This window comes from Streptomyces sp. NPDC057694, from assembly GCF_042799415.1.
In the GTDB taxonomy this organism is placed as follows: domain Bacteria; phylum Actinomycetota; class Actinomycetes; order Streptomycetales; family Streptomycetaceae; genus Streptomyces.
The window spans coordinates 1-57,148 of sequence record NZ_JBHVIX010000021.1; the positions used below are offsets into that span (position 1 = coordinate 1).

The following is a 57,148-nucleotide window of genomic DNA, read 5'->3' on the forward strand; positions in this document are numbered from 1 at the left end:
GCGTGCGATCGCAAGGCGCCGGAGCGTCCTCATAGCGGAGCTATTAGGGCGTTTCGGCAACGCCGCGAGCGTGCGTGCCAGACGCCGCGGGGCAGGCAGGACTTTCGACACACGCCCTAGGGCGATAACCCCCAGCCCCGAGCCCCTCTCAGAACAGCGGCTCGGGCAGCACCCCTTCCAGCGCGAGCAGCTTCCGCTTCGTCTCCAGCCCGCCCCCGAACCCCCCGATACCCCCATCGCGCTCCACGACCCGATGGCACGGCACCACGACCGGCAGCGGATTCGCCCCCATCGCCGCCCCCACGGCCTGAGCGGCGGCCGGCTGACCGACCCGCCGGGCCAGATCGCCGTACCCCACGACCGCGCCGTACGACACCCCGGCCGCCAGCTCGCGCAGCACCTCCCGGTTGAACCCGGTGATCAGCGACCAGTCGAGCGGCAGCTCGAAGTCGCGGCGCCGCCCGGCGAAGTACTCCGCCAACTGCCGTATCGCCTCGGCGAGCAGCGGAGAGTCCGGTGCCTCGACCGGCTCGGTCCCGAAGCGGGAGCCGATCCGGCCGAGCGCCTTGTCCCGTACCGCGTCGGTGGCGTGGAAGACCACGCTCACCAGACCGTCCCTCGTCGCCGCCAGTAGCAGCGGCCCGATGTCACTGCCCACGACGGCCCACACGACCTGCTGCCCTGCGGCGGCCGTGCCCTGCTCGTTCTGCCCGGTGGCGTCCATGCCGACCACGGTACGGCGGGCCACTGACAACGCCGGGCGAGGCTCAGTCGTCCAGCGCCTCACGCACCACGTCGGGGTTGTTCGTGATGATCCCGTCGACGCCGTACCCGGCCACCCGCTGTGCGGCCGCCGCGTCGTTGACGGTCCACGTGTAGACCTCGAGGGGCTTGCCGTGCGGCCCCTTGAACGCGTGCGCCGCGGCGACGTAGTCCGCGCCGATCGTCGTGTTCGACGGGTTGATCTGATCGGCGAACGTCGCGTACGCGGGCAGCTCGGCCACGGCGGGCGTGCCCAGGAACCCGGTCGTGATGTCCGGCCGCCGCTCGTGCACCGTCCGGACGCTGGCGGCGTCGAAGCTCTGGATGACCAGCCGGTGCTTGACGTGCCCGCGCGTCAGCCAGCCGTCCCTGCCCAGCTGCCGCAGGATCTGGTCCTCGATGCCCGGGTACAGCTCGGGCGACTTGATCTCCATGAGGAGCTTCTGGTGGTTGTGCTCCACCCGCCTCAGGTACTGGTGCAGCGTCGGGATCCGTGCCCCCGTGAACTCGGCGCCCTTCCAGCTGCCCGCGTCCAGCTTGGCGATCTCGGCGGCGGTGAAGTCCTTCACGTTCCACGGAGCGCGGTCGGGATAGAGCTGCTCGACGTCGGTGGTGCGCGACAGGGTGGTGTCGTGCAGGACGACCAGGGCGCCGTCCTTGGTGCGCTGCACGTCGTTCTCGACCCAGTCGAAGCCGAGCCGGTCCGCCTTGTCGATGGCCTCGAGCGTATTTTCGGGGGCGTAGGCGGAGGCACCCCGATGGGCGACGACCACAGGGCCGTCGTGTCGGGCCGAATCGGAGGCGGCCTGGGCCGCCGTGGGCAGGACCAGAACACCGATGACGGCCGAACCGGTGACGGAGGCCAGTGCGACTGCTGTGCGTGCGGACACGTCTGCTCCTCATGGGTCGTGAGATCACGGACGGCACGAGCGTGACAGTCCGGAGCCAACAGAACACAGGCGAAGGATGGTCAGAGGTTGAACGGAGTTATCCAACTGGGACGACCCCCGTGTCGGACGCCAGGACTCTTTGCCGGAAAATCGTTCGGACGTTCCCGCGTGGGCTTTAATCTCAGGCTCAACCGCGGCCACTCCAGTGGTCGCCCAGGGGGCACCGGCAAGGCACCTCACGGCACAACAGGGCGGAAGGGCTGCGACACATGCAGGGCACGGTCGACGGCTTCAGTTATGGACTCGTCACACCGGTGGTGGCCTATCTCATGGCCTGCCTGGGAGGCGCTCTGGGCTTGCGCTGCACGACCAGATCGCTTCTCGTGGCCAGCACCTGGCGGGCCGGCTGGCTCGCGCTCGGCTCGGCCGCGATCGGCTCGGGCATCTGGACGATGCACTTCATCGCGATGATGGGCTTCTCCGTCAAGGGGGTGCCGATCCACTACGACATGGCCACGACGTTCGCGAGTCTCGGAGTCGCCATCGTCATGGTCGGCGTCGGTGTCTTCATCGTCGGCTACAAGGGAGCGACCGGCCCCGCCCTGTTCACCGGGGGCACCATTACCGGACTGGGCGTCGCCACGATGCACTACCTCGGAATGGCCGGAATGCGCCTTCACGGGGCGATTCAGTACAACATCTTCACTGTGGCGGCCTCCGTAGTGATCGCCATGGTGGCCGCCACCCTCGCCCTGTGGGCCGCCGTGCAGGTCCGCGGCATCCTCTGGAGCCTGGGCGCGAGCCTCGTCATGGGACTCGCCGTGTCCGGCATGCACTACATGGCGATGACGGGCGTCAGCGTCCATGTGCAGGGCTCCGTCACCGGCAACCCAGGAGGCGACACGGCCGCCGGCATCATCGCGCCCATGATGATCGGCCCGCTCTGCTTCCTCCTCCTGGCCGGCGTGGTCGTCATGTTCGATCCGCTGATGGTCATGGGCCGCCCCGACTGGCGCGACGCCCAGGAGGCGGCGGACCACCGCGGCGGCGCCTCGGCCACCCGCACCCCGAGCCGGAGCCGGAGCCGCAGTCAGGGCCGTCGCGCGCGTCGGGCCTTCGGCCGACAGGCGCCGCCGCGCACCCCGCAGGACTGGTGACGCCCCCTTCCGAGGGCTGATCCGGCCCGGTTGTCAGTGGTGGGTCGTACGGTTGATTCCATGCGGCCCGTATCCAAGATCGAACGCACGGTGGCACCTTTCGAGGTCGTCAGCCCGTACCAGCCCAGCGGTGACCAGCCCGCGGCCATCGCCGAGCTGGAGAAGCGCGTCACAGCAGGTGAGAAGGACGTCGTCCTGCTCGGCGCGACCGGCACCGGCAAGTCCGCCACCACTGCGTGGATGATCGAGAAGCTCCAGCGCCCCACCCTGGTGATGGCGCCGAACAAGACGCTGGCCGCCCAGCTGGCGAACGAGTTCCGCGAGCTGCTGCCGAACAACGCGGTCGAGTACTTCGTCTCGTACTACGACTACTACCAGCCCGAGGCGTACGTCCCGCAGTCGGACACGTACATCGAAAAGGACTCCTCGATCAACGAGGAGGTGGAGCGCCTGCGCCACTCGGCGACGAACTCGCTGCTGACCCGCCGCGACGTCATCGTGGTCGCCTCCGTCTCCTGCATCTACGGCCTCGGCACGCCGCAGGAGTACGTGGACCGCATGGTCCAGCTGAAGGTCGGCGACGAGATCGACCGTGACGACCTGCTGCGCCGCTTCGTAGACATCCAGTACACGCGCAACGACCTGGCGTTCACGCGCGGCACCTTCCGGGTGCGCGGCGACACCATCGAGATCTTCCCCGTCTACGAGGAGCTCGCGGTCCGCATCGAGATGTTCGGCGACGAGATCGAGTCGCTGTCCACCCTCCACCCGCTCACCGGAGAGGTGATCAGCGACGACGAGTCGCTGTACATCTTCCCGGCGACGCACTACGTGGCGGGCCCCGAGCGCCTGGAGCGCGCGGCGAACGACATCGAGAAGGAACTGGGCGAGCGCCTCACCGAGCTGGAGAAGCAGGGCAAGATGCTCGAGGCCCAGCGGCTGCGCATGCGGACCACGTACGACCTCGAGATGCTCCGCCAGATCGGCTCCTGCTCCGGCGTGGAGAACTACTCGATGCACTTCGACGGCCGCGAGCCCGGCTCCCCGCCGAACACGCTGCTCGACTACTTCCCGGACGACTTCCTGCTCGTCATCGACGAGTCGCACGTCACCGTGCCGCAGATCGGCGCCATGTACGAGGGCGACGCCTCCCGCAAGCGCACCCTGGTGGACCACGGCTTCCGACTGCCGTCCGCGCTCGACAACCGCCCCCTGAAGTGGGAGGAGTTCCAGGAGCGCATCGGCCAGACCGTCTACCTGTCGGCGACGCCGGGCAACTACGAGCTGGCCCGCTCGGACGGCTACGTCGAGCAGATCATCCGCCCCACGGGCCTCATCGACCCCGAGGTCGTCGTCAAGCCCACCGAGGGGCAGATCGACGACCTGGTGCACGAGATCCGTACGCGCACCGAGAAGGACGAGCGCGTCCTCGTCACCACGCTCACCAAGAAGATGGCCGAGGACCTCACGGACTACTTCCTGGAGCTGGGCATCCAGGTGCGCTACCTGCACAGCGACGTGGACACCCTGCGCCGTGTCGAGCTGCTGCGCGAGCTGCGCGCCGGCGAGTACGACGTCCTGGTCGGCATCAACCTGCTGCGTGAGGGCCTCGACCTGCCCGAGGTGTCCCTGGTGGCGATCCTCGACGCCGACAAGGAAGGCTTCCTGCGCTCCGGGACGTCCTTGATCCAGACCATCGGCCGTGCCGCGCGAAACGTGTCGGGGCAGGTCCACATGTACGCCGACAAGATCACCCCGGCGATGGAGAAGGCCATCGACGAGACCAACCGCCGCCGGGAGAAGCAGATCGCGTACAACGAGGCGAACGGCATCGACCCGCAGCCCCTGCGCAAGAAGATCAACGACATCGTGGCGTCCATCGCGCGCGAGGACGTCGACACGGAGGCGCTGCTCGGCACCGGCTACCGCAAGGGCGGCAAGGACGGAAAGGGTGCCAAGGCCCCCGTCCCCTCGCTCGGCAAGGCGGACACGGGCAAGAAGAAGCGCGGCAAGGCGGAGCCGACCGTGCCCACCGACCGTCCCGCCGCCGAACTCTCGGGGCAGATCGAGGAGCTGACCGAGCGGATGCGGGCCGCGGCGGCCGACCTCCAGTTCGAGATCGCGGCACGCCTGCGCGACGAGGTGTCGGAGATGAAGAAGGAGCTCCGGCAGATGAAGGAGGCGGGCCTCGCCTGACCTGCCGCGACGGGCGGAATGGCGTGGCTGTGTTGCAAGACCGACACAATATTCCGCCCGCGGTGGCGGTGCTGTCAGTGTCGCCCTCTAGGGTTTGACCAACCGCGCATGCGCCGCGGCAACAGGGGACAGCACGAGAGGGGACAGCGCGTGGGCATCAGCTTGGACAAGGGGCAGGCCATCAGCCTCGAGAAGCAGGGCGGAGGCACCCTCACCGCCGTGCGGATGGGACTCGGCTGGCAGGCGGCTCCCCGGCGGGGCCTGTTCGGCACCCGCACCCGCGAGATCGACCTCGACGCCTCCGCGGTCCTCTTCGCCGACAAGCAGCCGGTGGACGTGGTCTTCTTCCGCCACCTCGTCAGCGACGACGGCTCGGTCAAGCACACCGGTGACAACCTGGTCGGCGGCGCGGGACAGGGCGGTGACGACGAGTCGATCCTCGTCGACCTCGCGCGCGTCCCCGTTCACATCGACCAGATCGTCTTCACGGTCAACTCGTTCACGGGCCAGACCTTCCAGGAAGTGCAGAACGCGTTCTGCCGTCTGGTCGACGAGACGAACGGCCAGGAGCTGGCCCGCTTCACGCTCGACGGCGGCGGCCAGTACACGGCGCAGATCATGGCCAAGGTGCACCGGGACGGAGCGGGCTGGAAGATGACGGCCCTGGGCACGCCGGCCAACGGCCGCACGTTCCAGGACCTGATGCCCTCCATCCTGCCCGGCCTCTAGCGGGCCGACGATGGCGGCCGAACTGGTGAGGGGCCAGAACCACCCCCTCACCCAGACCCGTCTGGAGATCCGGGTGTCGGCCGGCCACCCGGTCGTCGCGGGCGCCACGCTCGCCGACGATCGGGGCACCGTGCACGGCGTCGCACGCGTCGCTCACCCCGGCGCGCCCGCCCTGCCGGGTCTCGAAGTACCGCGACAGGCGGCGGCCGACCACCGCCTCGCCGTCGACCTGGACGCGATGCCGCAGGACGTGCACCGCGTCACCGTGCTGCTCGCCCTGCCCGTCGGCACCGGCGGGCCGACCCGCTTCGGCGCGGTGGCCGCCCCCTTCGTCGCGGTCACCGGACTCGACGGCGCCGAGCAGGCCAGTTACACCGTCACCGACCTCGACTCCGAGTCGGCCGTCGTCGCCCTGGAGCTGTACCGCAGGCAAGGCGCCTGGAAGGTGCGTGCCATCGGTCAGGGCTACGCCGACGGCCTCGCCGCGCTCCTCGCCGACCAGGGACTGCCGGACGCGCAGGCCCTGGCGGGCACCATCCACGACGCCGTCGCCCAGAGCCTGGCCCGCGCGGTGGCGCCCCCGCCGCGTGCGACGGACGAGACACAGGTACGCGCCGCGGCCACGGCCGGCCACGCCTCCGGCACGCTGCCGCCCACGCCCGCACCCTCGGCCGCCACCGGCCCGAGCGGCCCCATCGACTACAGCCACCCACGCCGTCAGGCTCCGCCCCCGCCTGCCGCACAGGCCGCCGAGCCCGGCAGGCCGGCCGCGCCGGTCGCGGGCGACGCCACCGGCTGGACCCTGGAGGAGCGGCTCTACAACCAGGTGTGGGGCATGTTCGAGGACCTGGCCCGCACCACCGCCGCGTATCGCAGCGCCGTGGACTTCGCCGACTCCCGCATGGAGCAGGAGCTCGACCGCATCTTCTCCGGCCTGTCCGACCCGCGCAGCCGCATCGGCAGCCAGGGCGACGCCGCCCGCGAGGCCGCGCGGGCCAAGCACGGCGACCTCGTCGACCGCGCCCGAGAGGCCCTCGACCGGGACCTGGCGCAACTCGTCGCCGAGTCCGAGGTCGTCGAACCCGCGCTCCCGGCCCCGTACGCCGGCTGGGACAACCCGTGCTGGCACGCCTACCGCAGCCCCATGGAGTACCCCATGGCCGTGCGCCTGGGCGATCTGAGCCTGCCGGAGAGCGACAGTGCGGGCCTGCACGTCCCGATGCTCGTGCGGCTGCCACTGGAGCGCGGGCTGTGGATCGACGCGGGTGCCTCCTCCGGTGACGCGCTCACCGACGCCGACACGTTGCGGGCCCGCGCCGCGCACATCGCCGTCGTCCATGTCGCCCGGTTGCTCGCGGCGTATCCGGCGGGCGAGTTCAGCGTGCACGTCATCGATCCGGCGGGCACGGCGGCGGGCGCCCTGGCCCCACTGGTCGACGCCGGGGTGCTCGCGGGTCCTCCCGCCAGGGGAGCGGCAGGCGTCTCCGAGACGCTGACCCGGCTCACCGAGCGGGTCGATCTCGTGCAGATGGCGATCCGCGCGGGCGCCGCCGACTCCCTGCCGCCCGACTTCGACACGGCCCAGCAGCTGCTCGTCGTGCACGACTTCCCGCACGGCTTCGACGACCGCGCCATCACCCGGCTTCGCTACCTCGCGGACGAGGGCCCGCAGGTCGGAGTCCATCTGATGCTGGTCGCCGACCGCACGGACGCCGCCGAGTACGGTCCGCTCCTCGACCCGCTGTGGCGAGCCCTGATGCGGCTGACGCCGGTACCCGACGATCACCTCGCCGACCCCTGGGTCGGGCACGCATGGACGTACGAGCCGCCGACGATCCCGCACGGCAGCGCGATCTTGCCTCAAGTCCTCGCGGAGGTGGCGAAAGCTCGGCAGGCAAGGGGCCTCTGACCTGCACACTTGGTGATCTCTTTACTGAAACCTTTACCTCTCATGGGTCTTTCAAGTACTCTTCTTGACGCGGAGGGGAGTACTCCCATACGCGACGTGCCCGTCAATACGGACGACCCGGCCCCATGGCCGTCGATCCCGGGGCGTCGGCCCGAAGCCCCGGTCCGGGGCTCGGGTGGAAGAGACCTCCGGCAGCGACGACGCTGATCAGTAGCCGTACGACGCCGGAGGCGCAGTGGACGTATCGATGACCCTGTGGGTGCTGACCATTCTTGGTCTGAGCGCCCTGATCGCGGTCGACTTCTTCATCGGGCGCAAGCCCCATGACGTGTCGATCAAGGAAGCCGGCATCTGGACCGTGGTCTGGATCGCCCTGGCCGCGCTCTTCGGGATCGGCGTGACGATCTGGGGCAGCGGCCAGGCCGGTGGCGAGTTCTTCGCCGGCTTCATCACCGAGAAGTCGCTCAGCGTCGACAATCTCTTCGTCTTCATCCTGATCATGGCGAAGTTCTCGGTGCCGACCCATCTGCAGCAGCGCGTGCTGCTCTTCGGCGTGCTCATCGCCCTCGTGCTGCGGGCGATCTTCATCGCGGCGGGCGCCGCGATCATCTCCAGCTTCTCGTGGGTCTTCTACCTCTTCGGTGCCTTCCTCATCTACACCGCCTGGAAGCTCATCAAGGAGGCCCTGGCGGACGACGAGGAAGAGGACTTCGAGGAGAACCGCCTCCTGAAGTCGGTCGAAAAGAAGTTCGGCGTCGCGGACCGGTACCACGGCACGAAGCTGTTCATCCAGCAGCACGGCAAGAAGGTCATGACGCCGCTCCTGGTCGTCATGCTCGCCATCGGCATGACCGATGTGCTGTTCGCGATGGACTCGATCCCGGCGATCTTCGGTCTGACTCAGGACCCGTACATCGTCTTCACGGCGAACGCCTTCGCCCTGATGGGTCTGCGCCAGCTGTACTTCCTCATCGGCGGCCTGCTCAAGAAGCTGGTCCACCTCAGCTACGGCCTGTCGGTGATCCTCGGCTTCATCGGAGTGAAACTGATCCTGCACGCCCTGCACGAGTCCGGTGTGCACGTACCGGAGATCTCGATCCCGGTCTCGCTCGCCGTCATCTGCGGCGTCCTGATCATCACGACGATCACCAGCCTCATCGCCTCGAAGAAGCAGGCCGAGCGCGACGCGGCCGAAGAGGCTCAGAAGGACAGCATCGAGGCCTGACACCACCAGGCGTAGGGATTACCAGCACCGGGAGGGGTGCGCGGCCGATTGCCGCACATCCCTCCCGGTGCTTGCTTGTGCCCTGAGCGTGTCCCGGCCCCGGGGCGCGACGGCACGAGGGGGAGGACCCCATGAGCCAGAAGTTCGTCCAGATCATCGACTTCGAGTCGCAGCGGATGGACGAGATGCGGGAACTGCTCGACCGGTTCGAGCGGCAGATGCAGGGCACGCCCGGCGGCCCGACGCACCGCATCATGCTCCAGGACCGGGAGAAGACGGGACGCTACCTCGCGATCATCGAGTTCGAGTCCTACGACGACGCCATGCGCAGCAACAAACGCCCCGAGGTCACCAAGCTCAACGAACAGCTCTCGGCCCTGTGTACCCGCCCGCCGGCCTTCACCAACTGCGATCTGAAGGACTCGCGCGAGCTGAAGTGAGCTGAGCCGGATCCGGTGAACAGGCGCTGAGCCAGGTCGCGCCCCCACCCCGCCCCGGGCACCATCAAAGGCATGATCACCAGACTTCGGGTACTGGCCACGCGGTGGACCGTCCTCGTCCCGGTCCTGGCGATCGTGCTGCTCGGGTGCACGTGGGGGCGCGAATTGCCGGGTTTCCTGGTCGCCGTCGTCTCCGTCGTCCTCGCCGGATCCGTCCTCGCGGCCGTCCACCACGCTGAGGTCGTCGCCCACCGCGTCGGTGAACCCTTCGGCTCGCTCGTGCTCGCCGTCGCCGTCACGATCATTGAGGTGGCGCTCATCGTCACACTGATGGCCGACGGCGGGGCCAAGAGCTCGACCCTCGCCCGGGACACGGTGTTCGCAGCCGTCATGATCACCTGCAACGGCATCGTCGGCGTCAGCCTCCTCGCGGCCTCCCTCCGCCACCGCGTCGCGATCTTCCAGTCGGAGGGCACCGGCAGCGCCCTGGCCACCGTCGCCACCCTGGCCACGCTGTGCCTGGTCCTGCCGACGTTCACGACGAGCAGGCTCGGACCCGAGTTCTCCACGTCACAGCTGGTCTTCTCGGCCGTCTCCGCGCTCGTCCTGTACGGGCTCTTCGTCGCGACGCAGACCGTACGGCACCGCGACTACTTCCTGCCGATCTCCCGGCAGGGCGTGGTCATCGACGCCGACGACCACGCCGAAGCCCCGACGACGCGCACCGCGCTGTTCAGCCTCGGTCTCCTCGGTCTGGCCCTCATCGGAGTCGTCGGGCTCGCCAAGGGCGTCTCCAAGACGATCGAACACGGCGTGGAGGCGGCGGGCATGCCACAGGCCGTCGTCGGCGTGATCATCGCGCTGCTCGTCCTGCTGCCGGAGACGATCGCGGCGCTGCGCGCCGCCCGGCGCGACCGCGTGCAGACGAGCCTCAACCTCGCGCTCGGCTCGGCGATGGCCAGCATCGGGCTGACCGTGCCGGCCGTCGCCATCGCCTCGTTCTGGCTGTCGGGGCCGCTGGTCCTCGGTCTCGGCGCCACGCACATGGTGCTGCTCGCGCTGACCCTTGTGGTCAGCACCCTGACCATCGTCCCCGGACGGGCGACACCGCTCCAGGGCGGCGTGCATCTGGTGATCCTCGCCGCGTACGTGGAACTCGCCGTCACGCCGTGACGGCGTCCCGCGCCACCACGGCGGGCGCCGTCTCCGGAAGCAGCACGAAACATCCCAGGCTCAGCGCCGCGACTCCCGACAGATACAACCCCACACCCCATGGAACCCCCGCTCCCTCACCGGCAAGCGCCGTCGCCACGATCGGCGTCAGCGCCCCGCCCAGCACGCCGCCCAGGTTGTAGCCGACGGCGGCACCCGTACAACGCACCCGCGGCTCGTACAGTTCCGGCAGATATGCGGCGATCACGGCGAACATCGCGATGAACGCGAGCAGAGCCACCAGGAACCCCAGGAACATCAACAGCGGTTCCCCCGTGGACAGCAGAGCCACCATCGGCACCATCCACACCACGGCCACGGCGCAGCCCGCGATGCAGACGGGCCGTCGCCCGAACCTGTCTCCCAGCAGGGCTGCCACCGGTGTCAGCGAACCCTTGACGACGACGGCCGCCATGATGCAGGTCAGCATGACGCTGCGGCTCACGCCCAGCCGCTCCACCCCGTAGGCGAGCGACCACGTCGTCACCGAGTAGAAGATCGCGTACCCGACGGCGAGCGCGCCGGCCGTCAGCAGCACCAGCCTTCCGTGGCCGCGCACCACCTCGGCGAGCGGCAGCCGCGCGGGCTCCTCCATGGCGAGGAAAGCGGGACTCTCGACCAAAGAGGAGCGCAGCCACAGGCCGACCAGGGCCAGGACACCGGCGGCCCAGAAAGGTACCCGCCAGCCCCAGGTCGCGAACTGGGCGTCGGTGAGCGTCGTCGACAGGGCGAGCATGATCCCGTTGGCCAGCAGGAACCCCGCCGAGGGGCCGATCTGCGGAAGGCTCGCCCACAGGCCGCGCCGCCCGGCGGGCGCATGCTCGGCCGTCAGCAGGACCGCCCCGCCCCATTCGCCTCCCAGGCCGAGTCCCTGCAGAAAGCGCAACAGAAGCAGGAGCAGGGGAGCGGCCACCCCGATCGACGCGTACGTGGGCACGAACCCGACCGCGACGGTCGTCGCCCCGGTCAGCACCAGCGAGCCGACCATGACGGGACGCCGGCCGCGACGGTCCCCGATGTGCCCGAACAGGACCGACCCGAGCGGTCTCGCCACAAAGCCCACTCCGAATGTCGCGAAGGCCGCGAGAGTTCCCGCCAGCGGAGAGAACGTCGGGAAGAAGAGCGGACCGAGGACGAGCGCCGCAGCGGTTCCGTAGACGAAGAAGTCGAAGAACTCGATGGCGGTTCCGACCAGGGCGGCCGCGGCGAGGCGTGGCAGTGACGGACGGTGAGAAGTGCGCATGACGCGGCAACTACCCGTGATCGACGCTGGTTACGGGGCGTACGAGAGCGCGGCAAGAGGCGCACGAGTGCGCTCGACGATCCAGCGCGCGGTCCGTGTCGGCCGACGTCCGCCGCGCGAAGAGCCCGTGATAGACCCTCAGGGAGCAACCGCCCGACGTACGGAGGTCCCAGTGCCGCACACCCTCGCCAGCGCCCCGATCATGGTTCTCAACGGCCCCAACCTGAACCTGCTCGGCAAGCGCCAGCCGGAGATCTACGGCCACGACACCCTCGCCGACATCGAGGCCCTGTGCGTGAAGGCGGCCGCGGCCCAGGGCGCCTCCGTGGACTTCCGGCAGTCCAACCACGAGGGCGAGCTGGTCGACTGGATCCACGAGGCCCGCGAGAACCATGTGGGCATCGTCATCAACCCGGCCGCCTACTCGCACACGTCGGTGGCGATCCTGGACGCGCTCAACGCCTGCGACGGCCTGCCGGTGATCGAGGTCCACATCTCCAACGTCCACCAGCGCGAGGAGTTCCGGCACCACTCCTACGTGTCGCACCGCGCCGACGGAGTGATCGCCGGATGCGGCGTGCAGGGGTACGTCTTCGGGGTGGAGCGGGTAGCGGCGCTGGCCGCACCCGGCACAGCGACCGCCTAGGCGGCTAGGGCTCTCTACACACGCACTAGAGGCGCCCCGCCTCGACGATCCGTCGCAGGAACTGCCGTGTGCGTTCCTGCCGCGGATCGCCGAAGACGGCTTCAGGAGTGCCGTGTTCGAGGACGACGCCGCCTTCCAGGAAACACACCTGGTCGGCGACCTCGCGCGCGAAGCTCATCTCGTGCGTGGCCAGGACCATGGTCATGCCCTCGCCCTTCAAGTCGCGTACGACATCGAGGACTTCTCCCACCAGCTCCGGGTCGAGAGCCGCGGTGATCTCGTCGAGGAGCAGCAGGCGCGGCCGGACGGCGAGCGCGCGCACGATCGCCGCACGCTGCTGCTGGCCGCCGCTGAGCCGGTCCGGGTACTCGTCGGCCTTCGCGCCGAGTCCGAGACGTTCCAGCAGCTCTCTGGCGTGCTCCTCGGCCGTCTTCCGCGCGACACCGTGCACCCGGCGCGGTGCCAGCGTGATGTTCTCCAGGACGGTCATGTGCGGGAACAGGTTGTACGCCTGGAACACGATCCCGATCCGGCGCCGTACGGCGTCCGCGTCCGTCCGCGGGTCGGTGATCTCCGCACCGTCCAGCCAGATCGCCCCGTCGTCGATCTCCTCCAGGAGATTGGCGCAGCGCAGCAGCGTCGACTTTCCCGATCCGGAGGCGCCGATCAACGCCGTCACGGTGTGCGGGGCGACATCGAGGTCCACGTCGCGCAGCACCACGCTCTCGCCGAACGTCTTGCGCACCGACCGCATCCGCAGCACGGGCTCGGTCATACGAGGCCTCCTTGAGCCCGGCGCCGGTCCATACGGGCCGTCACCCAGTCCGTGAAGCGGGTCATGGGGATGGTGAGGGCGACGAACACCAGACCCGCGACCACATAGGGCGTGTAGTTGAAGTCCTTGCTGGCGATGATCTGCGCCGCGTACACGGCGTCCACCGCGCCTCCGATGGAGACGAGCCCGGTGTCCTTCTGCAGCGACACCAGGTCGTTCAGCAGGGGCGGTACGACGCGGCGCACTGCCTGGGGGAGCACTACGTAGCGCAGCGTCTGGCGGTTGCTGAGCCCCAGGGAACGCGCCGCGGCCCGCTGGGAGGAGTGCACCGACTCGATGCCGGCGCGGAACACCTCGGCGACGTACGCCGAGTACGTCAGCACCAGCGCGGCCCCTCCCAGGAGTACGGGATCCGTGGTGACGCCCTGGAGACGCAGGGCGGGCACACCGAAGATGACCAGCAACAGGCAGATGATGAGCGGCAGTCCACGAAAGAAGTCCGTGTACGCCGTGGCCAGGGCCCGCAGTGGGAAGAACACCGGGCCCCGCAGGGTCCGCGCCAGGGCCAGCAGCATCCCGAGGACGAGCACGCACGCCCCGCACACCGCCAGAAGGCGTACGTTCAGCCACAGCCCTTCCAGGACGTCGGGCAGCGCCACGCGCGCGTAGTGCGCACTGAAGAAGGTTTCCTTCGTGCGGTCCCAGCCGGGGGACCGGGTGACGACGACGAACAGGACGGCGCCCGTCACCAGGGTGCTCAGCGCGGCGATGGCGGTCGCGCGCTGTGTGCGGGCCCGCTTGTAGCGCTCGCGGGCCATGCGTCGCTCGGAGGGGACGTAGGAGTCCCCTTCGGTGGCGGGCTGTTTGGCGACGGTCACTTGAGCACCGGGGCGTCGACGGCCTCGGACAGCCACTTCTTCTCCAAGGAGGCGAGCGTGCCGTCCTTGCGGAGCGAGTCCACGGCGCCCGTCACGCACGAGGTGAGCTCGCTCTCCTTGTCGAGGACGAGGCCGAACTGCTCGGGAGTGCCGGCGGAGTTCTCGAACTGGCCCACCACCTTGGCGTCGGTGACCTCGGCGCCCGTGATGTAGAAGGCGGTCGGCAGATCGACGACGATCGCGTCCACCTGGCCGTTCTTCAGGGCGGACTTGGCGAAGTCGTTCTTCTGGTAGACGGCGGGCTTCTGGGTCGGCTTCACCAGGTCGTTGATGAAGTCGAGGCTGGTGGTGCCGACCTGGGCGCCCAGTTTCACGTCCTTGAGGTCGGCCACGGTCTTGGCCCCGGCCGCCTTGGAGGACTTCAGGGCGACGACGGCCTGCCGCACGTCGTAGTAGCCCGAGGAGAACGCCACGGCCGTCTTGCGCGCCTTACTGATAGACACCTGGTTGATGTCGAAGTCGAATTTCTTGGCGCCCGGAGCGAAGGAACTGTTGAACGGAACGGTCTGCCAGACCACTTGAGACTTCGGGTATCCGAGCTGCTTCGCCACGGCGTACGCGACGGCCGACTCGAAGCCCTTGCCGTTGGCCGGGTCGTCGTCCTGGAACCAGGGGGCGTAGGCGGGCTTGTCGGTCCCCACGGTGAGCTTCCTGGAGGCCACCGTGGACAGCTTGCCGGGAGCGCAGGAGGAGGCGGTCGCGGGCTTGTCCCCGGTCGCGTTTCCGGAGTTCTCGGATTCGGGGGCGCAGGCCGCCGTTGCGGCGATGACCACGGTGGAGCAGACGGCAAGACGCACGGTGCGGTTGACGAGAGGCATGGCGGGAGACTGGCAGCGCTCAGGCCCGTCTGTCGAGGTCAGACGGTCAACTGTCCGCATGGTGGGAACGGGTGTTGCAAGTTCGTGAACACCCGCCCTGTGCGGCCCCCTTGGGTCACCAGCCCCGCGCGCGCCACTCCTGCAGATGCGGCCGCTCGGCACCCAGAGTCGTGTCGTTGCCGTGCCCCGGGTAGACCCACGTCTCGTCCGGGAGCGGCACGAAGATCTTCGTCTCCACGTCGTCGATGAGGCTGGTGAAGGCCTGCGGGTCCTTCCGGGTGTTGCCCACGCCGCCCGGGAAGAGGCAGTCACCGGTGAAGACGTGCGGGTGGCCGTGCGGGTCGTCGTAGACCAGTGCGATGGAGCCGGGCGTGTGGCCCACCAGGTGGCGGGCCGTGAGGGAGATCTGGCCGAACTCGATCGTGTCCCCGTCGGCCACGGCCACGTCGGTCGCCACCGGGATGCCCTCGACGTCGTCGCGCCCCGCGTACGTGCGCGCGCCGGTCGCCGCGACGACCTCCGAGAGCGCCTGCCAGTGGTCACCGTGCCGGTGGGTGGTGACGACGGCCGCTATGCCGTCGTCACCGATGAGGCGCAGTAGCGTCTCCGGCTCGTTCGCCGCGTCGATCAGGAGTTGCTGGTCGGTCGCGCGGCAGCGCAGCAGATAGGCGTTGTTGTCCATCGGCCCGACCGCGACCTTGGAGATCATCAGGCTCTGCAGCTCGTGCACGTCCGCCGGGCCGCCGACCTTCACCGTTCCGCTGTACGTCATGGGCTCAGCCTATAGCGGGGGCAGCGCGGGCAGGGAGCCTCGGTCCACGGTCAGGGCCTCGCCCTTCCTGCGGCCCGACAGCCAGCCCAGCAGCTCCGCCTGGCGGCCCTGGACGACGAGACCCGACGCCTCCGGGACCGCGCCCGCCTCGATCTCTTCCAGGGGGTACGTCTGCACGGCGCCGGTGGGGATCATCCGTCCGTCGTCCTGCTTGATCAGCAGAGAGGGCAGGTTCTGGTGGTTGCGGAAGCGGGCTGCGAGGAAGTTGATCTCCCGTTGGGTGAACTCCTCCGACAGGTCCTCCAGCTCGTACCCGATCCCGAGGTCCACATGGTGCAGCTCCACCTCGACGAGCCGGCGGAAGGGGACACGGGAGGCACGGTCGGTGACACCGTTGCGGAGCTCGACCGTCCGCTCCCAGTCCCCGTCCTCCGATCCCGCCCGCGCGAACCGCTCCGCGCTCGCGCGGACGTCCTCGATCTGCTCACGCAGCCCGCGCGGGGCGTCCCGCTCGATGTCGGCGTCGCGCGCCTCGGCGCCGACATACATGGGTCGGCCCCCGAGGACGTTGATCAAAGCGTCCGCGTTCCGGGCGAGGTGGGCGAGCACGTGACCGCGGCTCCAGCCCGGAAGCCGTGACGGCTCGGCCACGGCGGCGTTGTCCAGGGTGCTGATCGCGGCGAGCAGCCGGTCGGTCGCTTCGCGTACAGACGCCAGGTCGCGCACATGATCACTCATGGCGCCGACGATAGTCGCGCCACACGTTCGGGTGAAGGTGGCCGACCTCGCGCCTTAATCGAATGCACGTGCTATATGGTCGAGTGCGACTTCGGGCATGGTTGAAGGTCCTGGTTTGTTAGCAAGCAGGGAAACCAACCGGCGTTGTCAGTGGCTCCCTCTACTCTTCGAGGGACAGCCTTCTCGCGACTTCTCCGGGGATCTCTCGGGGCTGTCTTCGAGAGTCAGACCTCGGGAGACGGGGGCTTTCGCCCCTGTCGCTTCTCTCTAGAAAGGTGCGGACCGGCGTGGCCGACCGTCTCATCGTGCGTGGCGCGCGCGAGCACAATCTCCGGAATGTCTCGCTCGACCTCCCGCGCGACTCCCTCATCGTCTTCACCGGTCTGTCCGGCTCCGGCAAGTCCTCGCTCGCGTTCGACACGATCTTCGCCGAGGGCCAGCGCCGGTACGTCGAGTCGCTGTCCTCGTACGCCCGCCAGTTCCTCGGCCAGATGGACAAGCCGGACGTCGACTTCATCGAGGGCCTGTCACCGGCCGTCTCGATCGACCAGAAGTCGACGTCGCGCAACCCGCGCTCCACGGTCGGCACCATCACCGAGGTCTACGACTACCTGCGTCTGCTCTTCGCGCGCATCGGCAAGCCGCACTGCCCCGAGTGCGGTCGCCCCATCGCGCGCCAGTCGCCGCAGGCCATCGTCGACAAGGTCCTGGAGCTGCCCGAGGGCAGCCGCTTCCAGGTCCTGTCGCCGCTGGTGCGCGAGCGCAAGGGCGAGTTCGTCGACCTCTTCAGCGACCTGCAGACCAAGGGCTACTCCCGCGCGCGCGTGGACGGCGAGACGATCCAGCTCTCCGAGCCGCCCACGCTGAAGAAGCAGGAGAAGCACACCATCGAGGTGGTCGTCGACCGCCTCACGGTGAAGGACTCCGCCAAGCGCCGCCTGACCGACTCCGTGGAGACCGCGCTCGGCCTGTCCGGCGGCATGGTCGTGCTCGACTTCGTCGACCTCCCCGAGGACGACCCGGAGCGCGAGCGCATGTACTCGGAGCACCTGTACTGCCCGCACGACGACCTGTCCTTCGAAGAGCTGGAGCCGCGCTCTTTCTCCTTCAACTCGCCCTTCGGCGCCTGCCCCGACTGCTCGGGCATCGGTACGCGCATGGAGGTCGACCCCGACCTGATCGTTCCCGACGAGGACAAGTCGCTCGACGAGGGAGCCATCCACCCGTGGTCGCACGGCCACACCAAGGACTACTTCGGCCGCCTCATCGGAGCGCTCGCCGACGCCCTCGGCTTCCGTACGGACATCCCGTTCGCCGGACTGCCGCAGCGCGCGAAGAAGGCGCTGATCTACGGCCACAAGACGCAGATCGAGGTCCGCTACCGCAATCGGTACGGGCGCGAGCGCGTCTACACGACCCCCTTCGAGGGCGCCGTCCCGTTCGTCAAGCGACGCCACAGCGAGGCCGAGTCGGACGCGAGCCGCGAGCGCTTCGAGGGCTACATGCGCGAGGTGCCCTGCCCCACCTGTGAGGGCACGCGCCTCAAGCCGATCGTGCTGGCCGTCACGGTCATGGACAAGTCGATCGCCGAGGTCTCGGCGATGTCCATCAGCGACTGCGCCGACTTCCTGCGGAAGCTCACGCTGAACGCGCGCGACAAGAAGATCGCCGAGCGTGTGCTGAAGGAGGTCAACGAGCGGCTGCGGTTCCTCGTGGATGTGGGCCTCGACTATCTGTCGCTGAACCGCGCGGCGGGCACCCTCTCCGGTGGCGAGGCCCAGCGCATCCGCCTCGCCACGCAGATCGGCTCCGGTCTCGTCGGTGTCCTGTACGTCCTGGACGAGCCGTCCATCGGCCTCCACCAGCGCGACAACCACCGCCTCATCGAGACGCTGGTCCGCCTGCGTGACATGGGCAACACGCTCATCGTGGTCGAGCACGACGAGGACACCATCAAGGTCGCCGACTGGATCGTCGACATCGGCCCCGGCGCGGGCGAGCACGGCGGCAAGGTCGTGCACAGCGGCCCGTTGAAGGAGCTGCTGAAGAACGCCGAGTCGATGACCGGCCAGTACCTGGCGGGCAAGAGGGCCATCCCGATCCCGGACGTCCGGCGCCCGGTGGACCCGGCCCGCCGTCTCACGGTGCACGGCGCCAAGGAGAACAACCTGCGGGACATCGACGTGTCCTTCCCGCTGGGCGTCCTCACGGCAGTCACCGGCGTCTCCGGCTCCGGCAAGTCGACGCTGGTCAACGACATCCTGTACACGCACCTCGCACGCGAGCTGAACGGGGCACGCACGGTCCCCGGCCGGCACACGCGCGTGGAGGGCGACGACCTCGTCGACAAGGTCGTGCACGTCGACCAGTCGCCGATCGGCCGCACGCCCCGGTCGAACCCGGCGACGTACACCGGAGTCTTCGACCACGTCCGCAAGCTGTTCGCCGAGACGACCGAGGCGAAGGTCCGCGGCTATCTGCCTGGGCGCTTCTCCTTCAACGTCAAGGGCGGCCGCTGCGAGAACTGCTCGGGCGACGGCACGATCAAGATCGAGATGAACTTCCTGCCGGACGTGTACGTCCCCTGCGAGGTCTGCCACGGTGCGCGGTACAACCGGGAGACCCTGGACGTCCACTACAAGGGCAAGTCCATCGCCGAGGTCCTGGACATGCCGATCGAGGAGGCGCTGGGCTTCTTCGAGGCCGTTCCCGGGATCGCCCGCCACCTCAAGACGCTGAACGACGTGGGGCTCGGCTACGTCCGGCTCGGCCAGTCCGCGCCCACCCTGTCCGGCGGCGAGGCGCAGCGCGTGAAGCTCGCCAGCGAGCTGCAGAAGCGGTCCACGGGCCGCACCGTCTACGTGCTCGACGAGCCGACCACGGGTCTGCACTTCGAGGACATCAGCAAGCTGATCACGGTGCTCTCGGGTCTCGTCGACAAGGGCAACTCGGTCATCGTCATCGAGCACAATCTCGACGTCATCAAGACGGCGGACTGGGTCGTCGACATGGGCCCCGAGGGGGGCAACGGCGGCGGCATCGTCGTCGCCGAGGGCACCCCGGAGGAGGTCGCGGCAGAGCCTGCCAGCCACACCGGCAAGTTCCTGCGCGACATCCTCGGCGCCGACCGGGTCAGCGATGCCCCGGTACCCGCGCCGCGCGCCCGCAAGACCGCGGCGAAGAAGACGGTTGCGGCGGGCAAGGCTCCGGCGAAGAAGGCCGCCACGGCCAAGGCCGCCGCGACCAAGCCGGCCGCCAAGCCGTCCACGGCGAAGGCCACTTCGACGGCGAAGAAGGCGGCGTCGGTCAAGTCGACGGCCAAGAAGACCGCAGCGAAGAAGACGACCGGCCGGGCCCGCAAGGCCTGACGCGTTGGAGTGGCCCTGCCAGGTCCGACGAGACGGGCAGGGTCGCTCTCTGTGAACGCTTGGCCGATATCTGGTCACGCTCCGTGAAAAATTCGGCGCCCCGTGGGAACTCCCCACGGGGCGCCGCACGTTCAACAGTCAGCCAGCCTGGTCCTGCGGTTCACGAGGCTCCACGAACTGCATGTCCAGTTGCACCTTGACAACATCACTGAGCAGGGCACCGCCGAATTCGAGCCCGAAGTCGCTGCGCCGGATCTCTCCCGTCGCCTCGAATCCGGCGTGCCGACTCCCGTCCATCGGCACCTCGACGACGCCGCCGAACTCCACGTCGAGGGTCAGCGGCCGAGTCACGTCACCGATGGTCAACTCGCCGTCCAGAGACCAGTCCTCCTCCGATCCGCTCACCCCGGTCGAGCGGAAGGTCATGGTCGGACGCCGCTCCACATCCAGAAGATCGGCCGAGCGGGTGTGGGCGTCACGATCGGCATTGCCCGTGTCGATCGAAGCGAGCGAGATGGTGGCCGACACCCGCACGTCGGCCGGCGTCTCGCCGATGTACAGCCCGGCCTCCACCTGGGCGAAGCGGCCGCGTACCTTCGCGATCCCCAGATGCCGGATCGTGAAGTTCACCGCCGAGTGCAGGGGGTCCAAGGTCCAGTCGCCGGGGGCAAGAGGCAGCGCGGCGGTGGAAGTCGCGGTCGCGGAAGCGGATGTGGTGGTCGCGGAGTCGTTGTCAGCCATGCGTCCACTCTGTTGCGCGTGCCGAGCGCCAGGAAGACCGAGCCAAGGGTGGTAGTGACAGGGCCACGATGCGTGGACGCCCGCGTTGGTACGTTCGTCGGGTGAGTGACAACGAGTTGGGTACGTTCCTGCGTACGCGCCGGGAAGCAGTCACTCCTGCCGAGGTGGGGCTGCCGGTCGGGCCGCGCCGCCGCACGCCGGGCCTGCGCCGCTCCGAGCTGGCCACGCTGGCCGGTGTGAGCGTCGAATATCTGACCCGGCTCGAACAGGGGCGTGACCGCAACCCGTCACCGTCGGTCCTCGGATCGCTCGCCGATGCCCTGCGGCTGGCGATGGACGAGCGGCTGTTGCTGCGCCGGCTCGCCAAGTCGAGCGGGGCGGACGCCGTGTTCTGCTCCGGGGCCGCCGCACCGTCACAGGTGGTGCGGCCCTCTGTCCGCGAGCTTCTGCGCCGCCTCGAGCCGACCCCGGCGGTCCTGGTGAACTGGGTCGGCGACATCCTGGCCCACACCGACGGCTACGCCCGCTTCGCCGGGCCGCTCGGCATCCTCGACGGCGAAAGGCCCAACGTCGTCCGGTACTTGTTCACCGACGAGCGGGCACGTGCCGTCTACCCCGACTGGGACCACGTGGCCGACGATCAAGTGGCGCGGTTTCGGCAGGGCGCACCGCTCGTGGACCCCCACGTCGTGGCCCTTGTCGACGAGCTGACGGTCACCGCGGGGGCGCCCTTCGCCGACCGGATGGCGGCGGCGCCCACACCGGTCCGACGCGCCGGGCACGACCTGGTGGCCCACCCCGACGTGGGCTCGATGCGCCTCGCGTACGAGACCCTGTCACTGCCGGACGCCGACGCGCAGACGATCGTGATCCACCTGCCGGCCGACGAGGCTACGTCGGCAGCTCTGGACCGGCTCAACGGCCGCACGCCGGGGGCGCTGCGCGCGGTCAACGGATGAGTTCGGCGGGGGCCTGAGCAGGCAGCGGCGTCCGCGCTGTTCTACACCTCGCCGACCTCGGATCCGTACGGCGGTTCCGCGCCCGCGCGAGAGCAGGTGATCGCCGCCGCGCGGGCAGCGAATCGGAGCAGGCGTGTCCAGCCGTCGCCGTTCAAGCCTTCGACGGCGCTGGGGGAGAGGGCTTCCCGCTGTGAAAGGCCGTGCAGCAGCGCCGCGTTGACGGTGTCACCGGCGCCGATGGTATCCACGACCTCGACCCGTTCGCCCGGGACGGCGTACTCGCCGCCGTCCCGTGTGAAGACGGTCAGGCCGTCCCCGCCGCGTGTGAGCACCACGGCGGCGGGCCCGCTGGACAGCCACTCCCGCGGTGTGCCACCCAGCCACTGCGCGTCCTCCTCGGAGAGCTTGAGGAGCGTGGTCGAGGGCAGCCAGTTCTTGAAGCGGACCCGGTAGGCGTCCGCGTCGGGGATCAGCCCGGCCCGGATGTTCGGGTCGAGCGCGGTGAACAGCCCTTGGGCGGCGGCCGATCGCATCAGCTCCTCATAGGCGCTGGCCCCCGGTTCCAGGACCAGCGAGCAGGTGCCGAACGACACCGCGCGCGTACCCGCCGGAAGCAGATCCGGCACCGAGAAGAGCCGGTCGGCAGTGCCCTCCGCGTAGAAGGAGTAGCCGGCCGAGCCGTCGGGCCCGATGGACGTGACCGCCAGCGTCGTCGGCTCGTCGCCCCGTTGCACGGGGGAGACGTCCACCCCGGCCGAGCGCAGGCCGGTCAACAGGGCCTCGCCGAAGCCGTCCCGCGACAGGCGTGAGCAGAAGGCGACGGGGGAGCCGAGCCGCCCGAGCGCCACCGCCGTGTTGTACGGTCCGCCGCCGAGCCGCGGTGCGAGCGGGGGCAGCCCGGCTGACCGCCGGTCCGCGCCGTCGTCGGGGCTCGACCTCAGTGGGACGAGGTCGATCAGGGCCTCTCCGGCGACGACGATCACAGCGGGTCCTTTCGGGCGGCGGACGGGACGGTTCAGGCTGGGCGGGCTGCGGCGTGCCGGGCGACGCCCCGAAGGGCATCGGGCAGCGGTGCCGTCACGGCCTGCGCCGCGCACACCACGCACACCCGCACACGAGGCACACCACGTGCGGCGACCGGTGTCGCCACAGGCACGATGCCCCTTCCCAGGACGGCACCGCCACACGCGAGGCACCGCCCGACGGCAGGCTAGAGCGTCAGGGGCTCGCGAGGCACCAGCTGTCCCCGACCCGGGCACGGTCACAGCCGAAGCGGGCACATCGAAGGCCGGATCGGGCGGTGCTGCCACATCTCTCCGCAGGGGCCCCGCGAAGGGCCTGTTTCCCCGCCGGTATCGTCTGATCTGTCACCCCTGGTCAGCCTCAGGGCCGGTCGGTTCTCGGCCCGTCGCCCGGCTGTTCCTCCGCCCAGCGACACCCGTGGAGCCCCGATGCCCGGCACAACCCCTTCCCGCATCTCTCGCCGCACCGCGCTGCGCGGGGTCGCCGTGGCGGGAACGGCCGGGATCGGCCTGACCGCGTGCTCCGCAGGGGCCGACTCGGGTGCGGCCGCAGCGCCCACCGCGCCCGTCGACCTGGGCAAGGCCGACGAGGTGCCCGAAGGCGGCGCGAGGCTCTACAAGGACGAGCATGTCGTCGTCAGCCGTGCCAAGGGCGGCGACTACAGGGCGTTCAGCACGATCTGCACTCACGCGGGCTGCCCGATCGGCATGCTGAAGGGCACCGAGCTGACCTGCAACTGCCATGGCAGCAAGTTCGACGCCACGACCGGGAAGGTGCTGCAGTCCCCGGCGACGCAGCCGCTGGAGGAGCTGTCGGTGAAGGTCGAGGGCGGCAAGATCGTCGCAGGTCCCAAGCCGTAGTCCGCAGCAGTAGTCGGCAGCAGTGGTCGGCGCCGGGAAACTCTGCCCCGACCCCACCACTCCAGGTCCCACCACTCCGGGCCCGCTCTCCCGGCCCCACCTGTCTCCCGCCCACTAGTCCCAATCCCAGCCGATCCCCAACAGCCCGGCCCGGACCTGCTGCTCGACCACGTGCACCGACCGGTGCCGGCCGCTGAGCGCCAGCTCCTGGCGGCCGACGCGCGGGGTCGCCGTCGACGGCTGGGCGAACTGGTGGCAGCGCACGGGCAGCGTGTCGTCGGCGAACCGCACCTGGAGCGCGTACTGCCCGCCGGCACAGCTGAACCTCCGGACGTATTCGTTCGAAGCGCCCGCCGTGCCGTCCTCGAACCCGTAGCGGAACACATGCGTGTCACCGGCCCGTAATCGCGTGTCGAAGAGCAGTTCCGCCACCAGCACGCCGGTCCTGGTGTCCCAGCACACGCGCCCCGTACGACAGTTGTCCGTGGCCTGCACCGCCACATCCCTGGGGGAGCAACCCGGGTCTCCATGGTGGATGGCCACAAAGCGGTCCACCCCGTCGCGATGGGCCCGCACGATGTGCTGCGAGTCTCTGGCGAGCAGTTCCCTGCGGGCCCCGATCCGGACCCGTTCGAAGTGCCCGACGGTGTGCAGGCCCGCGTCCAGCGGTGAGCCCAGCTCCGTCAGCAGCCGGTGGAGCACCCCGGGGGCCGAGATCAGCGGTCGGGCCGAGCGGGTCGGAGGCCGCCGCTCGGCGACCGCCTTCTCGCTTCGGCCCAGCAGCCGGATCAGCGACTCGTCGGGCAGTTGGAGGATCTCCTCCAGAGCGCGCACCGCCCGCATCGACTCGTCGCGTTGTGGTCTTCGCGCGCCCTGCTGCCAGTAACTCAGGCTGGTCACGCCGACCTTGATGCCCTGGCGGGACAGGTGATGCTGCACCCGGTGCAGCGGCAGCTTTCGCGCGGCGATCGCCGCCCGGAGCGCGACGTGGAACGGGCCGGTCCGTAGGGCTGCCTCCAGTGCCGGTGTTCGTTTCACGTCCGTGTGCCGTTCGCCCAGTCGCATCGGGGTCTCCCGCTTCTCCGCGCACCGCCTGCGGAATGTGAGCATCCACATCGCCGTATCCGGGCGTTCGCGCCGGTCGGAGTGGGGGCGGCTGGTCGACGTACAGAGATCGCTCACATCCGTACGACGTCGTTCACCGCCCGAAGTCACCCGGAATTGAAGCGTGTTGACCTGCCTCCGACAAGGGCCGATCTTCGTCAGCGCGACCGGACGCGTTCTTTTTCCCTTCACCCCGGTTGGGCGGACCGCGACAAGCCGCCCCTCCCGTTCGCCTCCCGCGCGGGCGTCACGCGCAGTACACGCCTGCTTACGCACCCTGCGGGTGACTGCGGGGACGGTGGATGTCACAGGGTCCACGACCGTGGCGGCGAAGGGCATCTCGACCCGCCTCCGCGGCGACGCGCCCGAGCGTCGCCGTGCGGGCCCGGCAGAAGTCGCTGGTGCCGGGGTGTGCGCGGTACCGGCACGGCTGCCTGGTTCGGCCGGAACTGCGCGCACAACCGGTTCCGCAGCACCGATTTCGGCCTTGCGGGTATCGGTGCGCCGAGGACTCTCGGGCCACGGGGCTCCGAGCGATGTCGCCCGCACCGGGCCGGCGTGCCCACCGGACGGGCTGACCTGGCGGGAGTGCCCGGCCGGTCCGGCGCCGGACGCCCCGAACTGTCACACCCCGGAAGTAGGGTGTCTGACATGGCCGACCCCTCCAGCTACCGCCCCAAGCCGGGACAGATTCCCGACTCCCCAGGGGTGTACAGGTTCCGCGACGAACACCGCCGGGTGATCTACGTCGGAAAGGCGAAGAGCCTCCGTCAGCGTCTGGCGAACTACTTCCAGGACCTGGCGAACCTGCACCCGCGCACCCGCACGATGGTCACCACGGCCGCGTCCGTGGAGTGGACCGTGGTGTCCACGGAGGTCGAGGCGCTCCAGCTGGAGTACTCCTGGATCAAGGAGTACGACCCCCGGTTCAACGTCAAGTACCGCGACGACAAGAGCTATCCGTACCTCGCGGTGACCATGAACGAGGAATTTCCCCGCGTCCAGGTCATGCGCGGTCAGAAGAAGAAGGGCGTGCGCTACTTCGGCCCGTACACGCACGCCTGGGCGATCCGCGACACCGTCGACCTCCTGCTGCGGGTCTTCCCGGTGCGCACCTGCTCCGCCGGAGTGTTCAAGAACGCGGCCAGGACCGGCCGCCCCTGCCTCCTCGGCTACATCGGCAAATGCTCGGCGCCCTGCGTGGACCGCGTCACCCCGGACGAGCACCACGAACTGGCCGACGAGTTCTGCGACTTCATGGCCGGGCGTACGGGGACGTACATCCGCCGCCTGGAGAAGGAGATGCAGGCGGCCGCGGAGGACATGGAGTACGAGCGGGCGGGCCGTCTGCGCGACGACATCGAGGCCCTGAAGAAGGCCATGGAGAAGAGCGCGGTCGTGCTCGCCGACGCCACCGACGCCGACCTCATCGCCCTCGCGGAGGACGAGCTGGAAGCGGCGGTCCAGATCTTCCACGTACGCGGCGGACGCGTCCGCGGCCAGCGCGGCTGGGTCACCGACAAGGTCGAGGCCGTCACCAGCGGTGACCTGGTCGAGCACGCGCTCCAGCAGCTCTACGGGGAGGAGAGCGGCGACGCAGTCCCCAAGGAGGTCCTCGTCCCGGCGCTGCCCGAGCCCGTCGAGCCGATCCAGGCCTGGCTGACCGAGCGCCGCGGATCGATCGTCTCGCTGCGCATTCCGCAGCGCGGCGACAAGAAGGCGCTCATGGAGACGGTCCACAGGAACGCGCAGCAGGCGCTGGTCCTGCACAAGACCAGGCGCGCCTCCGACCTGACCACCCGCTCCCGCGCCCTGGAGGAGATCGCCGAGGCCCTCGACCTGGGCAGCGCCCCGCTGCGCATCGAGTGCTACGACATCTCCCACCTCCAGGGCGACGACGTCGTCGCCTCCATGGTGGTCTTCGAAGACGGTCTCGCCCGCAAGAGCGAGTACCGGCGCTTCCAGATCAAGGGCTTCGAGGGGCAGGACGACGTCCGCTCCATGCACGAGGTGATCACGCGCCGCTTCAAGCGCTATCTCGCCGCCCAGGAGAAGTCGGCCGACTGGTCCGACGCCGAGCTGGACGACGAGACCGAGCAGGAGATGCGCCTCACCGAGGACGACGGACGGCCCAAGAAGTTCGCCTATCCGCCCCAGCTCGTCGTGGTGGACGGTGGCCAGCCGCAGGTCGCGGCGGCCAAGCGGGCGCTGGACGAGCTGGGCATCGACGACATCGCGGTGTGCGGCCTCGCCAAGCGCCTCGAAGAGGTCTGGGTGCCGGACGAGGACGACCCGGTGGTGCTGCCACGGACCAGCGAAGGCCTCTACCTTCTGCAGCGGGTCCGCGACGAGGCCCACCGCTTCGCGATCACCTACCAGCGCACCAAGCGGGCCAAGCGCTTCAGGGCGGGCCCGCTGGACGACGTACCAGGACTCGGTGACGCCCGTAAGCAGGCCCTCATCAAGCACTTCGGTTCGGTGAAGCGGCTGAGGTCCGCCACAATCGACCAGATCTGTGAGGTTCCCGGCATAGGCCGCAAGACCGCTGAGACCATCGTGATTGCCTTCGCCCAGGCGGCACCGGCGGCGCCCGCGGTGAACACGGCCACCGGAGAGATCATGGAAGACGACGACCGGATCGCCGACCGACCTGACGACCGGCCCGAAGACCACACCACGGACCACGCGACGCACGCGCGGACCACCGAGGAGCCCGTGGGCGCCTCGGAAGAACGACGGGGGCAGGAGCCATGACCGAGCAGGACCACGAGAGCAGTGACACCGGCGACACCGGTGGTACGGCGCACAGCTCCGCACCACCGGAGCGGTCGACCGGGCAGCAACCCGACCATGGAGCACCAGTGAGTACCGGCACAGGCACCACCCACGACACCCCGGGTGTCCCCGACTCCGCCATCCCCGAGCTGGTGATCATCTCGGGTATGTCGGGCGCGGGCCGCTCCACCGCGGCCAAGTGTCTGGAGGACCTCGGCTGGTTCGTCGTCGACAACCTGCCGCCCGCGCTGATCCCCACCATGGTGGAGCTCGGCGCCCGCTCGCAGGGCAACGTGGCGCGGATCGCGGTCGTCGTCGACGTCCGCGGCCGCCGCTTCTTCGACAACCTCCGCGACTCCCTCGCCGACCTGGAGTCCAAGCACGTCACCCGGCGCATCGTCTTCCTGGAGTCCTCCGACGACGCTCTGGTGCGCCGCTTCGAGTCGGTGCGCCGCCCGCACCCCTTGCAGGGCGACGGCCGCATCGTCGACGGCATCGACGCCGAGCGCGAACTCCTGCGCGAGCTGCGCGGCGACGCCGACCTCGTCATCGACACCTCCAGCCTCAACGTGCACGAACTGCGCGCCAAGATGGACGCCCAGTTCGCGGGCGAGGAGGAGCCCGAGCTGCGGGCCACCGTCATGTCGTTCGGCTTCAAGTACGGGCTGCCCGTCGACGCCGACCTCGTCGTCGACATGCGCTTCCTGCCGAATCCGCACTGGGTTCCCGAGCTGCGCCCCTTCACCGGTCTCAACGAAGAGGTCTCGAACTACGTCTTCTCGCAGCCCGGGGCCAAGGAGTTCCTCGACCGCTACACCGAGCTGCTCCAGCTGATCGCGGCCGGCTACCGCCGCGAGGGCAAGCGGTACGTGACCATCGCCGTCGGCTGCACCGGAGGCAAGCACCGCTCCGTCGCCACCTCGGAGAAGCTCGCCGCCCGCCTCGCCTCACAGGGCGTGGAGACCGTGGTCGTCCACCGGGACATGGGCCGCGAATGACAGGACGTACGCTGCGGCTCACCAGCAGGATCCGCCGCAGAAGCTCACCGGCGACGCCCGGCAGGGGCGCGACGCCCAAGGTCGTCGCCCTCGGCGGCGGCATGGGCCTGTCGGCGTCCCTCGCTGCGCTGCGCCGCATCACGGGCGACCTCACGGCCGTCGTCACGGTCGCCGACGACGGCGGCTCCAGCGGGCGCCTGCGGGACGAGCTGGGCGTGCTGCCGCCCGGCGACCTGCGCAAGGCCCTCGCGGCCCTGTGCGGCGACGACGACTGGGGCCAGACCTGGGCCCGCGTCATCCAGCACCGCTTCCAGTCACCGGGCGAGATGAACGGCCACGCGGTCGGCAATCTGCTGATCGTCGCCCTGTGGGAGCAGCTCGGCGACCACGTCCAGGCGCTGGACCTGGTCGGCAAGCTCCTGGGCGCGCACGGGCGCGTGCTGCCCATGTCGGCGGTGCCGTTGGAGCTCCAGGCCGAGGTCAGGGGAGACGATCCGACGCGCCCGGACGACATCCGGACCATTCGGGGTCAGGCGAACGTCGCGCTCACCCTGGGCGAGGTCCAGTCCGTGCACGTGGTGCCGCACGACCCGCCGGCCGTTCCCGAGGTGGTCGCCGCGGTGCTCGACGCGGACTGGGTGGTGCTCGGCCCGGGCTCCTGGTTCTCCTCCGTGATTCCGCATCTCCTGGTGCCCCAGCTGCTCGACGCGCTCATCGAGACGAAGGCCCGGAAGGTCCTCTCGCTCAACCTCGCTCCGCAACCCGGAGAAACCGATGGGTTCTCACCGCAGCGTCATTTGGAGGTTTTGGGACGACACGCCCCTAAACTCGCCCTGGACGTGGTGCTGGCCGACGAGGCCGCCGTGCCCGACCGCGACGAACTCATCGATGCCGCCAAGGAGCGATTCGGTGCCGCGGTCGAGCTGGCGCCGGTAGCCAGGCCCGACGGAACTCCGAGGCACGATCCGGAGCTGTTGGCCGCCGCGTACGACCGTATTTTTCGGATGCATGGAAGGATCGGCCCATGGCGATGACGGCAGCGGTGAAGGACGAGATCTCCCGGCTTCCCGTCACCCGGACCTGCTGCAGGAAGGCCGAGGTTTCGGCGATCCTGCGGTTCGCGGGCGGCCTTCACCTGGTGAGCGGCCGCATCGTGATCGAGGCGGAGCTGGACACCGCGATGGCCGCCCGGCGGCTCAAGCGGGACATTCTCGAGATCTTCGGGCACAGCTCGGAGCTGATCGTGATGGCACCGGGCGGGCTGCGCCGCGGCTCGCGTTTTGTCGTACGGGTCGTCGCGGGCGGCGACCAGCTGGCCCGCCAGACGGGGCTCGTGGACGGCCGTGGCCGCCCGATCCGCGGTCTGCCCCCGCAGGTGGTCTCGGGGGCCACCTGCGACGCGGAGGCGGCCTGGCGGGGCGCCTTCCTGGCGCACGGCTCGCTCACCGAGCCGGGGCGCTCCAGCTCCCTGGAGGTGACGTGCCCGGGCCCGGAGGCCGCGCTCGCGCTGGTCGGGGCCGCGCGCAGACTCCAGATCGCGAGCAAGGCCCGTGAGGTGCGCGGCGTCGACCGGGTGGTCGTCCGCGACGGCGACGCGATCGGCGCGCTGCTCACCCGGATGGGTGCCCACGAGTCGGTGCTCGCGTGGGAGGAGCGGCGGATGCGCCGCGAGGTCCGCGCGACCGCCAACCGCCTGGCGAACTTCGACGACGCGAACCTGCGCCGCTCGGCCCGCGCCGCGGTCGCCGCGGGAGCCCGCGTGGGGCGCGCCCTGGAGATCCTCGCCGACGAGGTGCCCGAGCATCTGGCGGCCGCCGGCCGTCTGCGCATGGAGCACAAGCAGGCATCCCTGGAGGAGCTGGGCGCCCTCGCCGATCCGCCGCTCACCAAGGACGCCGTCGCCGGCCGGATCCGCCGCCTGCTGGCCATGGCGGACAAGCGGGCCCAGGACCTCGGCATCCCGAGCACGGAGTCGACCCTGACGGAGGAGCTGGCCGACGAAATGGCGGACGGCCTGGCGGACAGCCTCGCGGACAACATGGCGGGCTGATCACGTCGGCCCGTGAACGAGCCGGTGGCGGCACCCGACGGGGTGCCGCCACCGGCTTTTCGCGTCACCGGGGTGATCGCTGCCGACTACGGGTTATCGCCTCAATAAGCGCCTACGGCACGCTCTTCCCGCGCGCATTTATGCGGTCATCGGTGCGGCCGCCGAAATCCGGAAAGTGAACTTCCGGCGCACCCCACTGTTCACCGCCCCTGTTCACCGCCACTGTTCATCGTGCGTTCACCGGCGTCGATCGGCCCGCGGGCGGGCCGTGCCACCCGGACGGCCCTGCACCTCCGCACCCCTGATCCCATTGCGCTCATCAGAAAGACCCCGCGCTCAATTAGCGACTGATCAGCCGGATCGGCGCGGAAATACCCACGAAATAAGCCCCCGCCACGACGTTACCGGCGAGTACAGGTCGATGTGCGCTGCGTACGGACGCTCGATGTCACCCAAAGCCTTTATGGGAGGTAGGGTCGGAGGCGGTCGGGGACATCCCAATACATCTCGCCGGCGTCGAATCCGGCGTACCAACGAGGAGATCGGTTCGTGACGATCCGCGTAGGCATCAACGGCTTTGGCCGCATCGGTCGTAACTACTTCCGCGCACTGCTGGAGCAGGGCGCGGATATCGAGATCGTGGCTGTCAACGACCTGGGTGACACCGCGACCACCGCACACCTTCTTAAGTACGACACCATCCTGGGCCGTCTCAAGGCCGAGGTGTCGCACACCGAGGACACCATCACGGTCGACGGCCACACCATCAAGGTGCTGTCCGAGCGCAACCCCGCCGACATCCCCTGGGGTCAGCTGGGTGTCGACATCGTCATCGAGTCGACCGGCATCTTCACCAAGAAGGCCGACGCCGAGAAGCACATCGCGGGTGGCGCCAAGAAGGTCCTCATCTCGGCTCCGGCCAAGGACGAGGACATCACCATCGTGATGGGCGTCAACCAGGACAAGTACGACGCGGCGAACCACCACGTCATCTCGAACGCGTCCTGCACCACCAACTGTGTGGCGCCGATGGCCAAGGTTCTCGACGAGAACTTCGGCATCGTCAAGGGCCTGATGACGACGGTCCACGCGTACACGAACGACCAGCGCATCCTGGACTTCCCGCACTCGGACCTGCGCCGCGCCCGCGCCGCCGCCGAGAACATCATTCCGACCACGACGGGTGCCGCCAAGGCCACCGCCCTGGTCCTGCCGCAGCTCAAGGGCAAGCTCGACGGCATCGCGATGCGCGTGCCGGTCCCGACCGGTTCCGCCACCGACCTGGTCGTCGAACTGCAGCGTGAGGTCACCAAGGACGAGGTCAACGCCGCGTTCAAGAAGGCCGCCGACGACGGCGACCTCAAGGGTTACCTGTACTACACCGAGGACCCGATCGTGTCCTCGGACATCGTGAGCGACCCGGCGTCCTGCACTTTCGACTCCTCCCTGACGATGGTCCAGGAGGGCAAGACGGTGAAGATCCTCGGCTGGTACGACAACGAGTGGGGCTACTCCAACCGCCTCGTCGACCTCACGGTCTTCGTCGGCGGCCAGCTCTGAACCTCTAAGGTTCTGGAGCAGCAAGGCACTCAGATGTGAGCGAAGGGTCCGGACCCGCGCGGCGCCGCGCGACAGTCCGGGCCCTTCGCACGTCAGCCTCCCAGCCTCGTACGACCAGTCCTCTGAAGGAGCCCACTCATGAAGACCATTGAGGAACTTCTCGCCGAAGGGGTCGACGGCAAGCGGGTGTTCGTCCGCGCCGACCTCAATGTGCCGCTGGCCGACGGCCTCATCACCGACGACGGCCGCATCCGCGCCGTCCTGCCGACCGTCGAGGCCCTGGCCGGAGCGGGCGCCAAGGTCGTCGTCGCCTCCCACCTGGGCCGCCCCAAGGGCGCCCCGGACCCGCAGTTCTCCCTGCTGCCCGCGGCCGAGCGCCTCGCCGAGCTGCTCGGCAAGCCGGTCGCGTTCGCCCAGGACACGGTCGGCCCCGCCGCGCACGACGCGGTGAACGGCCTGGAGCCGGGCCAGGTCGCCGTCATCGAGAACCTGCGCTTCAACGCCGGGGAGACGAGCAAGGACGACACCGAGCGCGGCGAGTTCGCCGACCAGCTCGCCGCCCTCGCCGACATCTACGTGGGCGACGGTTTCGGCGCGGTGCACCGCAAGCACGCTTCGGTGTTCGACCTGCCGAAGAGGCTCCCGCACTACGCCGGCTTCCTCATCGCCACCGAGGTCGGCGTCCTGAAGAAGCTCACCGACGACGTCAAGCGCCCCTACGTGGTCGCGCTCGGCGGCGCCAAGGTCTCCGACAAGCTGGCCGTCATCGACGAGCTGCTCGGCAAGGCCGACCGTCTCCTCATCGGTGGCGGTATGGCGTACACGTTCCTCAAGGCCAAGGGCTACGAGATCGGTGTCTCGCTCGTACAGGAGGACCAGATCCCGGCGGTGACCGAGTACCTGGAGCGCGCCGAGAAGAGCGGCGTGGAGATCGTGCTGCCGGTGGACGTCCTGGTGTCGACCCAGTTCCCCGACGTCAAGGCCAAGGCCCCGGCCAACCCCTCCACCGTCGCCGCGGACGCCATCCCGGCCGACCAGATGGGCCTGGACAACGGCCCGGAGACCGCCAAGCTGTACGCCTCGAAGCTCGCCGACGCGCAGACCGTCTTCTGGAACGGCCCGATGGGCGTCTTCGAGCACCCCGACTACGCCGAGGGCACCAGGAAGCTCGCCCAGGCCCTCATCGACTCCCCGGGATTCACCGTGGTGGGCGGCGGAGACTCCGCCGCCGCGGTCCGTACGCTGGGCTTCGACGAGAAGGCATTCGGCCACATCTCGACCGGCGGCGGCGCCTCCCTCGAATACCTCGAGGGCAAGACGTTGCCCGGTCTCGCCGCACTGGAGGACTGACCTTTATGAGCACCCGCACGCCGATCATGGCGGGCAACTGGAAGATGAACCTCAACCACCTCGAGGCCATCGCCCACGTCCAGAAGCTCGCCTTCGCCCTCGCGGACAAGGACTACGAAGCCGTCGAGGTCGCCGTCCTGCCGCCCTTCACCGACCTGCGCTCCGTCCAGACGCTGGTCGACGGCGACAAGCTCAAGATCAAGTACGGCGCCCAGGACGTCTCGGCGCACGACTCCGGTGCCTACACCGGTGAGATCTCGGGCCTGATGCTCGCCAAGCTCAAGTGCACGTACGTCGCGATCGGCCACTCCGAGCGCCGGCAGTACCACAACGAGACCGACGAGATCGTCAACGCCAAGGTGAAGGCCGCCTACAAGCACGGCATCACGCCGATCCTGTGCGTCGGTGAGGAGCTGGACGTCCGCGAAGCGGGCAACCACGTCTCCCACACGCTCGCCCAGGTCGAGGGCGGCCTCAAGGACCTCCCGGCCGAGCAGGCCGAGACGATCGTCGTCGCCTACGAGCCCGTGTGGGCCATCGGTACCGGCAAGGTGTGCGGCGCCGACGACGCGCAGGAGGTCTGCAAGGCCATCCGCGCCAAGCTCGCCGAGCTGTACTCCGACGACGTCGCCGAGAAGATCCGCATCCAGTACGGCGGCTCGGTCAAGTCGGGCAACGTCAAGGAGATCATGGGCCAGGCCGACATCGACGGCGCCCTGGTCGGCGGCGCCGCGCTGGACGCCGACGAGTTCGTCAAGATCGTCCGCTTCGGCGAGCAGTAGGCCGCACGGCAGGCCTCGCGGCAGGCCGGGAAGTCGGCCGACCTGCCAGCCGATCAGTGAGTATGCGCTGACGGCGATACGTCGTACTCTTGCGGGGGCCGAGCGGTGCGCTGCTCGGCCCTGGCCGTCCGATTAAGTCCGAGTCAAGTCCGAGGAAGTTGGTCCAGCCGTGGTTATGGGGTTCTCGATCGCCCTGATCGTCTTCAGCCTGCTGCTGATGCTCCTGGTGCTCATGCACAAGGGAAAGGGCGGCGGCCTCTCCGACATGTTCGGTGGCGGCATGCAGTCCTCTGTCGGTGGTTCCTCGGTCGCCGAGCGCAACCTGGACCGGATCACCGTCGTGATCGGTCTGCTCTGGTTCGCCTGCATCGTCGTGCTCGGCATTCTTATGAAGATCAACAACTGACCTTCGCAGCGACTCGTCACAACTGCACACAGGTCACGTATTTTCACGTAAGGCCCCATGTAAGGTACGCGCTCAACTGCGCGGCCTATCATGGGGCTTGCGTCTAGGTGGAGGGATGTAACTCCAATCACTGGACGCGCGTTGGGCCATACGTAGACTGAGGCGCTCCGCGGCGAAGCGAGACGCCGACACGCTTCGCGGCACCATCACGCAGGGAGTTACGACCGTGGCAAGTGGCAACGCGATCCGAGGAAGTCGGGTCGGGGCGGGGCCGATGGGCGAGGCCGAGCGTGGCGAGTCCGCGCCGCGCCTCGCCATCTCCTTCTGGTGTTCGAACGGGCACCAGACGCAGCCGAGCTTCGCCTCCGACGCGCAGGTGCCGGAGACCTGGGACTGTCCGCGCTGCGGATTCCCGGCCGGGCAGGACCGGGACAATCCGCCGGACCCCCCGCGCACCGAGCCGTACAAGACGCACCTCGCGTATGTACGGGAGCGCCGCAGCGACGCCGACGGTGAGGCCATCCTCGCCGAGGCGCTCGCGAAACTGCGGGGCGAGATCTGATCCACCGGCCGGGCCGGGCACCAGGGACGGTGCCCGGCCCGCTTCCGTGCACGGCTTTTCGCGCGCCCGGGCTTTGTTGTGCCGAAAGGCCCGATTCACCCTGATCAACTAGGTTGGGTGGCAGCAGTGGGGCATCGCCCGTACGCGCGTACGAGAGAAGGCTGAAGGTCGAGATGAACGCGTCCGACAAGCAGGCAGTGCTGACCCGGAAGCCCGAGTGGCAGGCGCTCGCCAAGCACCGGGAACAGTTGGGCGACGTACAGCTCCGGGAGGTGTTCGCTGCCGATCCCGCGCGCGGCTCCGGCTACGTGCTGCGCGTCGGCGATCTGCATGTCGACTACTCCAAGCACCTCGTCACGGACGAGACGCTGCGGCTGCTGCGTGAACTGGCCGAGGCGACCGGCGTCTTCGCGCTGCGCGACGCCATGTTCCGCGGCGACAAGATCAACACGACCGAGGACCGTGCCGTGCTGCACACCGCGCTGCGGGCCCCGCGCGACGCCGTGGTGGAGGTCGACGGGGAGAACGTCGTACCCGCCGTGCACGTCGTCCTCGACAAGATGAGCGCGTTCGCGGACCGGGTGCGCGGCGGCGAGTGGACCGGTCACACCGGAAAGCGCATCAAGAACGTCGTCAACATCGGTATCGGTGGCTCCGACCTCGGACCCGCCATGGCGTACGAGGTGCTGCGCTCCTTCACCGACCGGGACCTCACGGTCCGCTTCGTGTCGAACGTCGACGGGGCCGATCTCCACGAGGCCGTACGGGACTTGGACGCGGCGGAGACGCTGTTCATCATCGCCTCCAAGACGTTCACGACGATCGAGACGATCACCAACGCGACGTCCGCCCGCGATTGGCTGCTCACCGAGCTGAGGGCCGATCAGAAAGCCGTCGCCAAGCACTTCGTGGCGCTGTCGACGAACGCCGAGAAGGTCTCCGAGTTCGGCATCGACACCGCGAACATGTTCGAGTTCTGGGACTGGGTCGGCGGACGGTACTCGTACGACTCCGCGATCGGGCTCTCGCTGATGATCGCGATCGGCCCCGACGCGTTCCGCGAGATGCTCGACGGGTTCCACCTCGTCGACGAGCACTTCCGCACCGCGCCCGCCGAGTCCAATGTGCCGCTGCTGATGGGCCTGTTGGGAATCTGGTACGGCAACTTCCACGACGCCCAGTCGCACGCCGTTCTGCCCTACAGTCACTACCTGTCGAAATTCACCGCCTACTTGCAGCAGCTCGACATGGAGTCGAACGGCAAGTACGTGCAGCGCGACGGCGAAGAGGTGGCCTGGCAGACCGGCCCGGTGGTGTGGGGCACGCCGGGGACGAACGGGCAGCACGCGTACTACCAGTTGATCCACCAGGGCACGAAGCTGATCCCGGCGGACTTCATCGGATTCGCCGAGCCGGTCGCCGATCTGCTGCCGGGGCTCGTCGCGCAGCACGATCTGCTGATGGCCAACTTCTTCGCGCAGACGCAGGCGCTGGCCTTCGGCAAGACGCCCGACGAGGTGCGTGCCGAGGGCGTGGCCGAGGAACTGGTGCCGCACAAGACGTTCAAGGGCAACCACCCGACGACGACGATCCTGGCGAAGAAACTCACCCCTTCCGTCCTCGGCCAGCTCGTCGCCCTCTACGAGCACAAGGTGTTCGTCCAGGGCGCCGTGTGGAACATCGACTCCTTCGACCAGTGGGGCGTCGAACTCGGCAAGGTGCTCGCCAAGCGCGTCGAGCCCGCCCTGACGGAGGGCGCCGACGTGCCCGGGCTCGACGAGTCGACCAAGGCGCTCGTGGCCAAGTACCGGGAGCTTCGAGGCCGTTAATCGGATGCGCGCGGCCCTGTGGCGGGCGAGACTGCCCCTTTCGTCCGTCACCCTGCCGGGAGGCCCCCGTGGACCAATTGTTCTCAGCGCTCGCCGACCCTGAACGGCTCAGGCTGTATGCGCGCATCGTGCTCGACGACCTGCCACCGCGCGAGGCCGACTCCCCGGTCGCCCGCAAGCATCTGGGCAAGCTGATCGCGGCCGGGCTCGTCGAGCGCGAGGCCGGCGGGTCGCTGCGCGCCGGGACCGAGGTGTTCCGGCGGGCCAGGACGCCCGAGCAGCCGACCACGGGGGTGCCGCGCAACCTCACGGGATTCTTCGCCGGCGGCCGGCTCACGGCGATCCCGGTGCGCCCCACCGTCCGCCACCAGCTTCTCGTCCACCTCACGGACACCCTCTTCGACGCGGACCGCTCCTACAGCGAGCGCGAGATCAACGAGGCACTGCGCACCGTCCACGACGACACCGCCGCTCTGCGCCGCTACTGCGTCATCGACGGCCTCCTCGTACGGGACAAGGACGGATCCGACTACCAGGTCGCGGGGCGCTAGCGGGAGCAGCCCGCATGGGGGGCGATTTCTGACTGGGGCCGACTACGGCCGGGGGCTGCTTCGGCGGTAATCTTTTACGGGTAAAACACATGCTAACCTTTTGGTATGAGTAACGCCGCGTCCGCCACCAGACAGCCCCCCGTCCGAAGACTCCCGCTGACCGGCGTACTCCGTATCAACCGGCCGTCCGACATCTGGTTCAAGCCCGCGACCAGCGTCGCCGTGGCCGCCGCCCTCGTCCTCGTGCCGCTGCTGATCGCGGGCCGCACCGATCTGGCGATGTACGCGATGGCCGGTGCGTTCTGCGCGCTCTACGGGCATCAGCTGCCCTACAGTGCGCGCGTCCGGGCCACCGCCTGGGTCGTCGTCGGCATGACCGCGAGCATGGCGGTCGCACTGATCTGCGCCTCCCTCATCGACAGCGTCGTCGCGCTGATCGCGATCGCCGCCGTGCTCGCCGGTGTGCTGAAGGCGGTCTGCGACGCCACCCGGATCGGCCCGCCCGGCCATGTGATCCCCGTCTTCGTCGTGTCGGGCACCTTGTTCGCCCCGCAGGAACCGCACGACGTTCCCTTCCACGTCCTGCTGACCTTCGGCGCGGGCATCCTCGGCGCGCTCGTCGCACTGGCCCCGGCCCTGATCCGGCGCGAGGGGCCCGAGCGGCGTGCCACCGCGCGGGCCCTGGAGGCCTCGGCCGCCTATCTCGCCGCCGACGACACCGCCCGGCGCACCCGCGCCCGGCACGCGGCCGCCGCGGCCGTACAGGGCGCCTGGCAGTCGCTGCTGGCCGCCGGTGAGCGCACCCCGGCCCGGCGCACCCTGGAACACCTCGTGCTGCACGCCGAAACCGCCCTGGCCGGCACGCCCCGCGCGGGCGACGGCGACCAGCTGCGCGGCTGGGCCCGCCAGGTACGCGGCCGCGGCCCGCTGCCCGAGGCGGAACTGCCCGCGGGCGCCGGCGACGAACTGCTGGGCATCGAAGCCGAGCGCGAGGGGCGCCGTGAGCAGGGTCGCAAGCGACTCGTCGCTCTTCTTTTGCGGCCCGGATCGGCGTGGCTGCCCATTGCAGCGCGCTGCGCCGTCGGCTGCGCGGCCGCCGGATACGTGGGCCTCGCCCTCGGTGTCGGCCACCCGTACTGGGCGATCGTCTCGGCCGCCGCCATCTATCAGGCGAACGTCACCCTCACCTGGCACCGCGTGCTCCAACGGCTGCTCGGCAACGTCCTGGGCGTGCTGGTCTTCGTCGCGCTCGTCCCGCTGGCCCGGACCAGCGTCGTCGTCCTGGCCGTCCTGTGCATCGTCCTCAGCTTCTGCAACGAGATGCTGATCAGCCGCAACTACTGGCTCGGCTCCGTCTCGGTCACACCGATGGCGCTGCTGATCATCGAGTTCGCCCATGTCGGGCCCGTCACGGAACTCGTCACCGACCGTGTCCTCGACACCCTCGCCGGTGTCGTGGTCGGCCTGGCCGCGGCCGTGCTCATCACCAACCGGCGCGTCGGCGGCCGGATGGAACAGGCCCTCGTCGCCACCGAGCGGGCCACCGCGGGCGCCGACAGCGCGCTGGCCGCGCCCGCCGGGGCCGACGCCGATCTGGCCGTCGCCCGCCGTCGGCTCACCGCCAGCCTGGTGGAGCTGCGGGACGCCGCCGACACCGCCGCCGGCGAATGGTGGCAGCGCGCCCTGCCCGAGGAGCAGCTCCTGCGCACCGAGCAGCAGGCCCACCGCACGCTCGCCGCGACGGTACGACGGCAGGGACTGCTGCGCGACGAGCCGCTCGTCGGCGCCGGGGAGCGGGCATGACCGACGACGTCATGGCCGCCGTGGTCCGGCAGTGGCGCGCAGTCCATCCGGAGCTGGACACCGGCCCCATGGAGCTGATCGGCCGGATCAATCGCTGCGCCGCACTCCTCCAGCAGGCCGAGAGCACGGCTCTGCGCGAGGCGGAACTGTCCCGCGCCGAGTTCGACCTGTTGGGCGCGCTGCGCCGCACCGGCGGTGACCTCACCCCCGGTGAGCTGGCCCGGGAGACGTTCTCCTCCGGAGCCGCGGTCACCAAGCGGCTGCGCGGGCTCACCGAACGCGGACTCGTCGAGCGGCACACCGACGACCGCGACCGCCGGGTGGCCCATGTGCGTCTGACGGAGCCGGGCCGGGACGTCCTCGACAGCGTGGTGCCGGCGCAGCTGGCCTTCGAACGCACCCTGCTGGCAGGTCTCACCCCGGAACGGAGCACTGAACTTGCCGGGCGGCTGGGCGAGTTGCTGGGCCAGTTGGAGGGCCGCTGGGAAGTGCGCGGCTTCTGAGCCTCTGAGCTTCTTGAGTTCTTGGGTTCTTGGCTTCTGAGCGAGGCTCTGTTCCGGCACGCGCGGCTTCTGAGGGCTCTGCGGACTGCTGCCGGAACGCCTCGGGCCCCGTACAGGCACATGTGTTCACATGCGTCCGTACGGGGCCCGAGCGCGTCAGCGGTCAGGACACCGCCGGCGGATACAGCTCCGGGGGAAGCTGCGAGGCCGCGGCCGTGTCGAGCAGCCACAGCGTGCGCGAGCGGCCGTAGGCGCCCGCCGCCGGGGCCTGCACCTCACCCGCGCCCGACAGTGCGATGGCGGCGGCCTCGGCCTTGTCCTCGCCCGCCGCGAGGAGCCACACCTCGCGCGCGGCCCGGATCGCCGGGAGCGTGAGCGACACGCGCGTGGGCGGGGGCTTCGGGGCGCCGTGCACACCGACGACCGTGCGCTCCGTCTCGCGGACCGCCGGCAGCTCGGGGAAGAGCGACGCGACGTGCGTGTCCGGGCCGACGCCGAGCATGAGGACGTCGAAGGTGGGGACGTCCCCGTGGTCCTCGGGTCCCGCAGCGGCGGCGAGCTCGGCCGCGTACGCCTCGGCGGCCGTGTCCGCGTCGTCCCCGTGGGGCCCGTCCGACGCGGGCATGGCGTGCACGCGCGCGGGGTCGAGCGGAACGACGTCGAGCAACGCCTCCTTGGCCTGCGTGTAGTTGCGCTCGGGGTCGCCCTCCGGCAGGAACCGCTCGTCGCCCCACCACAGGTCGAGGCGGCCCCAGTCGATCGCGTCCCTGGCCGGGGACGAACTCAGCGCGGCCAGCAGGCCGTTGCCGTTGCGCCCGCCCGTCAGGACGACGGAGGCGGTGCCGCGGGCGGCCTGGGCGTCGACGATCTTGGTGATCAGCCGGGCCGCGGCAGCCTGCGCCATCAGCTCCTTGTCGCGATGGACGACCAGTTGGGGTGCTGCACTCACTTGCTTGCCGCCTTCTTGGCCGGAGCCTTCTTGGCAGGGGCCTTTTTCGCTGCTGTCTTCTTGGCCGCTGTCTTCTTGGCGGGAGTGGCGGGAGCCTTCTTCACGGCGGCCTTCTTGACGGGCGCGGGCCGCGACTCCGCCTCGGACTTCTCCTCGGCCTGCGCGGACTCCATGGGAACCGTCCGCTGGTCCGCCGGTTCGCCGAGCCGGTCCACGCCGAACCGCAGGGCGGCCGCATACGTGTCGTCCGGGTCCAGCCGGCGCAGCTCCTCCGCGATCAGCTCGGACGTCTCACGCCGCTTGAGCGCGACCGCGCGGTCCGGCTGCCCCTGGATGGAGAGCGTGGCCAGCGTGCCGTCGGCCCGGTCGAGGACGATCGGGCCGTGCGTGGAGTCGAGCCGTACGCCGGTCAGGCCGGGGCCCGCCGAGAGCGTCCGCTTGACGGGCACGTCCAGCCGGTCCGCGAGCCACATGGCCAGCAGCTCGCAGCTCGGGTTGAACTCCTCGCCCTCGACCTCCACCGACGTGACGTCGGTCGTGACCTGGTCAAGGGCCGCCGCGAGCATGGAGCGCCACGGCGTGATCCGGGTCCAGGACAGGTCGGTGTCGCCGGGCGAGTAGGACGCCGCACGGGCCTCCAGCTCGTGGACCGGCTGTTCGGCCGCGTACGTGTCCGTCACGCGCCGCTGGGCCAGGGCGCCCAGCGGGTCGTTCGCGGGGTCCAGAGGGGCGTCCACGGGCCACCAGACCACCGTCGGGGCGTCGGGGAGGAGCAGCGGAAGGACGACCGACTGGGCGTGGTTCACGACCTCGCCGTACAGCCGGAGCATCACGGTCTCGCCGGTGCCCGCCTCCGCGCCGACCCGCACCTCGGCGTCGAGCCGCGACTTCGTGCGGTCGCGCGGGGAGCGGGAGACGCGCTTGATGACCACGAGGGTGCGCGAAGGGTGCTCGCGCGAGGCCTCGTTGGCCGCCTTCAGGGCGTCGTAGGCATTCTCCTCGTCGGTGACGATGACGAGGGTGAGCACCATGCCGACGGCCGGGGTGCCGATGGCACGACGGCCCTGCACCAGCGCCTTGTTGATCTTGCTGGAGGTGGTGTCCGTAAGGTCGATCTTCATGGGCGCCGCCAGCTCCGTCCGTCTCGTGCGAGCATTTCGTCCGCCTCGGCGGGCCCCCACGTGCCGGACGGGTACTGCGCGGGCTTGCCGTGCGTGTCCCAGTACTGCTCGATCGGGTCGAGGATGTTCCAGGACAGCTCGACCTCCTCCGTGCGCGGGAAGAGGTTCGAATCGCCCAGCAGGACGTCCAGGATGAGCCGCTCGTACGCCTCCGGGCTGGACTCGGTGAAGGACTCGCCGTAGGCGAAGTCCATCGAGACGTCCCGGATCTCCATCGACGTGCCCGGCACCTTGGAGCCGAAGCGGACCGTGATGCCCTCGTCCGGCTGGACGCGGATCACGATCGCGTTCTGGCCCAGCTCCTCCGTCGCCGTGTGGTCGAAGGGGGAGTGCGGGGCGCGCTGGAAGACGACGGCGATCTCGGTGACGCGGCGGCCGAGCCGCTTCCCGGTGCGCAGGTAGAAGGGCACGCCCGCCCAGCGCCGGTTGTCCACCTCCAGCTTCACGGCGGCGTAGGTGTCGGTCTTCGACTTGGCGTCGATGCCGTCTTCCTGGAGATAGCCGACGGCCTTCTCGCCGCCCTGCCACCCGGCCGCGTACTGGCCGCGTACCGTGTCCCGGCCCAGGTCCTTGGGCAGTCGCACGGCGCCGAGCACCTTGGCCTTCTCGGCGACGAGCGCGTCCGCGTCGAAGGAGGCGGGCTCCTCCATGGCGGTGAGCGCCATCAGCTGGAGCAGGTGGTTCTGGATGACGTCGCGGGCGGCGCCGATGCCGTCGTAGTAACCCGCGCGACCACCGATGCCGATGTCCTCGGCCATGGTGATCTGCACGTGGTCCACGTACGACCGGTTCCAGATCGGCTCGAACATCTGGTTGGCGAAGCGCAGTGCCAGGATGTTCTGGACGGTCTCCTTGCCGAGGTAGTGGTCGATCCGGAACACCTGGTCCGGGTCGAAGACCTCGTGCACGATCGCGTTCAGCTCCTGGGCGGACGCGAGGTCGTGACCGAAGGGCTTCTCGATGACGGCGCGCCGCCACGAGCCCTCGGGCGCGTCCGCGAGCCCGTGCTTCTTGAGCTGCTGTACCACCTGCGGGAAGAACTTGGGCGGCACGGAGAGGTAGAACGCGAAGTTCCCGCCCGTGCCCTGCGACTTGTCGAGGTCGTTGATCGTCGCCTTGAGGTTCTCGAAGGCGTCGTCGTCGTCGAAGTTGCCCTGGACGAAACGCATGCCCTGGATGAGCTGCTGCCAGACCTCTTCGCGGAACGGCGTACGGGCGTGCTGCTTGACCGCGTCGTGCACTTCCTGCGCGAAGTCCTCGTCCTGCCACTCGCGGCGGGCGAACCCGATCAGCGAGAAGCCCGGGGGGAGCAGACCCCGGTTGGCAAGGTCATAAACGGCAGGCATTAGCTTTTTACGTGACAAATCACCCGTAACGCCGAAGATCACCAGACCCGACGGTCCCGCGATGCGCGGGAGCCGTCGGTCTGCGGCGTCACGGAGCGGATTGTGGTTCGCTCCGTGTGCGGTCAAGGGATCAGCCCTCCGAAGGGGCGAGGCGCTTGAGCTCCGCCTCGGTCGACTTGAGCAGGTCGTTCCAGGCCGCCTCGAACTTCTCGACGCCCTCGTCCTCGAGGAGCTGCACGACCTCGTCGTACGAGATGCCGAGCTTCTCGACGGCCTCGATCTCCTGACGGGACGTGTCGTACGTGCCCACGATGGTGTTACCGGAGATCTGACCGTGGTCGGCCGCGGCCTCCAGCGTGGCCTCCGGCATGGTGTTCACCGTGCCCGGGGCGACCAGGTCGTCGACGTACAGGGTGTCCTTGTACGCCTTGTCCTTCACGCCGGTCGAGGCCCACAGCGGACGCTGCTTGTTGGCCTGCGCCTTGTCGAGCGCGGCCCAGCGGTCGCCACTGAAGACCTCTTCGAACGCCTCGTACGCAAGACGCGCGTTGGCCAGACCCGCCTTGCCGCGCGCGGCCTTCGCGTCGTCCGTGCCCAGGGCGTCGATCCGCTTGTCGATCTCGGTGTCCACGCGGGACACGAAGAAGGAAGCGACCGAGTGGATCTTGGACAGGTCCAGGCCGGCGGCCTTGGCCTTCTCCAGACCGGCCAGGTACGCGTCCATGACCTCGCGGTAGCGGTCGAGCGAGAAGATCAGCGTGACGTTGACGCTGATGCCCTTGCCGATGACCTCGGTGATGGCCGGCAGGCCGGCCTTCGTCGCGGGGATCTTGATGAGCGTGTTCGGACGGTCCACGAGCCACGCCAGCTGCTTGGCCTCGGCGACCGTGGCCTTGGTGTTGTGCGCGAGGCGCGGGTCGACCTCGATGGAGACCCGGCCGTCCTGGCCGCCCGTCGAGTCGAAGACCGGGCGCAGGATGTCGGCGGCGTCGCGGACGTCCGCCGTCGTGATCATGCGGATCGCTTCCTCGACGGTCACCTTGCGGGCCGCGAGGTCGGCGAGCTGGCGGTCGTAACCGTCGCCCTCCGAGATCGCCTTCTGGAAGATCGACGGGTTGGTGGTGACGCCCACGACGTGCTGCTGGTCGATCAGTTCGGCGAGGTTGCCGGACGTGATCCGCTTGCGCGACAGGTCGTCCAGCCAGATCGCGACGCCCTCCTCGGAGAGGCGCTTCAGTGCGTCTGTCATGGAAATTGCATCTCCTACGTGTCGTGTACGGGCGTCAGCGCTGGGCCGCGGCGAGAGATTCCCGGGCCTTGGCCACCACGTTCTCGGCGGTGAAACCGAACTCCTTGAAGAGGACCTTGCCGTCGGCGGAGGCACCGAAGTGCTCCAGCGAGACGATGCGGCCCGCGTCACCGACGTACTTGTGCCACGTCAGACCGATACCGGCCTCGACCGAGACCCGGGCCTTCACGGCGGACGGCAGAACGCTGTCCCGGTACCCCTGGTCCTGCTCCTCGAACCACTCGACACACGGCATCGACACGACGCGGGTGGCGACGCCCTCGGCCTCCAGCGTCTCGCGGGCCTCGACGGCCAGCTGCACCTCGGAACCGGTGGCGATCAGGATCAGGTCGGGCGTCGCCTTGGAGGCCTCGGCGAGCACGTAGCCGCCCTTGACGGTGTCCTCGTTCGGCTCGTACGTCGGCACGCCCTGACGGGTCAGGGACAGACCGTGCGGGGCGCTCTTGCCGTAGTCCTTCTTGCCGCGCTTGAGGATCTCGCGCCAGGCGATGGCCGTCTCGTTGGCGTCCGCGGGGCGGACCACGTGCAGACCGGGGATGGCGCGCAGCGAGGCGAGGTGCTCGACCGGCTGGTGCGTCGGGCCGTCCTCGCCGAGACCGACGGAGTCGTGCGTCCACACGTACGTGACGGGCAGGTGCATCAGGGCCGACAGCCGGACGGCGTTGCGCATGTAGTCGGAGAACACCAGGAAGGTGCCGCCGTAGATGCGGGTGTGGCCGTGCAGCGCGATGCCGTTCATCTCCGCGGCCATGGAGTGCTCGCGGATACCGAAGTGGACGGTGCGGCCGTAGGGGTTCGCCCCCGGCAGCGGGTTGCCGACCGGGAGGAACGACGACGTCTTGTCGATCGTCGTGTTGTTCGAGCCCGCGAGGTCGGCGGAGCCGCCCCACAGCTCGGGGACGATCGGGCCCAGGGCCTCGAGGACCTTGCCGGACGCGGCACGCGTGGCCACACCCTTGCCCGTCTCGAAGACGGGGATGCTCTTCTCCCAGCCGGCCGGCAGCTCGCCCGCGTTGATGCGGTCGAACTCGGCGGCGCGCTCCGGGTTGGCGGTGCGCCACTCCTGGAACGACTTCTCCCATTCGGCCTTGGCGTCGGCGCCGCGGTCGAGGGCCTTGCGGGTGTGACCGATGACCTCGTCGGAGACGTCGAAGGACTTCTCCGGGTCGAAGCCGAGGACGCGCTTGGTCGCGGCCACCTCGTCGGCGCCGAGCGCCGAGCCGTGGGCGGCCTCGGTGTTCTGCGCGTTCGGGGCAGGCCAGGCGATGATCGAGCGCATCGCGATGAAGGACGGCTTGTCCGTCACCTTCTTGGCGGCCTCGATGGCGTTGTAGATCGCCTCGTGGTCGAGGTCGCCGTCCGGCTTCGGGGCCACGCGCTGGACGTGCCAGCCGTACGCCTCGTAGCGCTTGCAGGTGTCCTCGGAGACGGCCGTCTCGGTGTCGCCCTCGATCGAGATGTGGTTGTCGTCCCACAGCAGGACCAGGTTGCCGAGCTTCTGGTGCCCGGCCATCGACGACGCCTCGGAGGAGATGCCCTCCTGGAGGCAGCCGTCACCGGCGATGGCGTAGATGAAGTGGTCGAACGGGGAGGCGCCGGGGGCGGCCTCCGGGTCGAACAGGCCGCGCTCGTAGCGGGCGGCCATCGCCATGCCCACCGCGTTGGCGACACCCTGGCCGAGCGGGCCGGTGGTGGTCTCCACGCCCGTGGTGTGGCCGTACTCCGGGTGCCCGGGGGTCTTGGAGCCCCAGGTGCGGAACGCCTTCAGGTCGTCCAGCTCAAGGCCGAAACCGGCCAGGTAGAGCTGAACGTAGAGGGTCAGGGACGAGTGGCCCGCGGACAGCACGAAACGGTCGCGCCCGACCCAGTCGGCGTCCGCCGGGTCGTGCCGCATCACCTTCTGGAAGAGGGTGTACGCGACCGGGGCCAGGCTCATCGCCGTACCGGGATGGCCGTTTCCGACCTTCTGTACGGCATCGGCGGCCAGGACCCGGGCGGTGTCCACCGCCCGCTGGTCCACATCGGTCCACTCGAGGTCTGTGGTGGTCGGCTTGGTACTCACCCTGAGTCAGGGCTCCTCTCCACATGGCTAATGCCGGTGATGTCGGTCTCACCGGCCGCTGTCGAGCCTACCTGTGCTGGAACGTGCATCTTCTCGACTCATTCCAGACTGCCGGGACTCCGCTGAATCCGCCTCCTGACAGGGATCGGGGCCGTTCGTCACGTGAATACGGAGCCGCTCATCCGTGGGCTCATCCGGGGGCGTGAAAGCTCATCTGGAGTGCCCCCGCGGACCGGGGCGAAACGGACGGCGTGCGTGCCGCGGGTGCGTGCGTTGCGTCCTTCGCGGCATGCGGCCCAACACGACCCCACCCCCACGAAGGGCGAGGTATAGGCAACGTCTACAGTGGCGTGGTACGCGCGAGCCTTTACCGGGACTTCACATCAAGTGGTCTTCTTCGGCGGCTCGCTGGAGTCTCTGTCAGGGGTGTGCGTGACGGCCGTCGAATCCCGTCCAGCGGGAGCGCTGACGAGCAGCAGCAACCGGAGCCAGCGGCCGTTCGGGGCCCGAGTCAAGGCGTTCGTGGCGCTGACCAAGCCACGGATCATCGAGCTGCTGCTCATCACCACGGTTCCGGTGATGTTCCTCGCCGAACAGGGTGTGCCGAATCTGAAGCTGGTGCTCGTCACCTGCCTCGGCGGCTACCTGTCGGCGGGCGGCGCCAACGCGCTGAACATGTGGTACGACCGCGATATCGACGCCCTTATGGAGCGCACGTCGCAGCGGCCACTGGTCACCGGAATGGTGAGTCCGAACGAGTGCCTCGTCTTCGGTGTCTCTCTCGCGGTGATCTCCACACTGCTGTTCGGGTTCGCGGTCAACTGGCTGTCGGCCTGGCTGTCGCTCGGCGCACTGCTCTTCTATGTAGTCGTCTACACGATGATCCTGAAGCGGCGGACGTCGCAGAACATCGTGTGGGGCGGCATCGCCGGCTGTCTGCCCGTGCTCATCGGCTGGTCCTCGGTGACCGACTCGATGTCGTGGGCGCCGGTCATCCTCTTCCTGGTGATGTTCTTCTGGACGCCGCCGCACTACTGGCCGCTGTCCATGAAGGTGAAGGACGACTACGCGCGCGTGGGCGTCCCGATGCTCCCGGTCATCGCCTCCAACAAGGTGGTGGCGAAGCAGATCGTCATCTACAGCTGGGTGATGGTCGCGGTCTCGCTGCTGCTGACGCCGCTCGGCTACACCGGCTGGTTCTACACCGTGGTCGCGCTGCTCGCGGGCGGGTTCTGGCTGTGGGAGGCGCACGGTCTGCAGAACCGGGCCAAGGCCGAGGTCTCGGGCGGCAAGCTCAAGGAGATGCGCCTGTTCCACTGGTCCATCACCTACGTGTCGCTGCTGTTCGTGGCGGTCGCGGTGGACCCGTTCCTGCGCTGATCGCGCGCTGACACTCTTCCGATGGGTGGGGTGCGTGGCCCAGGCCACGCACCCCACCCATCGCTTGTTTCCCTACTCGTCGGTAGCATCCTGTCCATGGCAGAGACTCAAGAGGTTGAGGCACCCGGCCGGGCGACGAAGGACGAGCGCCGGGCGGCCAAGCTGGCCCGGCAGATCGGCGTGTTCGCCAAGGCCCACGGCGGCGCCGAGGGGCAGCTCGCGTACATCGGCGAGCGCGGGACCCGCATCGTGCTCGTCGGCGAGGACGGCGGCTGGGGCGACCTGGTCGCGCGGACGTACGAGATCGCCCAGAAGGCCGTCGAGAAGGCCGGGATCACCCTCCACGAGGACTTCGACGGCGACTTCGCGGCCAAGGTCGAGACCGGCCCGTACGAGTGGAAGCGCATGGCGGGCATCCAGCTCGGCGGCTGACCCGGGCATTTCGGCGGCCATGGGTGCAGGTGTGCGACGCGAGGTTGAGCAACACCAGGTGGCCTGTCACCCGTTAGGACTGTAGGAGCACGGTCCATATACGGGGAGCCCCGGATGATCGAAACGCCGTCCCTCGTGGACCAGTACTGCCACGGGGTGCTGCGTACGGAGCTGGGCCTCGGCACGTTCGAGGCCCACCTCGGCCGGGGCGAGGGGCCGCCCGCACCCGGCACCACGTTCTTCGACACCCAGACCGGTTTCGCGGTACGCCGCTGGTGCCCGCCCCTGCTCGGTCTGGAACCCCACTGCCAGCCCGCCCGCTATCTGGCCAGGCGCCGCGAACTCGGCGTCCTGGAAGCGGGTCGGCGGCTGCTGCGCGGCAGCGGCATCACCACGTACCTCATGGACACGGGCCTGCCCGACGATCTGACGGGCCCAGGAGAGATGGCGTCGGCCGCGGAGGCCGAGGCCCACGAGATCGTCCGTCTCGAACTACTGGCCGAGCAGGTCGCGGACACCTCCGGAACCGTCGAGTCCTTCCTCGCGAACCTCGCCGAGTCGGTGCATGCCGCGGCCGTCGGCGCCGTCGCGTTCACCTCGGTCGCCGGGGTGCGGCACGGCCTCGCGCTCGCGCCGCAGCCGCCGGGGCCCGGCGAGGTGCGCGGGGCGGCCGGGCGCTGGCTGGCGGGCCGGGCGGTGGGCGGGCCGGTGACCGATCCGGTGCTGCTGCGCCATCTGCTGTGGATCGCGGTCGCGTCCGGGCGGCCCCTCCAGTTGCACGCCGGACTCGGCGAACCCGGACTGCGCATCGACCGTACGGACCCGGTGCTGCTCGCCGACTTCGCGCGGGCCACGGCGGGTCTCGGCACCGATCTCGTGCTGCTGCACGGCTACCCATATCACCGGCACGCGGCCCATCTGGCGGGGATCTTCCCGCATGTCTACGCGGATCTCGGGCCGGCCCTCGCGCGCACCGGGGCCCGGGCCGGAGCCGTCCTGGCGGAGATCCTGGAACTCGCCCCGTTCGGCAAGCTCCTCTTCTCCAGCGGCGCACGCGGCCTGCCCGAGCTGCATGTGATCGGCGCCCGGCTGTTCCGTGAGGCGCTCGGGCGGGTGCTCGGCGGGTGGGTGGCCGACGGGGCGTGGTCGCTCCACGACGCGCAGCGGGTCGCCGGGATGATCGCGTCGGGGACGGCGCGGCGGGTGTACGGGCTCGGGGCTACGGACGCAGCCGGCTGACCGACTCCGGGGTGAGGTGCCGGGCGAGCACGGCCAGCGCGTCGCCGACCTCGCGCAGCTGCTTTGGGTCGTCGGTGCCGAGCGCGGTGGCCAGCGCCTCGTCGATCCCCGCGGCGCGGACCTCGGCGACCCGGCCGGAGACCTCCGCCGCCTGCCGGATCAGCTGACGCCTGCCGTCGTCGGGATCGGGCGCCGTCTCCACGGAGCCGGTCTCCTTGAGCTGGGCGACGGCTCCGGAGACCTGGCTCTGGGGGAGGCCGGTGCGCGCGGCGATGGCGCCGACCGACGTGTTGTCGTGGGCGTAGACGTCGCTGAGCACGACCAGGACGGCCCGGGTGCCACCGCGGAACGGGCCTGAGCCGAGAGCCGGCTCGGGCAGCGCCTCCTCTCCGATCTTCATCAGCGTGCGGCCGAGCAGGAACAGCTCGACGGGGCTGAGGGAGGGCGTTGCTGCGGGCTCGGAGCTCATGCCCGAACATTACATCGATTCAGATGAATCTATCTTGATGCATCGAAATAGATGGAGTACGGTGGGGGTGTGCGGCGGCGAACGGGCCGATCCGCGGACATCACCTGGGGGATCCGATGTTTCTCACCGTCGACGGAGCCAAGCTGTACTACGAGGTGCGGGGGAGCGGCCCGCTGCTGCTCATCGCGCAGAGCGGAGAGGGGGACGCCGGTCGCAGCGTCGATCTGGTCGACCGGCTCGTCGACCGCTACACCGTGGTGACGTACGACCGGAGGGGTCTGTCCCGCAGCGAACTCGCGGCGCCGGACAGGGGTGTGCGGCTGACGCAGCACGCGGAGGACGTGCACCGGCTGCTGGCCGAGCTGACCGACCGGCCCGCGCTGATGCTGGGCTGCAGCATGGGTGCCTCGATCGGGCTGCACCTGGCCCTGCGGCATCCGGAGCAGCTGGCCGCACTCGTCGCGCACGAGCCCGTGTCGCCCGCCCTGCTGCCCGCCGACCGCAGGTCCGCGCAGGTGCGGGAACTGCTCGCCCTGCAGCGGCTCCACCGCGAGCGGGGGCTGCCGGCGGCCTTCCCGGAGATGGCGCGGGTGCTCGGCATCGACCCAGTGCGCCAAGAGACCGAGCCGGGCCTCACGCCCATGCCGCTCACCCCGCAGCGCGAGGCGAACTTCGGATTCTTCATCGAGCGAGAGTTCACCGCGGTCGTCCAGGCGGAGCTGGACGTCGACCTGCTCGCCCGCTCCGGCGTGCGGATCGTACCGGCGGTCGGACGGGCCACGGCTCCCGAGGTCTTCGACCGGCAGTGCGCCGTGGAGCTCGCCCGGATACGGGGAGTCGAGGCGGAGGAGTTCCCCGGCGGGCACAACGGGAACACGACACACCCGCGCGCCTACGCGGCCCGTCTCACCGAGGTCCTCGATGGAGGCTGAGCGGCGGCTCTCAGACCGCCGACAGCTCGGAGCCTGTCTGGGCCGGTACGTCCGCCGTTGCCTCCGGGCGCTCGCGCAGCGACAGCACCACCCGCAGGACTCCGATCCAGACCAGCGCCGAGCCCAGCATGTGCAGGGCGACCAGCACCTCGGGGAGGTCGGTGAAGTACTGGACGTAGCCGATGACGCCCTGCGCCAGGAGGATCAGGAACAGGTCGCGGGTGCGGTTCAGAGGACCCTTGGGGGCGTCGACGGCCTTGAGGACGAACCACAGGGCGAAGGTCAGCGTCACCACGATCCAGGCGAGCACCGCGTGCAGCTTGCTGACGGTCTCCCAGTCCAGCGGCATCCGCGGGACGTCGCTGGAGTCGCCGGCGTGCGGACCCGCACCGGTCACCACGGTGCCTACGAGGATGAGCAGACCGGCCGCCAGGACCAGGAACCAGACCAGCTGCTTGATGGCCTGGCCGACCAGCGGACGGGGTGCCGAGTCACCCTCGCGGGTGCGCTGCCACGTCAGCACGGCGACCGTGAGGAGCGCGGTGGTCAGCACGAAGTGGGCCGCGACCGTGTACGGGTTGAGGCCGACCAGGACGACGATGCCGCCCAGCACCGCATTGCCCATGACGACCCAGAACTGCGTCCAGCCGAGCCGGGTCAGCGACCGGCGCCACGGCTTCTGCGAGCGGGCGGCGATGATCGCCCAGCCGACCGCGGCACACAGCACATAGGTGAGCATGCGGTTGCCGAACTCGATGGCTCCGTGGAAGCCCATCTCACTCGTCGCGGTCAGCGACTGGTCGGTGCACTTGGGCCAGGTCGGGCAGCCGAGCCCCGATCCGGTCAGGCGCACCGCGCCGCCGGTGACGACGATGACCACCGTCATGACGACGGCGGAGAGGGCCGCACGCTGGACGGTCCGCCGCTTGGGGGTCCAGCGGTCGGCGATGAAGGCGAGCGGGTTGCGCACCGCCTGTACGGCGTCGGCGCGGGTCAGGTTTGGCACGGGCCCATCGTAGGGGGCCGCTTGTGCGCGGCTTCACGAGGGGGACGTAACTGCGGAATCTGTGACGGGAGTTACGTCACGTTGGCGGCATGTCGGGTCACGCCGAGCGATACCGGCCGCCCACCGCGTCACTCCCAGCGGAAGAACCGACCCGCCGCCCCGAGCCCCACGACCGCCCACACGGCGAGGATGCCGAGGTCGCCCCACGGCATCGACGCCCCGTCCTTGAGCACGTCCCGCAGACCGTCGGAGAGCGCCGAGATCGGCAGCAGGCCGAGCACGGACTGCGCCGCGTCGGGGAACTTGTCGAGCGGCACGATGACGCCGCCGCCGACGAGCAGCAGCAGGAAGACGAGATTGGCGGCGGCGAGCGTGGCCTCCGCCTTGAGCGTGCCGGCCATCAGCAGACCGAGCCCGGAGAAGGCCGCCGTGCCGAGGACGAGGAGAGCCACGACGGCGAGCGGGTTCCCGTGCGGCGACCAGCCGAGCGCGAGGGCGATCACCGTCAGCAGGAGCACCTGCAGCACCTCCGTGACCAGCACGGAGAGCGTCTTGGCGGCCATCAGCGCCCAGCGCGGCAGAGGCGAGGCACCCAGCCGCTTGAGCACGCCGTACCGGCGCTCGAAGCCCGTCGCGATGGCCTGCCCGGTGAAGGCCGTGGACATCACGGCCAGGGCGAGGATGCCGGGGGCGAGGAAGTCGACCGCCTTGCCGGAGCCCGTGTCCACGATGTCGACCGCGGAGAAGAGGACGAGCAGGAGGGTGGGGATGACGACCGTCAGAAGGAGTTGCTCGCCGTTGCGCAGCAGCATCTTCGTCTCGAGCACGGTCTGTGCGGCGATCATGCGGGGGAGCGGCGCGGCTCCCGGGTTCGGTGCGTACGTACCCGCGCTCATCCGCGCAGCTCCTTGCCGGTCAGTTCCAGGAACACGTCTTCGAGGGTGTGCCGCTCGACGGAGATCTTGTCCGGCATCACACCGTGCTGGGCGCACCAGGAGGTGACCGTCGCCAGGAGCTGCGGATCGACCGTGCCGCTCACGCGGTAGGAGCCGGGGGTCAGCTCGGCGGCCGCGGAGTCGGGGGGCAGGGCCTTCAGCAGGGAGCCGACGTCGAGAGCCGGGCGGCCGCTGAAGCGCAGCGTGTTCTCGGCGCCGCCGCGGCACAGCTGCTCCGGGGAGCCGTGCGCGATGACCTTGCCCGCGTCGACGATCGCGACGTCGTCGGAGAGCTGCTCGGCCTCGTCCATGTAGTGCGTGGTCAGGATCACCGAGACGCCGTCGGAGCGCAGATCGCGGACCAGGTCCCAGGTGGCGCGGCGTGCCTGCGGGTCGAGGCCAGCGGTGGGCTCGTCGAGAAAGACCAGTTCGGGTCGGCCGACCACGGCCATCGCGAGTGCCAGGCGCTGCTGCTGGCCGCCGGAGAGCCGGCGGTAGGTGGTGCGTCCGCAACTGCCGAGGCCCAGGCGTTCGATGAGGGCGTTCACATCGAGGGGGTGCGCGTGCAGCTTCGCCACGTGACGAAGCATCTCGTCGGCGCGGGCGCCCGAGTAGACGCCGCCGGACTGCAGCATCACACCGATCCGCGGACGCAGCTTCGCCGCTTCCCGGACCGGGTCGAGACCGAGGACGCGGACGCTGCCGGAGTCCGGCCTGCGATAGCCCTCGCAGGTCTCGATGGTGGTGGTCTTGCCCGCGCCGTTGGGGCCGAGGACCGCGGTGACGAGGCCTGCGCCGACCGTGAGGTCGAGGCCGTCGACGGCGGTCTTGCCGCCGTACCGCTTGACGAGGCCGACGGCCTCCACGACGGGGTCTTTACTCATGCGGGCGAGTCTACGGAGCCGCTGGGAAAGGCCGGTCGGTGGGGAGCGAGGTGCCGATCAGGGTGGCGTGGTGCCGGGGCCGCGGTGGGGCTACACGTCATGTGGCCGATGCGCGGGCAGCCACTTCTGGGCGTAGGCCACCGCGTCGGCCAGCGGGAACAGGCGGGTCTCAGCGGCGCCGACCCGGCCACGGACGACGGGGGTGTCGCGTTCGAAGTCCGCGCCGAGTTCGTCGAAGCGGTCCGCGGCGATCGCCACCTCGGTGACCGGCTGCCAGCCCGCGAGGCCCGGTCGGTCGGCGTCCTCCAGGTGGAACGGGATGCGGTACTCGGCGAGGTGGAAGCCCGTGCAGGCGTCGTAGCCGGCGCCGAGGAGCAGCACGCGCGCGCCCAGCTCCTCCAGACGGGCGAGCGGGCTGCGTTCGCCGAGGCGGCAGTCGGGGGCGTGACCGTCGACGATCCGGGCCGCGCGCGGGCCCAGCGCGGCGAAGGACGTGTGCGGGTGGGCGCTGCGCAGGGCGCCGGGCCAGGTGCGCACGGTCTCGGGGAGCACCCCGACGCCTCGGCTGGGAGTGATCGCCGGGTCGTACTCGGGCATCGTGGCGCGGACCGTCTCCCACCACTCGCGGGGGACCGGCGGATTGCCCCAGCCGGCGGGATCGGTCAGGTCGCCGGACTGCGTGGGCACCGCGAGGGTGCCGTCCGTGCCGAGGGCGTCGCGCAGGGCTTGGACGACGGCGACGGGGCCGCCGTTGACCCAGCCGAGGCTGCTGAGCGAGGTGTGCACCAGAAGGGTCTCGCCGGGTTCGACACCGAGTGCGCGCAGATCCGTGGCGAGGGAGGCGCGGGTGACGAGCGGGCCGGTCGGGTGAGGTGCGGACATGGTGGGCAGTGTCCGCGAGCGACCCCCCGGCGCGCCAGGGGATTTCGGGAGTGAGGCAGCGCATTCTGATCGATCAAAGATCGTTTCCGCAGGTCACGCCACGTGCTTACTTAGGTTCACCTAAGTGATGCACCGCACCGCGCGGCGATCACCTCGCCGCTTGTCAGGCTCTGAGGAATTACGCAACAATGGCGTTGTGAAAAACGTCGGCGAGGCTCAGGAGGCCCCCATCGGGGCCCCGCAGGAGTTCGCGACCGGTGAGCGTTCGGAGCGATCGACACGCAACCGGGTCGCGCGCTCCATCCTGGACCACGGCCCGTCCACCGTCGCCGAGCTGGCAGGACGCCTCGGTCTCACCCAGGCCGCCGTCCGCCGTCACCTCGACGCCCTGGTGGCCGACGACGTGGTGGAGCCCAGGGAGCAGCGTGTCTACGGCGCCCGCACCCGCGGCCGCCCCGCCAAGGTGTTCGCGCTGACGGACTGCGGCCGGGACGCCTTCGACCAGTCCTACGACAAGCTCGCCGCGGAAGCGCTCCGCTGGATCCGTGAGAGCGCCGGCGGCGGTGCCGCGGGGGACGAGGCGGTCGTCGCCTTCGCGCGAGCCAGGATCGCCGCCCAGGCCGTGGCGTACCGCGCGGCCGTGGAGGCCGCGCCGCCCGAGCAGCGCACGGAAGCGCTGGCGAAGGCCCTGAGCGCGGACGGGTACGCTGCTACGGCGCGCAGCGCGCCCCTCCCGCAACAGGGTGAGCAGCTCTGCCAGCACCACTGCCCGGTCGCCCATGTGGCGGAGCAGTTCCCGCAGCTTTGCGAGGCGGAGACGGAAATCTTCTCCCAACTGCTCGGCACACATGTGCAGCGACTGGCGACCATCGCCCACGGCGACGGGGTCTGCACGACGTTCATTCCCAAGAACATCCCCAAGACCACACCCAAGAACCACCACAACGCATCTGCAAGCACGGCCGGGAGGAACCCCGCATGACTCTCCCCATCGAGGAGACTGCCCACCCTGAGCTCGAGGGCCTGGGCAAGTACGAATACGGCTGGGCGGACTCCGACGCGGCCGGCGCCTCTGCCAAGCGCGGTATCAACGAAGACGTCGTCAAGGACATCTCCGCGAAGAAGTCCGAGCCGGAGTGGATGACCAATCTCCGTCTCAAGGGCCTGAAGCTCTTCGGCAAGAAGCCCATGCCGAACTGGGGCTCGGACCTCTCCGGCATCGACTTCGACAACATCAAGTACTTCGTGCGCTCCACGGAGAAGCAGGCGGAGTCCTGGGAGGACCTGCCCGAGGACATCAAGAACACGTACGACAAGCTCGGCATCCCCGAGGCGGAGAAGCAGCGCCTCGTCGCCGGTGTCGCGGCCCAGTACGAGTCCGAAGTGGTGTACCACCAGATCCGTGAGGACCTGGAGGAGCAGGGCGTCATCTTCCTCGACACCGACACCGCCCTCAAGGAGCACCCGGAGCTCTTCAAGGAGTACTTCGGCACCGTCATCCCGGTCGGCGACAACAAGTTCGCCGCGCTGAACACCGCCGTGTGGTCGGGTGGCTCCTTCATCTACGTGCCGAAGGGCGTGCACGTCGAGATCCCGCTCCAGGCCTACTTCCGTATCAACACGGAGAACATGGGCCAGTTCGAGCGGACGCTGATCATCGTCGACGAGGACGCCTACGTCCACTACGTCGAGGGCTGCACCGCGCCGATCTACAAGAGCGACTCGCTGCACTCCGCGGTCGTCGAGATCATCGTGAAGAAGGGCGCCCGCTGCCGTTACACGACCATCCAGAACTGGTCGAACAACGTCTACAACCTGGTCACCAAGCGCGCCGTGGCGTACGAGGGCGCGACCATGGAGTGGATCGACGGCAACATCGGTTCCAAGGTCACCATGAAGTACCCGGCCGTCTACCTGATGGGCGAGCACGCCAAGGGCGAGACGCTGTCCATCGCCTTCGCGGGCGAGGGCCAGCACCAGGACGCCGGCTCCAAGATGGTCCACATGGCGCCGAACACGTCGTCGAACATCGTCTCCAAGTCGGTGGCGCGCGGCGGCGGTCGTACGTCGTACCGCGGCCTCGTCGAGATCGGTGAGGGCGCCGCCGGATCGAAGTCGAACGTGCTGTGCGACGCGCTGCTCGTCGACACCATCTCGCGCTCCGACACGTACCCGTATGTCGACGTCCGCGAGGACGACGTGTCCATGGGCCACGAGGCGACCGTCTCCAAGGTCTCCGAGGACCAGCTCTTCTACCTGATGAGCCGCGGCCTGAGCGAGTTCGAGGCCATGGCGATGATCGTGCGCGGCTTCGTCGAGCCGATCGCCAAGGAGCTGCCCATGGAGTACGCGCTCGAACTCAACCGGCTGATCGAGCTCCAGATGGAGGGATCGGTCGGCTGACCGCCGCCCGACCTCCCCGTCACGACACTCACGTAACGAAAGCGAGCACCACGACAGCCATGGCT

Annotated in this window: 52 protein-coding genes (1 of these 52 cut by a window edge); 31 read left to right on the plus strand and 21 right to left on the minus strand. The window is 69.6% G+C overall.

Annotated features, from left to right (window positions below; translation table 11 throughout):
* Window positions 1–148 precede the first annotated feature (148 nt).
* Window positions 149–724 (minus strand): methylated-DNA--[protein]-cysteine S-methyltransferase, encoded by a 576-nt coding sequence (locus tag ACFVDP_RS32830; RefSeq protein ID WP_383497752.1) that lies wholly within the window; start codon window positions 722–724, stop codon window positions 149–151.
* A gap of 43 nt (window positions 725–767) precedes the next feature.
* Entirely contained in the window at window positions 768–1,652 is an 885-nt protein-coding gene (locus tag ACFVDP_RS32835; protein ID WP_383497754.1) for a glycerophosphodiester phosphodiesterase, read from the minus strand.
* 269 nt (window positions 1,653–1,921) lie between these two features.
* Between ACFVDP_RS32835 and ACFVDP_RS32840 the strand changes: the two genes are divergently transcribed.
* The 7 genes from ACFVDP_RS32840 (at window position 1,922) to ACFVDP_RS32870 (ending at window position 10,481) form a co-directional block, all read left to right on the plus strand.
* On the plus strand, window positions 1,922–2,809 hold the full coding sequence (locus ACFVDP_RS32840; protein ID WP_383497756.1) for an MHYT domain-containing protein: 888 nt from the start codon (window positions 1,922–1,924) through the stop codon (window positions 2,807–2,809).
* Window positions 2,810–2,869: 60 nt separating this feature from the next.
* Window positions 2,870–5,005, plus strand: a complete 2,136-nt coding sequence (gene uvrB, locus ACFVDP_RS32845) for an excinuclease ABC subunit UvrB (RefSeq protein ID WP_383497758.1) — start codon at window positions 2,870–2,872, stop codon at window positions 5,003–5,005.
* Between the two features lie 108 nt (window positions 5,006–5,113).
* Complete coding sequence (locus tag ACFVDP_RS32850; RefSeq protein WP_383497760.1) at window positions 5,114–5,734, plus strand: TerD family protein; 621 nt, start codon at window positions 5,114–5,116, stop codon at window positions 5,732–5,734.
* 10 nt (window positions 5,735–5,744) lie between these two features.
* Entirely contained in the window at window positions 5,745–7,643 is a 1,899-nt protein-coding gene (locus ACFVDP_RS32855; RefSeq protein ID WP_383497762.1) for a TerD family protein, read from the plus strand.
* A 235-nt stretch (window positions 7,644–7,878) separates the two neighbouring features.
* Window positions 7,879–8,868 carry a TerC family protein gene (locus tag ACFVDP_RS32860; RefSeq protein ID WP_383497764.1) on the plus strand — a complete coding sequence of 330 codons (990 nt, stop codon included), beginning with the start codon at window positions 7,879–7,881 and terminating at the stop codon, window positions 8,866–8,868.
* A 131-nt stretch (window positions 8,869–8,999) separates the two neighbouring features.
* The gene (locus ACFVDP_RS32865; RefSeq protein ID WP_383497766.1) at window positions 9,000–9,308 is read left to right on the plus strand and encodes a hypothetical protein; all 309 of its coding nucleotides are present in this window, start codon (window positions 9,000–9,002) and stop codon (window positions 9,306–9,308) included.
* A gap of 72 nt (window positions 9,309–9,380) precedes the next feature.
* A complete protein-coding gene (locus ACFVDP_RS32870; protein WP_383497768.1) occupies window positions 9,381–10,481 on the plus strand; it encodes a calcium:proton antiporter in 1,101 nt (366 codons plus the stop codon).
* Here the strand turns inward: ACFVDP_RS32870 and ACFVDP_RS32875 are convergent.
* Window positions 10,471–11,763 (minus strand): MFS transporter, encoded by a 1,293-nt coding sequence (locus ACFVDP_RS32875; RefSeq protein WP_383497770.1) that lies wholly within the window; start codon window positions 11,761–11,763, stop codon window positions 10,471–10,473. The genes ACFVDP_RS32870 and ACFVDP_RS32875 overlap by 11 nt on opposite strands.
* Before the next feature lie 172 nt (window positions 11,764–11,935).
* On the opposite strand from ACFVDP_RS32875, the gene aroQ reads away from it, so the two are divergent.
* The gene (gene aroQ, locus ACFVDP_RS32880; protein WP_383497772.1) at window positions 11,936–12,409 is read left to right on the plus strand and encodes a type II 3-dehydroquinate dehydratase; all 474 of its coding nucleotides are present in this window, start codon (window positions 11,936–11,938) and stop codon (window positions 12,407–12,409) included.
* A 25-nt stretch (window positions 12,410–12,434) separates the two neighbouring features.
* Here aroQ and ACFVDP_RS32885 read toward each other — a convergent pair whose 3' ends face one another.
* The 5 genes from ACFVDP_RS32885 to ACFVDP_RS32905 all read right to left on the minus strand — a co-directional run bounded on the left by ACFVDP_RS32885 (window position 12,435) and on the right by ACFVDP_RS32905 (window position 16,450).
* A complete protein-coding gene (locus tag ACFVDP_RS32885) occupies window positions 12,435–13,184 on the minus strand; it encodes an amino acid ABC transporter ATP-binding protein (protein WP_383497774.1) in 750 nt (249 codons plus the stop codon).
* On the minus strand, window positions 13,181–14,062 hold the full coding sequence (locus tag ACFVDP_RS32890; RefSeq protein ID WP_383497776.1) for an amino acid ABC transporter permease: 882 nt from the start codon (window positions 14,060–14,062) through the stop codon (window positions 13,181–13,183). Before ACFVDP_RS32890 ends, ACFVDP_RS32885 begins: the two co-directional genes overlap by 4 nt.
* Window positions 14,059–14,940 carry an ABC transporter substrate-binding protein gene (locus ACFVDP_RS32895; RefSeq protein ID WP_383497778.1) on the minus strand — a complete coding sequence of 294 codons (882 nt, stop codon included), beginning with the start codon at window positions 14,938–14,940 and terminating at the stop codon, window positions 14,059–14,061. The genes ACFVDP_RS32890 and ACFVDP_RS32895 overlap by 4 nt, the downstream gene beginning before the upstream one ends.
* A gap of 115 nt (window positions 14,941–15,055) precedes the next feature.
* The gene (locus tag ACFVDP_RS32900; protein ID WP_383497780.1) at window positions 15,056–15,712 is read right to left on the minus strand and encodes an MBL fold metallo-hydrolase; all 657 of its coding nucleotides are present in this window, start codon (window positions 15,710–15,712) and stop codon (window positions 15,056–15,058) included.
* Between the two features lie 9 nt (window positions 15,713–15,721).
* Window positions 15,722–16,450 carry a maleylpyruvate isomerase family mycothiol-dependent enzyme gene (locus ACFVDP_RS32905; RefSeq protein WP_383497782.1) on the minus strand — a complete coding sequence of 243 codons (729 nt, stop codon included), beginning with the start codon at window positions 16,448–16,450 and terminating at the stop codon, window positions 15,722–15,724.
* 287 nt (window positions 16,451–16,737) lie between these two features.
* On the opposite strand from ACFVDP_RS32905, the gene uvrA reads away from it, so the two are divergent.
* Window positions 16,738–19,818 (plus strand): excinuclease ABC subunit UvrA, encoded by a 3,081-nt coding sequence (gene uvrA, locus ACFVDP_RS32910; RefSeq protein ID WP_383497784.1) that lies wholly within the window; start codon window positions 16,738–16,740, stop codon window positions 19,816–19,818.
* Between the two features lie 138 nt (window positions 19,819–19,956).
* Here the strand turns inward: uvrA and ACFVDP_RS32915 are convergent, their stop codons facing one another.
* Window positions 19,957–20,559: a YceI family protein gene (locus tag ACFVDP_RS32915; protein WP_383497786.1), complete on the minus strand. Its 603-nt coding sequence runs from the start codon at window positions 20,557–20,559 to the stop codon at window positions 19,957–19,959.
* Between the two features lie 101 nt (window positions 20,560–20,660).
* Between ACFVDP_RS32915 and ACFVDP_RS32920 the strand changes: the two genes are divergently transcribed.
* On the plus strand, window positions 20,661–21,518 hold the full coding sequence (locus tag ACFVDP_RS32920; RefSeq protein ID WP_383497789.1) for a helix-turn-helix domain-containing protein: 858 nt from the start codon (window positions 20,661–20,663) through the stop codon (window positions 21,516–21,518).
* A gap of 41 nt (window positions 21,519–21,559) precedes the next feature.
* Here ACFVDP_RS32920 and ACFVDP_RS32925 read toward each other — a convergent pair whose 3' ends face one another.
* Complete coding sequence (locus tag ACFVDP_RS32925) at window positions 21,560–22,501, minus strand: carbohydrate kinase (protein WP_383497791.1); 942 nt, start codon at window positions 22,499–22,501, stop codon at window positions 21,560–21,562.
* Window positions 22,502–22,969: 468 nt separating this feature from the next.
* Here ACFVDP_RS32925 and ACFVDP_RS32930 point away from each other — a divergent pair, with 468 nt between their 5' ends.
* A complete protein-coding gene (locus ACFVDP_RS32930) occupies window positions 22,970–23,401 on the plus strand; it encodes a Rieske 2Fe-2S domain-containing protein (RefSeq protein ID WP_383497793.1) in 432 nt (143 codons plus the stop codon).
* 114 nt (window positions 23,402–23,515) lie between these two features.
* Here the strand turns inward: ACFVDP_RS32930 and ACFVDP_RS32935 are convergent, their stop codons facing one another.
* A complete protein-coding gene (locus tag ACFVDP_RS32935) occupies window positions 23,516–24,466 on the minus strand; it encodes a hypothetical protein (RefSeq protein ID WP_383497795.1) in 951 nt (316 codons plus the stop codon).
* A gap of 690 nt (window positions 24,467–25,156) precedes the next feature.
* On the opposite strand from ACFVDP_RS32935, the gene uvrC reads away from it, so the two are divergent.
* From uvrC to ACFVDP_RS33000, 13 genes are all read left to right on the plus strand, one after another.
* The gene (uvrC, locus tag ACFVDP_RS32940) at window positions 25,157–27,259 is read left to right on the plus strand and encodes an excinuclease ABC subunit UvrC (protein ID WP_383497797.1); all 2,103 of its coding nucleotides are present in this window, start codon (window positions 25,157–25,159) and stop codon (window positions 27,257–27,259) included.
* Window positions 27,256–28,278: an RNase adapter RapZ gene (rapZ, locus tag ACFVDP_RS32945; protein WP_383497799.1), complete on the plus strand. Its 1,023-nt coding sequence runs from the start codon at window positions 27,256–27,258 to the stop codon at window positions 28,276–28,278. The genes uvrC and rapZ overlap by 4 nt, the downstream gene beginning before the upstream one ends.
* A complete protein-coding gene (yvcK, locus tag ACFVDP_RS32950; protein ID WP_383497801.1) occupies window positions 28,275–29,312 on the plus strand; it encodes a uridine diphosphate-N-acetylglucosamine-binding protein YvcK in 1,038 nt (345 codons plus the stop codon). The genes rapZ and yvcK overlap by 4 nt, the downstream gene beginning before the upstream one ends.
* Window positions 29,303–30,328: a DNA-binding protein WhiA gene (whiA, locus tag ACFVDP_RS32955; protein WP_383497803.1), complete on the plus strand. Its 1,026-nt coding sequence runs from the start codon at window positions 29,303–29,305 to the stop codon at window positions 30,326–30,328. Before yvcK ends, whiA begins: the two co-directional genes overlap by 10 nt.
* Window positions 30,329–30,877: 549 nt before the next feature.
* Window positions 30,878–31,888: a type I glyceraldehyde-3-phosphate dehydrogenase gene (gene gap / locus ACFVDP_RS32960; RefSeq protein WP_383497806.1), complete on the plus strand. Its 1,011-nt coding sequence runs from the start codon at window positions 30,878–30,880 to the stop codon at window positions 31,886–31,888.
* A gap of 138 nt (window positions 31,889–32,026) precedes the next feature.
* Window positions 32,027–33,238: a phosphoglycerate kinase gene (locus ACFVDP_RS32965; RefSeq protein WP_383497808.1), complete on the plus strand. Its 1,212-nt coding sequence runs from the start codon at window positions 32,027–32,029 to the stop codon at window positions 33,236–33,238.
* 5 nt (window positions 33,239–33,243) lie between these two features.
* Complete coding sequence (tpiA, locus tag ACFVDP_RS32970; protein ID WP_383497809.1) at window positions 33,244–34,020, plus strand: triose-phosphate isomerase; 777 nt, start codon at window positions 33,244–33,246, stop codon at window positions 34,018–34,020.
* Window positions 34,021–34,195: 175 nt separating this feature from the next.
* Complete coding sequence (secG, locus tag ACFVDP_RS32975) at window positions 34,196–34,426, plus strand: preprotein translocase subunit SecG (RefSeq protein ID WP_111666919.1); 231 nt, start codon at window positions 34,196–34,198, stop codon at window positions 34,424–34,426.
* A 226-nt stretch (window positions 34,427–34,652) separates the two neighbouring features.
* Window positions 34,653–34,988, plus strand: coding sequence for an RNA polymerase-binding protein RbpA (locus ACFVDP_RS32980; RefSeq protein WP_111666920.1), 336 nt, complete (start codon window positions 34,653–34,655; stop codon window positions 34,986–34,988).
* Between the two features lie 173 nt (window positions 34,989–35,161).
* Window positions 35,162–36,817: a glucose-6-phosphate isomerase gene (pgi, locus tag ACFVDP_RS32985; RefSeq protein ID WP_383497812.1), complete on the plus strand. Its 1,656-nt coding sequence runs from the start codon at window positions 35,162–35,164 to the stop codon at window positions 36,815–36,817.
* A 293-nt stretch (window positions 36,818–37,110) separates the two neighbouring features.
* Window positions 37,111–37,368 (plus strand): DUF2087 domain-containing protein, encoded by a 258-nt coding sequence (locus ACFVDP_RS32990; protein WP_383498010.1) that lies wholly within the window; start codon window positions 37,111–37,113, stop codon window positions 37,366–37,368.
* 105 nt (window positions 37,369–37,473) lie between these two features.
* A complete protein-coding gene (locus tag ACFVDP_RS32995) occupies window positions 37,474–39,171 on the plus strand; it encodes an FUSC family protein (protein WP_383497814.1) in 1,698 nt (565 codons plus the stop codon).
* Window positions 39,168–39,674: a MarR family winged helix-turn-helix transcriptional regulator gene (locus tag ACFVDP_RS33000; protein ID WP_383497816.1), complete on the plus strand. Its 507-nt coding sequence runs from the start codon at window positions 39,168–39,170 to the stop codon at window positions 39,672–39,674. Before ACFVDP_RS32995 ends, ACFVDP_RS33000 begins: the two co-directional genes overlap by 4 nt.
* A 163-nt stretch (window positions 39,675–39,837) precedes the next feature.
* On the opposite strand, the gene pgl is transcribed toward ACFVDP_RS33000, so the two are convergent.
* The 5 genes from pgl to tkt are packed head-to-tail and all read right to left on the minus strand — an operon-like array spanning window position 39,838 to window position 46,521.
* Window positions 39,838–40,623, minus strand: coding sequence for a 6-phosphogluconolactonase (gene pgl / locus ACFVDP_RS33005; protein WP_383497818.1), 786 nt, complete (start codon window positions 40,621–40,623; stop codon window positions 39,838–39,840).
* A complete protein-coding gene (gene opcA / locus ACFVDP_RS33010) occupies window positions 40,620–41,744 on the minus strand; it encodes a glucose-6-phosphate dehydrogenase assembly protein OpcA (protein ID WP_383497820.1) in 1,125 nt (374 codons plus the stop codon). The genes pgl and opcA overlap by 4 nt, the downstream gene beginning before the upstream one ends.
* On the minus strand, window positions 41,741–43,276 hold the full coding sequence (gene zwf / locus ACFVDP_RS33015; RefSeq protein WP_351443546.1) for a glucose-6-phosphate dehydrogenase: 1,536 nt from the start codon (window positions 43,274–43,276) through the stop codon (window positions 41,741–41,743). The genes opcA and zwf overlap by 4 nt, the downstream gene beginning before the upstream one ends.
* A 4-nt stretch (window positions 43,277–43,280) precedes the next feature.
* A complete protein-coding gene (tal, locus tag ACFVDP_RS33020; protein WP_383497822.1) occupies window positions 43,281–44,399 on the minus strand; it encodes a transaldolase in 1,119 nt (372 codons plus the stop codon).
* Window positions 44,400–44,433: 34 nt separating this feature from the next.
* Window positions 44,434–46,521, minus strand: a complete 2,088-nt coding sequence (gene tkt / locus ACFVDP_RS33025; protein WP_383497824.1) for a transketolase — start codon at window positions 46,519–46,521, stop codon at window positions 44,434–44,436.
* A 465-nt stretch (window positions 46,522–46,986) separates the two neighbouring features.
* On the opposite strand from tkt, the gene ACFVDP_RS33030 reads away from it, so the two are divergent.
* The 3 genes from ACFVDP_RS33030 to ACFVDP_RS33040 all read left to right on the plus strand — a co-directional run bounded on the left by ACFVDP_RS33030 (window position 46,987) and on the right by ACFVDP_RS33040 (window position 49,572).
* A complete protein-coding gene (locus ACFVDP_RS33030) occupies window positions 46,987–47,901 on the plus strand; it encodes a heme o synthase (RefSeq protein ID WP_383498012.1) in 915 nt (304 codons plus the stop codon).
* Between the two features lie 96 nt (window positions 47,902–47,997).
* Entirely contained in the window at window positions 47,998–48,333 is a 336-nt protein-coding gene (locus ACFVDP_RS33035) for a hypothetical protein (RefSeq protein WP_383497826.1), read from the plus strand.
* 114 nt (window positions 48,334–48,447) lie between these two features.
* Window positions 48,448–49,572, plus strand: a complete 1,125-nt coding sequence (locus tag ACFVDP_RS33040) for an amidohydrolase family protein (RefSeq protein ID WP_383497828.1) — start codon at window positions 48,448–48,450, stop codon at window positions 49,570–49,572.
* Here the strand turns inward: ACFVDP_RS33040 and ACFVDP_RS33045 are convergent.
* Window positions 49,553–50,041, minus strand: coding sequence for a MarR family winged helix-turn-helix transcriptional regulator (locus tag ACFVDP_RS33045; protein ID WP_383497830.1), 489 nt, complete (start codon window positions 50,039–50,041; stop codon window positions 49,553–49,555). The genes ACFVDP_RS33040 and ACFVDP_RS33045 overlap by 20 nt on opposite strands.
* 116 nt (window positions 50,042–50,157) lie before the next feature.
* Between ACFVDP_RS33045 and ACFVDP_RS33050 the strand changes: the two genes are divergently transcribed.
* Window positions 50,158–50,973 carry an alpha/beta fold hydrolase gene (locus ACFVDP_RS33050; protein WP_383497832.1) on the plus strand — a complete coding sequence of 272 codons (816 nt, stop codon included), beginning with the start codon at window positions 50,158–50,160 and terminating at the stop codon, window positions 50,971–50,973.
* A 10-nt stretch (window positions 50,974–50,983) separates the two neighbouring features.
* Here the strand turns inward: ACFVDP_RS33050 and ACFVDP_RS33055 are convergent, their stop codons facing one another.
* From ACFVDP_RS33055 to ACFVDP_RS33070, 4 genes are all read right to left on the minus strand, one after another.
* Window positions 50,984–51,979 carry a heme A synthase gene (locus tag ACFVDP_RS33055; protein WP_383497834.1) on the minus strand — a complete coding sequence of 332 codons (996 nt, stop codon included), beginning with the start codon at window positions 51,977–51,979 and terminating at the stop codon, window positions 50,984–50,986.
* Window positions 51,980–52,107: 128 nt separating this feature from the next.
* Entirely contained in the window at window positions 52,108–52,875 is a 768-nt protein-coding gene (locus ACFVDP_RS33060; RefSeq protein WP_383497836.1) for an ABC transporter permease, read from the minus strand.
* Complete coding sequence (locus ACFVDP_RS33065; RefSeq protein ID WP_383497838.1) at window positions 52,872–53,798, minus strand: ABC transporter ATP-binding protein; 927 nt, start codon at window positions 53,796–53,798, stop codon at window positions 52,872–52,874. Before ACFVDP_RS33065 ends, ACFVDP_RS33060 begins: the two co-directional genes overlap by 4 nt.
* Before the next feature lie 90 nt (window positions 53,799–53,888).
* On the minus strand, window positions 53,889–54,680 hold the full coding sequence (locus tag ACFVDP_RS33070) for an aminoglycoside N(3)-acetyltransferase (protein ID WP_383497840.1): 792 nt from the start codon (window positions 54,678–54,680) through the stop codon (window positions 53,889–53,891).
* Window positions 54,681–54,876: 196 nt separating this feature from the next.
* On the opposite strand from ACFVDP_RS33070, the gene ACFVDP_RS33075 reads away from it, so the two are divergent.
* The 3 genes in view from ACFVDP_RS33075 to sufD are tightly spaced (at most 59 nt apart) and all read left to right on the plus strand, a layout consistent with a single transcriptional unit that may run on beyond the window.
* Window positions 54,877–55,662 carry a helix-turn-helix transcriptional regulator gene (locus tag ACFVDP_RS33075; protein ID WP_383497842.1) on the plus strand — a complete coding sequence of 262 codons (786 nt, stop codon included), beginning with the start codon at window positions 54,877–54,879 and terminating at the stop codon, window positions 55,660–55,662.
* Complete coding sequence (gene sufB / locus ACFVDP_RS33080; RefSeq protein ID WP_383497844.1) at window positions 55,659–57,083, plus strand: Fe-S cluster assembly protein SufB; 1,425 nt, start codon at window positions 55,659–55,661, stop codon at window positions 57,081–57,083. Before ACFVDP_RS33075 ends, sufB begins: the two co-directional genes overlap by 4 nt.
* A gap of 59 nt (window positions 57,084–57,142) precedes the next feature.
* Window positions 57,143–57,148, plus strand: the 5' end (the start) of a protein-coding gene (gene sufD, locus ACFVDP_RS33085; protein WP_383497846.1) for a Fe-S cluster assembly protein SufD. It continues 1,176 nt past the right edge of the window; the window shows 6 of its 1,182 coding nt (coding positions 1–6); the start codon lies at window positions 57,143–57,145; its stop codon lies beyond the right edge, outside the window.

Coding starts and splice junctions, on each gene's coding strand:
- ACFVDP_RS32830 (WP_383497752.1), bottom strand. CDS start 724: ATGGACGCCACCGGGCAGAACGAGCAGGGCACGGCCGCCGCAGGGCAG.
- ACFVDP_RS32840 (WP_383497756.1), top strand. CDS start 1,922: ATGCAGGGCACGGTCGACGGCTTCAGTTATGGACTCGTCACACCGGTG.
- uvrB (WP_383497758.1), top strand. CDS start 2,870: ATGCGGCCCGTATCCAAGATCGAACGCACGGTGGCACCTTTCGAGGTC.
- ACFVDP_RS32850 (WP_383497760.1), top strand. CDS start 5,114: ATGCGCCGCGGCAACAGGGGACAGCACGAGAGGGGACAGCGCGTGGGC.
- ACFVDP_RS32855 (WP_383497762.1), top strand. CDS start 5,745: ATGGCGGCCGAACTGGTGAGGGGCCAGAACCACCCCCTCACCCAGACC.
- ACFVDP_RS32865 (WP_383497766.1), top strand. CDS start 9,000: ATGAGCCAGAAGTTCGTCCAGATCATCGACTTCGAGTCGCAGCGGATG.
- ACFVDP_RS32870 (WP_383497768.1), top strand. CDS start 9,381: ATGATCACCAGACTTCGGGTACTGGCCACGCGGTGGACCGTCCTCGTC.
- ACFVDP_RS32875 (WP_383497770.1), bottom strand. CDS start 11,763: ATGCGCACTTCTCACCGTCCGTCACTGCCACGCCTCGCCGCGGCCGCC.
- ACFVDP_RS32885 (WP_383497774.1), bottom strand. CDS start 13,184: ATGACCGAGCCCGTGCTGCGGATGCGGTCGGTGCGCAAGACGTTCGGC.
- ACFVDP_RS32895 (WP_383497778.1), bottom strand. CDS start 14,940: ATGCCTCTCGTCAACCGCACCGTGCGTCTTGCCGTCTGCTCCACCGTG.
- ACFVDP_RS32900 (WP_383497780.1), bottom strand. CDS start 15,712: ATGACGTACAGCGGAACGGTGAAGGTCGGCGGCCCGGCGGACGTGCAC.
- ACFVDP_RS32905 (WP_383497782.1), bottom strand. CDS start 16,450: ATGAGTGATCATGTGCGCGACCTGGCGTCTGTACGCGAAGCGACCGAC.
- ACFVDP_RS32915 (WP_383497786.1), bottom strand. CDS start 20,559: ATGGCTGACAACGACTCCGCGACCACCACATCCGCTTCCGCGACCGCG.
- ACFVDP_RS32930 (WP_383497793.1), top strand. CDS start 22,970: ATGCCCGGCACAACCCCTTCCCGCATCTCTCGCCGCACCGCGCTGCGC.
- ACFVDP_RS32935 (WP_383497795.1), bottom strand. CDS start 24,466: ATGCGACTGGGCGAACGGCACACGGACGTGAAACGAACACCGGCACTG.
- uvrC (WP_383497797.1), top strand. CDS start 25,157: ATGGCCGACCCCTCCAGCTACCGCCCCAAGCCGGGACAGATTCCCGAC.
- rapZ (WP_383497799.1), top strand. CDS start 27,256: ATGACCGAGCAGGACCACGAGAGCAGTGACACCGGCGACACCGGTGGT.
- yvcK (WP_383497801.1), top strand. CDS start 28,275: ATGACAGGACGTACGCTGCGGCTCACCAGCAGGATCCGCCGCAGAAGC.
- whiA (WP_383497803.1), top strand. CDS start 29,303: ATGGCGATGACGGCAGCGGTGAAGGACGAGATCTCCCGGCTTCCCGTC.
- ACFVDP_RS32965 (WP_383497808.1), top strand. CDS start 32,027: ATGAAGACCATTGAGGAACTTCTCGCCGAAGGGGTCGACGGCAAGCGG.
- tpiA (WP_383497809.1), top strand. CDS start 33,244: ATGAGCACCCGCACGCCGATCATGGCGGGCAACTGGAAGATGAACCTC.
- secG (WP_111666919.1), top strand. CDS start 34,196: ATGGGGTTCTCGATCGCCCTGATCGTCTTCAGCCTGCTGCTGATGCTC.
- pgi (WP_383497812.1), top strand. CDS start 35,162: ATGAACGCGTCCGACAAGCAGGCAGTGCTGACCCGGAAGCCCGAGTGG.
- ACFVDP_RS32995 (WP_383497814.1), top strand. CDS start 37,474: ATGAGTAACGCCGCGTCCGCCACCAGACAGCCCCCCGTCCGAAGACTC.
- ACFVDP_RS33000 (WP_383497816.1), top strand. CDS start 39,168: ATGACCGACGACGTCATGGCCGCCGTGGTCCGGCAGTGGCGCGCAGTC.
- opcA (WP_383497820.1), bottom strand. CDS start 41,744: ATGAAGATCGACCTTACGGACACCACCTCCAGCAAGATCAACAAGGCG.
- tal (WP_383497822.1), bottom strand. CDS start 44,399: ATGACAGACGCACTGAAGCGCCTCTCCGAGGAGGGCGTCGCGATCTGG.
- ACFVDP_RS33035 (WP_383497826.1), top strand. CDS start 47,998: ATGGCAGAGACTCAAGAGGTTGAGGCACCCGGCCGGGCGACGAAGGAC.
- ACFVDP_RS33040 (WP_383497828.1), top strand. CDS start 48,448: ATGATCGAAACGCCGTCCCTCGTGGACCAGTACTGCCACGGGGTGCTG.
- ACFVDP_RS33045 (WP_383497830.1), bottom strand. CDS start 50,041: ATGAGCTCCGAGCCCGCAGCAACGCCCTCCCTCAGCCCCGTCGAGCTG.
- ACFVDP_RS33050 (WP_383497832.1), top strand. CDS start 50,158: ATGTTTCTCACCGTCGACGGAGCCAAGCTGTACTACGAGGTGCGGGGG.
- ACFVDP_RS33060 (WP_383497836.1), bottom strand. CDS start 52,875: ATGAGCGCGGGTACGTACGCACCGAACCCGGGAGCCGCGCCGCTCCCC.
- ACFVDP_RS33065 (WP_383497838.1), bottom strand. CDS start 53,798: ATGAGTAAAGACCCCGTCGTGGAGGCCGTCGGCCTCGTCAAGCGGTAC.
- ACFVDP_RS33070 (WP_383497840.1), bottom strand. CDS start 54,680: ATGTCCGCACCTCACCCGACCGGCCCGCTCGTCACCCGCGCCTCCCTC.
- sufB (WP_383497844.1), top strand. CDS start 55,659: ATGACTCTCCCCATCGAGGAGACTGCCCACCCTGAGCTCGAGGGCCTG.